The organism is Gluconobacter cerinus (genome assembly GCF_025961355.1).
Taxonomy (GTDB): domain Bacteria; phylum Pseudomonadota; class Alphaproteobacteria; order Acetobacterales; family Acetobacteraceae; genus Gluconobacter; species Gluconobacter cerinus.
Genome location: NZ_JAOQNM010000001.1, coordinates 111,602 through 169,272 on the forward strand (window position 1 = coordinate 111,602; position 57,671 = coordinate 169,272).

A 57,671-nucleotide genomic window follows, 5' to 3' on the forward strand; every position below is an offset into this window, starting at 1 on the left:
CGGTGTAACGCCTGCGGCTATCGTCCGACGCAGCGATGGAGCAAACAGCGGAACAGGGGCTTGGCAGCTTCTAAATCCTTCTGCTGGATGCGGCTCTTTTGGATCGGTTGTTACTGGCAGTGTCGTGAGTGGCGATAACGGTAAAAGCCAGACCTGCACCATGAATTCGCAGCGTTATGCTCAGGTCGCGCCAGACATTCGCCGTATCAATGCCACCGCGCATCTTACGGTGAACGTGACACCCCGTTCCCAGCTCGTGGCCATGTTCAATTACTCACAGGCCATGACGACTGTTACTGGGACACCAACAACCACAAGAACTTACAGTCAGGCTGAGCTGGCAAACACGCTTAGCACGCCAATTCCTGCTTCTCTTCCAAACGGGCAGCCCAACCCTAACGATCCGTTCGCTGCCGAAGGCAAGGCCGCGGAGGTCGATTACCGTTTTGCAGACCTTCTTCCAACAACGACTGAATTTAATCAGAACTTCCGCGGGTCCGTCCGCTACGCAGGCTGGGAGCCCTCTGACTGGGGTTCAGACTGGCATTATAATGCCGATTTCGTAGGCATGGCGACGCGTCTGACCCAGACCATCACTGGCGTCCCTACGATCAACAGTCTTGAGAACGCGATTACAAGCGGCGACTATAACTTCGTCGATCCTTCGCAAAACTCACAGGCCGTTCTAAACGCGCTGGCTCCTCGGAGTGTTATTACAGCAACAACATCTGAGTATTCTGGGAACCTGACCGCCAACAAAGGTCTTTTCAAGCTTCCGGGTGGCACAGCCAACCTCGCAATTGGCGCCAATTTCCGCCATGAAGCATTGAACGATCCGTCGGCCAATCCGCTAAATATCGCGGATCCTGGAGCACAGTACGTTGGCACGATCAATCCGGTGAATGCAAAAGGAAGCCGTTGGGTTGAATCTGGCTTCTTTGAAGTCGGCTTACCATTCCATAAAATGGTCAATGTGGACGTCTCGGGCCGTTACGACAATTACAACGAAAGCACGGGCAACAGCTTCCACCACTTTTCCCCCAAAGTGGGCCTACAGTTCAAACCGACGAAAATGCTGACCCTTAAGGGAACATTCAACCAAGGTTTCCGAGTTCCAAGTTTCTCTGAAACTGGTGGCTCGAATGTCGGTTACGTGACCTATGATCCGTCTGCTGTCACATCCTTCGTCAATCAGCATCGGAGTGCTGACGGCTCAGCCAATACCTACGCCCAGCCTTATTCAATCGGTGAAAATACTTCTGGCAATCCAAATCTTCGTCCAGAAACATCGACTGGGTTCTCAGGGGGACCAGTATTCAAGCCAACGGACTGGCTGACAATTAGTGCGGATTACTACTATATTCGTAAAAACCACTATATTGCACCTAATCCCTATGGCGTCGCTGCTATGGCGACCGACTATCTAGAGGGGAATGCTCTCCCAAGCGGCGTAACCGTCACCCCTGACGTTGCTGACACGCAGAACCCGAGTGGACAGCTACGCCCTGGCTTGATCAACCTTGGGTACGTTAACACGAAGAAGCTGATCACAGATGGTTTTGATCTGAAAATTCAGGCACAGAAGCACCTGCCCGGTCCGCTACATGATGTTCTCTGGGTGAGTAAGGGCGAAGCGACTTTTGTCCATCGTTACAATATCTATCTACCTGCCTCATCCGGCGGCGGTGTAGAGCGCTTTGCAGGAACACTTGGCCCCTACAGTGCAGTTTCTTCCTCAGGAACACCACGCTGGCGCGCGAACTGGGCCAATACTTTCATGTGGAAGGGGCTCTCCGTCACACCGACCGTATACTACACAAGTGGTTATCGCCTGACTGCGGACGACTATTCCGGAGCTGGCACAAGCGGCGGTTGCGCTAACGTAATCTCCAACAGTGCGTATTATCCTTCCCAGTGTCATGTAAAAGGCTTCTGGGATGTTGATCTTACGGTCAACTATCAGGTGAACCGCCGCTGGAATATTTACGCGAACGTCTACAATCTTCTTGGCTTCCGAGCACCGTATGACTTCGGTACATATGGCGGCTATCTTTACAACTCTTCCTGGGCTCAAAATGGCGTTGTCATGCGTTCGTTCCAGTTCGGTGTAAACGTTACGCTGTAGTTCTTGATGCTCATTTATTGTGGTTTTAAATTTCCGATGATTTAGGGAAATTTAATAGACTGCCTGCGGACGAGTAAATTACTCGTCCGCAGCTCTCTTCGATATGGCGTTGCAGATCGGGAGATGAACGGCTACCAGAATGGAAAAGCTTATCGCCTAGTTTTCACGGCCTTAGCATCTCTCTGCCTGGAAACCCTCTCTCAGGTCAGCAGTTGGCTGCATACCATATACTCCGTCACCACAGACGCCCGGCACTCTATTTCTCAGCCATCTGCCGCATAGCAACTATCATGGTCCGGTTATGAACCGTCGGCCTATGGCAAACGCCTTTTCATACAGACGTAAGCCACTAGATAAATAGCCATATAAAAGAACGGAATGAAGAAGATAGCGCCTTCCAGATCACCCATCATGACAGCTTCTCCGTGTTTGCAACGCCTTCTTCCTGAGCATCAAGAAGCACGGCGCCAGCCCCGGAAATCAGAACGATCATGACTGTTCCAATGACCCATGCGAAATACCAAGGTCCCTGATCGCCAACAAAAACGGCGAACAGCAATGCTACGACAAGGGCCAGGGCAAGGCCGGCCAATCTGAAGATTTTCATGAAGCGTAATTCCTCAGTAGCTATGAGAGTCATTCATGACGTCCTGAACCCGCACACGGCCACGCATCACATGGTAACACCACGAGGTGTAGCTCAGGATGATCGGGACAAAGATGACCGCCACAACAAGCATGCAGCTCAGGCCATAAAGGCTTCCGGTACCGTTCCAGACCGTGATGCTTTGATCGGGTGCGGTCGTGGATGGCATCAGGAAGGGGAACATCGCGGCCCCAACCGTCGTGATCGTTCCAGCCCAGGCCCCTACGCCCAGCCACCAGCCCAAGGCGGGACGATTGGCGCGTAAAAGAAGCGCTTCACCGACCATACAGACCGTACCAAAAACCGGCAGCAGCCATAGAACCGGATGAGCATGGTAATTGCCAAGCCATGCACCGGGGCGAATTGCCGCGGTTTGACCATGGAGCGGGTTGGCAGGCATTGCCGGATCAGACAGGGATGTCAGAACAAAACCGGGCATGTGAGCGATCCAGAAACCGCCAATGACAAACACGGCAGCAGCTACAAACCCACCCACCGAACCATAAGCCCGTGCCCGGCCATAAATCGGGTTTTCCGAGCGCAGCATCAGCATCGCACCGCCCTGCTGCACACTCAGGGCAACGGACATCAAGCCGCACAGAATGGCAAACGGATTGATCAGATAGCTCAGGAAAGACTCATCCTGAACATATTGACCCGTCCAGGTAAAGTGATAGCCCACTCCTTCCAGAATATTTCCGAATGCCGCGCCATAAACGAACATGGGTACAAAACCGGAAATCAGGAAAGTCACGTCCCAGCTTGCACGCCAGTGTTTGCTGTCGGCTTTTGAACGATATTCAAATGCCACAGGGCGCAGAATCATGCTGAACAGCAGCAGGATCATGACAACATAGAAGACAGAAAACGACGTGCCATACAGTGTGGGAAATGCCGCAAAAATTGCCCCACCCCCCAGAATGAACCACACCTGATTGCCGTCCCAGTGCGGGCCGATGATGTTGAGCGCCGTCCGACGCTCCCCGTCATTACGCCCCACGAACCGCAGCAGGGTACCAACGCCCATATCCATCCCGACCATGGTGCCAAGCCCGATGAACAGGACACCGAGAATTCCCGTCCAGATCAGTTTGAGAAGTGCATAGGTCTCCATGTCAGACCCTCCGGTTTTTCAAAGAAAGAAAAAGGACGTTCATTTCAGGCATGGCTCCCGTGGAAGTGAGACAGCAGAGCTTCTGTTTTGTCGTGATGGGCTCCATGCTCTTCCGGACCGAGACGGGCAAAACGGAACATCAGGTAGAGTTCAGCAGCGATAAAGACACTGTAAAGCATCGCAAAACCAGCCAGAGAAAACACCATGTATCCCGTGCTATGCCCTGAAGCAGACAGAAAAGTCGGCAGCTTATTGAAGACGGTCCAGGGCTGACGACCGGCTTCGGCAGTGATCCAGCCAAATTCCGTTGCCAGGATCGGCAGCGGAATGGACCACATGGTCGCTTTCAGCAGCCATGGATTGGCTTCAAGTCGGTTTTTCAGGCTCAGGAGCGCTGCCACGGCAAAAATCGCAAAGAAATAGCCGCCGAGGAAGACCATGAACCGGAAAGACCAGAACGTCACAAACACGTTCGGCAGAATGTCAGGCTGCGTCTGCTTTACGACCGTATCAAGCTGATCCGCAGGGATATTCGTCACATCCTGATTAGGAGCATGCCGCGTCGCGAGGAAGCCGAAACCCATATCGGCCTGATGGGCATTGAAGAGGTCCAGATCGGCCTTGTCATGCGTCTCGCCATAATGGCGGAGTGCTGTCAAAGCGATAATCCCGGAGCGAATGCGCGGGCCTGCCTGCTCTTCCAGTTCATACATGCCCGTAACGGGCTGATTGAAGCTGTGCGTGATCAATGGCGTTAAAACGTAGGGAATATTGATTTCGAAGTGGTTGACCTGCTTTTCATCATCTGGAAGAGCCGCAAGGATCCACGGTTCGTAAGGTGGCTTCGTCGTGTGCCACAGACCTTCGATGGCGGCGATTTTCGTTGGCTGCTTTTCGTAGTCCATCCGGCCCAGCACATCGCCCAGCGTAATAACGGCGACCGATGAAATGATGCCAAACAGGGCAGCCATACGGAAAGACCGGGCGGCCAGTTCACGATGTTGTCCACGAAGCAGGTAGAATGCGCTGATTCCCATGACGAACATGGACGCGGCCACATAACCAGCCACTGAAGTATGCACAAACTTGGCCTGCGCATCCTGACTGAAGACAACATGCACAAAGCTGTCAAACTGCATGCGCATCGTATCTGCATCGAAATGCGCGCCTTCGGGCACGTTCATTCCGGCATTGGCAATCAGGATCCAGAGCGCGGAAAGGTTGGACCCAAGCGCCACAAGATAAGTGATGGCCAGATGTCCAGGTTTACTGAGGCGATCCCAGCCAAAGAACATAAGACCCACAAAAGTGGATTCCATGAAAAAGGCCATCAAACCTTCGATGGCGAGCGGCGTACCGAACATGTCCCCAAAGAAATGCGAGTACATGGACCAGTTGGTCCCGAACTCGAATTCCATGGTCAGGCCGGTTGCAACACCTATGGCAAAGTTAATACCAAACAGCTTGCCCCAGAACTGGGCCATGTCCCGATAAATCTTTCGGCCGGTGACAACATACACCGTCTCCATTGCGGCCAGCATGAATGTCAGCCCAAGCGTCAAAGGCACAAACATGAAGTGGTAGAGGGCCGTCAGCGCGAACTGGAGACGCGAAAGATCGACGACCTGCGGGTTAATGAAATCCACGATGGGATCCTCCTGTGAACAGGACAGAAAAAGGAACGAAAGGCCGGTATCCGGCGTGCATCATCGTCGGATCACGGCAGTCCCTCCCGTTCATGAAGTCGGCCGTCTTCCAGTCGCAGAACACGCTCCATGAACTCCAGCAGCTCAGGGCCATGGGTAATACAGAGCACTGTTGCCAAGGGCAGCGCTGCCAGTAGGGACGCGATCAGGTCTCTGCCTTTTTCAGGGGGCAGTCCTTCGGTCGGTTCATCCAGAATAACCCAGCGCGGACGACGCAGGATAACCTGTGCAACGGCCAGACGCCGCGCCTGCCCACCAGACAGCCGCATACCGTGCTCCCCGACGAGGGTATCCAGTCCGTTTTCCATAAGCCGGACTTCATCGACGAGGCAGGCGCTGGACAATGCCGCCCACATCTCCTCGTCAGTTGCGTCTGGGCGGGCGAGCAATAAATTGCGGCGAACGCTGCCCTGAAACAGATGAAAATCCTGCGACAGAACGCTGATCTGCGTTGAAAGCGCCTGCGTATCGAGCTGTTTTAGATTAGTCCCACCCCAATGGATGGAACCCGACTGATACTCTTCCAGCCGGAGCAGCAGACGAATAAGAGAGCTCTTTCCGGCTCCTGAAGGCCCGACAATCCCAACACGCTCTCCGGCGTGGATGCTTAGGGAGCAGCCCTCCAGTACCGCCTTCCGGCTACCGGCATAGCCAAAGTGGACATCCTGCATCACAAGCCGGGTGAAATCGGCTCCTTCTCAAACGTTTTCTGCATTGGCAACAGGCAGGGGCGCCTCGCACAGTTTCATGAGGCGACGGATGGAAACCCGCGCCCGAGCCAGAGCCTGCCGGGCCGGAACGACGCCCGAAACAAACTCCATTGCCGCCAAGGTCCCCAGGATGAGCATCGGCAGTTCGGGAGCACTCAGGGCTCCGGATTGCAAAGCGCGCGCACCGATCATCAGCACCCCAGCAACTGCGAGGGCCGCTATAAAAGCCCCTGCCTGCCGCGATGCATGCGACCATGCGAGAGAACGCAACTGCGTCTTGCCGAAGAGAGTCTGCGTGGCATTCAGCGCCTCTGCCGTCCGCGTAGTTGCGCCACACAGAGTGATATCGCCAGCACACTGCACAGCTTCCACGAGATCCGCACGAAAGTCGTCGCCCAGCCCTGCCAGGCGCTCCACGTCATCATCAACCTTCCGGCCAACAAAAACTGGCACAGCCATTCCACTGAGCAACAGCGCCAGAGCCAGAATCAGCCCGGCTTGCAGGGAGAACACGGATATTATGACAACGCTGACCGTCCCGCAGATTGCGGCCACGCCAAATGGCATAAGCGCATTAATCGGGAACTGACCGACAATCTCGGTATCGGAGACCAGTCTTCCTAGAACATCCCCGCTGCGGTGGTCTGTCAGGAGAGTCGAACGCGGGATCAGGCGTTCAAACACCCGAGCCCGCAGAACACTGACACTTTCCAGTGCTGCGTCATGCGTGACCAGTCGCTCCCCGTAGCGTGTCAGGATGCGGGCGGTCGCAAAAAACCGTACACCCGCCGCAGGCATAAACAGGTTGAAAAGATTGCGCGTTACTATGCCACCCAGACCCGCCGCAGCCGCAGCTGCAATCAGCCATCCCGAAAGAAACAGCAGCCCGAACCCGGAGAGAGCTGCCAGACAGGCAAGGAAAAAACCAAAGATCATCTTCCCCCGCGCAACTACGATCAGGCGAAAGGCATACTGAAGCTCCGTCATGCTACAGCTCGCTGAATTTCATGGGACTGGATGACACCTTTTGGAAGGTGAAGAACCTGGTCGGCCTGATTGATAATGTCCGGGCGATGAGAAACCGCGATCACGATGCGACCGGCTGCCAGGTGTTTGATGGCGCCTGCAATCATGATTGCATTCGTCGCGTCCAGATCAGCGGTTGGCTCATCGAAAACCAGAATATCCGGCGTATTTATCAGCGCGCGCGCTAACGCCAACCGCCGGATCTCGCCACCAGACAGCGCCGTGCCACGATCGCCCACTACGGTATCTAATCCGTCGGGTAATGCGTCGATAAAGGAGAGGACTCCCGCCAAGGCTGCGACAGACCGCAGCCCGGCATCATCAATATCCGGATTTGCCAGATGCAAATTGTCCCGAATTGTCCCGTTTAGGAGACATGGAGACTGCGGGACCCAACCAATACGCCAGTTCTGGGCAGCAATATGGCTACCCGTATTATCAACGACGACAATACCGCCAGCTCGGACTGGCATCATCCCCAGTAGAACCCGCAAAAGCGTGGTCTTCCCGCTACCACTGGCACCCGTTACCGCCGTAATGGTGCCGCGATGAGCAGTAAAGGAAATACCACACAGAACGTCTGGACCCTGTGCGTAGCCAGCGGAAACATCAGTGAAAATGAGCTTTTCAGGTGCCCCTGTCGCGGCCTGATGAGGGTTCTTGCCCCGGTCGACACAAAGTTCCGGAAGACGCACGAATGCCATAAGCCCGTCCATGGCAGACAGTGCGTTCTGACGAGCATGATAGCTGGCAGAAAAATTACGGAGTGGTGCAAAATACTCTGGAGCCAGCAGCAGAACAAAGAAGGCTGTGTAAAAATCGACATGCCCTGAGAGCAGACGGGAGCCGAGAACTATCGCTACAAGCGCGACCGCGAGGCTAGAAAAGAACTCCAGAACAGCAGATGTCAGAAACGCAACGCGCATGACACGCATCGTCGCCAGCCGGTGCGCCTCTGCCATGGACTGCACCATTTTCACGCTTTCCTGCGTGCGCCCAAACAGACGCAGTGTTGTCAGCCCCTGCACTGCGTCTAGAAAAGACGCGCCAAGCAGCAGAAGCCGCGTCCACTGCCGATCCATCAGGCTTTGAGCGCTATAACCAACCAGAGCCATAAAAACCGGTATCAGTGGCCCCGTCACAGCTAGGATCAGAAAACTCCACCCATCCAGCCCTGCCACGACTGCCAAGATGAGGAGAGGCAGAACAACCATTGCCGCGACGCGTGGAATATACTGCGCAATGTAGGGCTGAAAGGCCGCTACGCCATCAGTCAGAGATGTTGCAAGGCGCCCGGTCTCCATGCCTTGCAGCCCGACTGGGCCCACTCGAAACACACGCCGGATCATCTCTTGGCGGAAGAGAGTAACCGCCCTCTGACCAGCTACCTCTCCGGCCATATCCGAAGCCCACTGCACCAAACCGCGCATAAGTGCGACACAAAGAAAACCAACGAGCGGTCTAGCATCTGCCTTAATCGACAGACCTTTGAAGGCAAGATCATCCACGAGTTGCGCCAGAAGCCCCATTTGCAAGACCAGCAGGACAGCCGCCACTGCCGCCAATGCGACCGCGATAGCCAACGTCGGTGATGCCTTGCGTGTGACTTCTGAAATGCCCGAAACCCTACCCCCAGACATTGGTGCCGACCTCACATTTGTTTTCTTAATTATATTAAGTTTGTATATTATAAATTTAATTAAGTCATAAAGTCAATTCGTATTTTTTGTAGCCGCACCACCTTTTGAGAGGAAAAAATTTGGGGAATATGAGGATTTTTGGACCCCGCAAGCCTGACAAGCGGACAGAGCCAGAGGATATAAAATCGTATTTTTGATAATAAAGTTTATTGTTTTTATTAATTATAAAGTTTCCTAGGAAAATTTTCTATAATCTGCCCAAGGCATCTATCGATTATAAAGCCACATTGATTGTGAGAATCATGGGAGTGTTTTCCCTGTCTGACAGCCCGCTTCACCCGGATGGGTGCAGCATTCAGTGACTGAGCGACTTCTGGGAGATCACGAAAACCAAATTATGTTCAGGTTCTATTGATTTGAGTTGGACCCTCTACTTCACGCAGCGGGAAAAAGTAAAAACGTGAAAACGTTGTTTGTGGGAAATAAGAAATAAAACTCTTCGTCTTTATTTTCTAAAGCGACCTGACAGGAGCAGAGTTGGCCCTCTTGCATTGGCGAGGTACCGCATGAAAATAAAATCCGCGCAAAGGCACTGAAAAAGACAGGCCGCAATTGAGTGTCTTTCTGGGGAATGGGTGCAAAAATTTTGCAACGCCAAGCTAAGACAGTCCCATCGACAAATATCGTTATCTCATTTTTTTCTATAAATTTGCATGTTCAACGATCGGAAATTTTAGGCATCCCAAAAGTTGGAAACGACAGTGGTCGAGCCAGTTTATCTGGAAAAAAAGACTTCAGCCTCAAAGGTTCATAGGAAAAAGCCGCCTCCCATTCCCGATGCTTAGATCAAATACTGAAAATTTCGTAATTCACTCTCGTGTCAAGCGCGCCTTTCTCAATCAAAAAAAACATATATTATAAGCATGAACCCGAATAATTATCGTCACTAAGGCCATAATAAGAACTGGAACGACCAATATTACTTGCTGCAACACCCGCATTTAATTTTAACGAAATAGTTTAATTGTGCAGAAGGAGACAGGGAAGTGACCTCTGCCTCATTCCAACGCTAGGGAGAAATTAATATCCAGAAGATCTGTTAATTTCTCCAACCATTTCCGCCCCCTTCTCAAACTGTATGATATTTTTCAAAATCATTTCTCCACCTGTTTCAGCATGTGAAGAACTTGCAATGTGCGGCGTAAGGGTAATCAAAGGATGGTTCCAGAACGGATGGTCCTCAGGAAGGGGCTCCGGATCGGTCACGTCAAGAACGGCCTGGCTCAGTAGTCCCTCATCCAACGCTAAAAGCAGATCATCCTGTGCAAGATGACCGCCCCTCCCACAGTTGATAAGACAGGCTCCCTTGGGAAGCTTGGCGAATAATTCTTTGTTCAAAATCCCTTTTGTAGCGTCAGTCAGGGGCATCAAGCAGACAAGGACATCTGTGGCCGCCAGAAAAGCATCCAGTTCTTCGGGCCCTGCATAGCTTTTGATTTCGGGAATGTCATGTTGGCTTCTGCTCCAGCCATGACAGACGTATCCAAACTGCGACAGCTTTTTCAGGACAGGCGTGCCAAGCGCTCCCATGCCCATCACCCCAACCCGAAACAGGCTTGAAGATACGTTTGGTGTACCTTTCCAGACATGCGCCGCTTGCTGACGCGCGTACTGGAACATATTCCGATGGTAAGAAAGAACAGCCCAGAGGACGTATTCTATCATTCCCTCCGCCAAGCCTGGCTCCATCATACGGACGACCCGGACATTTTCGGGGATTGAGGCGAGGTTCAGTTGATCCACACCTGCACCAACAGAAAAGAGCACCTCAAGATTAGGAAAGTTTTCTGCCAGATTTTCCGGTGGCTGCCACGCGGCCAGATAGCGAACTTTCTGCGGATCGCCGGTCTCAGGCCAGACATGAAACGCAAGTTCAGGCAGTTCGCTAGCGAACATTGGCTTCCACAGACGTGCACGCTCTTCAGTAGATTTCAGCACAAAAGACATTTCAATAATCCTTAACCGAGAGCCTGACTGGTCAGAGCAAAATATTGCCGAGCATTTTCAGAGATCACCACAGGCTCGGTCGACATTGTGTTAACGACGTCCACGCGGATCAGCCCCATTTCATCCAGCCAGCCTGAGAGACAAGATGAAGTTGGCGTATCAATTCTGATAAATTCTCCACCATACGTACCAATCCAATGCGAAATGAGCGCCTTTGCCTGCTCTGTCGTTTCCGCCGCAACAGGACCAATCAGCCATCCCCATCCGAACCGACGGCAGAACGAGTATCCCCGGATCCCCTCTTCCGTATCGATCACCACACCTTTGGCGTTCTGCACCAGTTCTTCAACAAGCGCCGATCGATCCATCCCAGTAGCGGCCCTGTCGAACGCTATGAGATCCTGAAGATCATACTGAACGATCGGACGCAGCCGCTGGCCCTCATCCAGAGCGATGATGGGAGAAGACACACCATTACCCTGATGCTGCTCCACAATTCCCGTCGGAACAAAACCCAGTTTTTCATAGAGCGGCTGGCCAGCCGGCGTCGCATTAAGGGATATTGAGCGGCCAGGCAGAAGCCTGCGCACAGTGGTCAACATGTTTGTGCCGATCCCGTGCCCTTGCCACGCACCGTTGACAATAATGAGTCCAACTGTGGCGTGACGCTCCCCAAAGGACCACCACATAATGGTGCCTATGATTTCTCCACTTTCCAACGTGGCGACTAACCCACGACCAAGACGCAGCATGAAATCCCAGTCTTCGAGGCGGTGCGGCCATCCCAATACCTTTGAAAGACCCGATGCCGCCCCCAGATCTTCCTCGGTCATACCCCGGAGATTAATGGCCGTCTGTTCACGTACATTCGCATTTTCCAAGCTCATAACGAACGCTCCGTGTTTCTGGTAAGACTTTCGATCAGAAATGCTGGCTTCAGAATGGGCGATTTTATAACAATATAACTAAAGTACTTCTCGATACCGATATTCTGATCAAGAAGAGCTTCGATTGTTTCCTGATAATGATCAATGTTTCTGACCATGAATTTCAGAAGGTAATCGTACCCACCACTGATAAGATGCGCCTCCACCAGAGATTCCACTTTCTGCATTGCAGTCTCAAAGCGAAAAAAGTCATCCCGCCTGTGATCTGAGAGTGTGACCTCTGTAAAGACAGTCATGACGCTTGAGATTTTTTGCAGGGCAATCTGCGCCCCATATCCCACAATGTAACCAGCTGCTTCCAGCCGCTTGACGCGAATGAGACATGGACTGGCAGACAGACCAACGCGGTTTGCCAGTTCCACATTGGTCAGCCGGCCATTCTTCTGCAGCTGAGCAAGGATTTTAAGATCAATACGATCAAGCTTGGGCGCGATTGCCATAAGTCAGGCCATTCTCTCTTCAACGACGGTCATTGTGCAGTCGGCAGTCCAATGTGAAAGCTCTTCACTTCCAGGAATTCTTCAAGGCCCAGCGCGCCCCCTTCCCGGCCGAGCCCGGACTGCTTCACGCCCCCGAAAGGTGCTGACACAAGGGAGATAGAGCCAGTGTTTAGTCCTACCATGCCAAAATCGAGAGCCTCGCCAACCCGCCAACCTCTCGCAATGTCATTCGTGAAGAAATAGCTCGCCAGACCGAAGGGAGTAGCATTGGCCTGCTGCACGGCATCCTGCTCGTTATCGAAGCGGAACACGGGAAGGATCGGACCAAACGTTTCTTCCTGTGCAATCCGCATCTCGGACGTCACATCCGCCAGCAGCACAGGAGATGCGAACCGACCGTTAATATCCAGTGGTTTACCCACAATGCGAGCGCCCTTAGCCAAAGCGTCTTCTACATGTTCCTTTACCTTGGCGACGGCAGCTTCGTTAATCAGCGGTCCAATCTGCGTTTGCGGATCAAATCCGTCGCCCGTCTTCAGGGTCATCACCTCTGCTGCGAGTTTTTCCAGAAACGCATCATGAATTCCGGATTGAACGTAAACGCGGTTCGCACAGACACAGGTCTGCCCGGCGTTCCGGAATTTGCTCAGCATTGTTCCGGACACGGCAACAGAAAGATCGGCGTCATCGAAGACAATGAGAGGAGCGTTTCCGCCCAGTTCAAGACTGAGCTTTTTAATCGTGTCTGCGGACTGACGCATCAGCAACGACCCGACTTTCGTAGAGCCCGTGAAAGACAGTTTGCGCACAACGGGACTTGCGGTCAGTTCCGGGCCGATCTCTTGCGCATATCCCGTCACCACAGACAGGAGCCCTTTTGGAAGGCCTGCACGTTCTGCCAAAACGGCTAGAGCCAAAGCAGAATACGGTGTGAGCTCTGAGGGTTTGATTACCATGCTGCACCCTGCGGCAAGAGCCGGGGCACATTTGCGGGTAATCATGGCAAGAGGGAAATTCCAGGGCGTAATGGCCGCTGTCACTCCCACTGGCTCTTTCAGGATGATGACCCGGCGGTCGTCTGTCGGCACCAGTGCACTGCCCTGTACGTGCTCGGCTTCAGCCGCGAACCATTTGAGGAAAGACGCAGCATAAGCAACCTCTCCTTTGGCTTCTGTTAGAGGCTTGCCTTGCTCAAGTGTCATGATCTTGGCCAGGTCATCAGCATGGTCCAGCATCAGCTGGTACCATGCCATCAGCAGACCTGCACGATCGGCGGCTGAGCTCCGACGCCATTTGCCCTGCGCAATCCGCGCGCTTTCAATGGCAGCGCGGGTTTCTTCAGCCGTGCAGGCCGGGATACTGCCGATGATCTCACCTGTTGAAGGGTTATCGACCGTCAGGGTCTTACCGCTCGTGGATGCTTTCCAGTCTCCTCCGAGAAAAGCGGTCTGACGGAAAAGATCTGGATCATTCAGGGAAAATATCATGTCGAAAACTCCGAACAGATTGACGCAGGCAAATGACAAAGAACTCTGGGGCCTTCTGGAACAGAGCTAACAGGAGGCGGAACCCTGTCGCAGAGGCCGCTCACACGATCAGGGCACCGCGCAAGAAAGCAGCATAGTTCCGGATCAAGAGAGAGTGAATTTAATAGGGTCGCAGGCATGGCCTCATCCGCGTGCCTTGTTCGTGTGCTCTCCAGCCACCCTGGCTCCATGAGAGGAACGGAATCATGCAACAGCCGGGTGTATGGATGATGCACGCCCTTCCCCAATGCCATGGCTGGACCAACCTCCACGGCCTGCCCCGCATACAGTACGGCAACACGATCACAGATGGACTGAAGAGCATGCAGATCATGGGTAATGAAGATGAACGAAAGCCCCAGATCACGCTGCAATTCCTTCATCAGATCCAGGATGGCAGCCGCCACAACCGTATCCAGGGCCGCTGTGATTTCGTCGCACAGTACGATCTGTGGATCGGCTGCCAGCGCCCGTGCGAAGTTGATCCTCTGCTTCTGACCGCCAGAAAGCTCCGAAGGCAGACGGGATGCGAGTGAGGGCGAAAGGCGAACCATATCCAGCAACTCATTCACACGTCGTGTAGCGGCCGACCCCCGCAAACCTCCATAAAAACGAACGACCCGCGCAAGGGTTTGCCCTATGGGCTTCGAAGGGTTCAGCACGCTATCTGCGTTCTGAGCCACAAGCTGCAGATGGCGCCGCTGATCAGGCGTACGCTCTCTCACGTTCCCAGCCAGCGGTTCTCCATTCAGCAGAAGGTCACCGGCTGCCCAAGGCTGGAGGCCGGAAATCGCGCGCGCCAAGGTGCTCTTTCCACAACCGGATTCCCCGATCACGCCCAGCATACGTCCTTTCGGAACACTGAAGCTGACATGATTGACAATCACGTTCTCTGGCAGTCCAGCAGCGGTGCGTTGCCCGTACCCCACCACCAGATTACGCACGTCCAGCAGGCTACGTTGCTCAGGCTGTCCGGTAAGGCCCGCTTGTCGTGAACGGGGTTCCGCAGCGGCAAGAAGGGCCTGACTATAAGGATCCTCGGGCTGAAACAGGATCTTCGAGACCGTTCCAGCTTCCCGGATGGCTCCATCTTTAAGAACGACGGCATGGTCGGCAATCTGTGCCACAACCGACAGATCATGCGTCACATACACGCCCGTTATGCCGCGCTCTGCGAAAACAGCTTTGAAAGCAGAAAGCACTTCAATCTGGGTCGTGACGTCCAGAGCTGTCGTTGGCTCATCGAAAACGACGACTTCTGGGTCTGTCATCAGAGCCATAGCGGCCATTAACCGCTGCAACTGGCCCCCCGACAGCTCTCCCGGGTACCTTTCACCCATTGTTTCGGGGTCAGGAAGCGCTAGCGCCCGGAACAGTGAAACTGCTCGGGCTTCCAGATCCCGCCTGGGCAAAGTGCGATGAACCAAAGCTGGCTCTATAACCTGACGCATGATGGACAATGCCGGATTGAAGGCGCTTCCGGCATTCTGCGCGACATAGCTGATCACTCGCCCTCGGATGGAGCGGCATTCATGCGAGGTCAGAGCCGTCACGTCATATCCCGCAACGCGGATCGTCCCGCTGGCAATCCGGCATCCTTTTCGGATATGGCCGAGCAGTGAAAGTGCCACCGTCGTTTTTCCAGACCCGGATTCCCCAATCAGCGCCAGCATTTCTCCACGCTGAACCGAAAAACTGACATCACGGACGATCGGAAGTTCCAAGCCGTTCCCTCGGCGCCCAACGATCTCAAGATTTTCGACCTGAATGGTGGCAGCCATGTTCAGCGCCTTCCACCGCTGGAATCCAGCGCAAGGTTAATGCCGACCGTGAGTATTCCTATCACGACGACCGGTACGATCATCGCAGGCGAACCATATGCCATGCCCAGCATGTTCTCCCGGACCATGGAACCCAGATCAACCTCCGGCGGCTGAACACCAATCCCGAGGAAGCTGAGATTACTGAGCAGCAGCACCGAGTAGATAAATCTCAGCCCCACGTCTGTGATCATCGGGCCTGTCATGTTGGGAAGAATTTCCTGAAGGATGATATAGGGCGTGCTTTCGCCTCTGGCTCGCGCAACGGTTACGAAATCGAGCCGTGCGATCCTTTGCGCCAACGCACGGCTCGTGCGATATGCCCCGGGCGTATAAATAACTCCCATCGTCACAATCAGAGCTGTCGTCGAGGTTCCAAATACGGCAATGACCAGCAGCGCGAAGAGCAGACTGGGAATGGACAAAAGACCGTCTGCCAGCCTTCCTGTCAGGGCCTCCACCCACGGTCTGGCCGTAACCGCTGCAATCCCCAGGAATGTGCCGACAGAACAGGACACTAGCGTCGATGCGAAGCACAGGAGCACTGTGTGCCGGATACCGTTCAGCAACCGCGCCAGTGTGTCCCGTCCAAGATAATCTGTTCCCAAGAAATGAGTGACTGAAGGAGCCGAAAAGACAGGCTGGCTACCAATCGCGCCCGGATCGTGAGACGAGCACAGCGGCCCGAGAAGCGCCAGAAAAAGCCAGAACACAATTAACAGAAGCGCCCGGTCGTGCCTGCTGCGGAACTTCCCGATCATGGCGATCATGCTTTTCTCCCTCTCGGCAGAGACAGGATCGTAACAACGTCGGCAAACGTTGTGAGAAAGAGATAGGTCACACAGAAAACAAGCGCACAGGCCTGTACCGTCGGAACATCGCGTGAACTGACAGCATTCACCATCAGGCCAGAAATTCCAGGGTATGTGAACACAACTTCAATCACGACGACCCCACCAAGCAGGGAAGAAAGACTCAGAGCTACAGCATTGACGATCGGTCCGATCGCGTTGGGAATGGCATGCACAAGAATCAGTCGTATCGGCCCGACGCCTTTGAGAAAGGCCATTTCGATATAGGGCGCGGACAACGTATCGGCCATCGCAGCGCGCGTCATGCGCACCATCTGCGCGAGAGTTACGAGTGCAAGGCTGGCGACAGGCATAAAAAAGGCAGAAAGAAACTGCCTGAGCGAATGAACGCTTCCGACGTCCGCCAGTGCAGGCAAAAGGTGTAACCGCACAGCAAAAACATACACCGCCATCGTGGCAATCACGAACTCGGGGACGGACACCATCCCGAGCGTCATGATCGACACGACACGATCATAGACCGTGTCTTTCCAGATGGCAGACGTGATGCCCAAAAAGAGCGAGACAGGGACGGAAACCGCAGCAGAGGCGCCCGCAAGGAGTAGCGAGTTGTGCAGACGTGGCCCAATGGCATCCGCGACGGATAGACCATTCAGAAGGGAGTGCCCAAAATCGCCGTGCAGAACACCCCAGAGCCAGAACCAGAAACGAAAAAATACAGGCCGGTCGAGACCTAGATCATGCCGCATCACCGCAACCGCCTGTGGCGTCGCGCCCTGGCCTAAGACCGCATCCGTCGCATCGCCAGGAAGGACGTTTGTGATCGCAAAAACAGTCACGATCACGAAGACAAGCGACATTGCAGCGGCAAAGAAACGCCGACCAATCAACTTCAGGGTCTGGCTGTTCAAACCTTTTTCCCCCGATTTTCATTGAGCCAGACCGAGCGCGCAAAATCATAGCCCATCAACTGACCAGCCTGACTGGGGCGAAGCCCACAGACATGCGGGGCATAAGCATCAAGACTATTCGTGAAATTCGGGATACATACCCCCGATCCAGACGACACAAGCTCCTGCATGTCCCAGTAAAGCTGACGTTTTCTGCTATCATCCCGCGTCGATTTGGCGTCCCGAAGGAGGCTGTCGAAATGCGGATTACGCCAGCGGGATTCATTCCACGGAGATGTACTGGCAAAACCAAGCTCAAATGTCAGGCTGGGCGCTGGCCTCGGGTTGATATTGCCAAAGCCCAAGGGGGCCTTCATCCAGTACTGCGTCCAATAGCCATCTGCGGGAACACGATGCACGGCCATTTTCTGCCCAATTTGAGATGCTGCATATTGCAGAACAACAGCAATATCGACGGATGCCAAAGCAGCAGGAGAACAGACCAGCGGAATTGTTTCGCCCAGAAACCCACTTCGATTCAGTAGAAAGTGCGCTTTGTCCGGATCGTAAGTGCGCTGGGGCAATTGATGATTGAAGTAAGGACTTTCCGGTGGAATGGGCTGGTCATTCCCAACCCGAGAAAAGCCCAGAAAGACGGATTGCCGGATCTGCTCGCGATTAAGAAGAAATTTGAGACCCTCGACAAAGTCTGGCGAGCGTCCATACCTCTGATCCAACCGAATAGATAAGTCTGTGTAAGTCCCCACGGGGCTTTCCACAATGCCGAAACCACCCTGTTTTAGCATTTGAACAAGCCGCGGGTTGGCAGTTGCGATCAGGTCCACATCTCCGGACATCAGGGCATTATGCCGTGCCATCTCATCAGGGATAGCAATCAGCTCAACACTCTCCAGATAAGGTCTTTCACCCCAAAATTCCGGATTTCTGACGGCTACCGTCCTGATACCTGGTGTAAATTCCTGGCACCGAAAAGGACCTGTACCATTTGGCACTTTAAAATCTGTTGTGCCCGCTTTCAAAATAGCAAAATTACTGATCCCCAGAATGGCTAGAAAATCCGAATTTGGGGCATCGAGAACAATTTCTACCAAAAGCGGCGATACCGCGCGCACAGACTGCATGGTGCGAGCAAGGGCGTATTGTTGCGAGCCCACCCCGGGGTCCTGATGTCTCCGTAAAGAAAAAACGACATCATCTGCTGTCAGGGCAGTTCCATCGTGAAACTGAACATTCCGGCGCAAACGGATTTGCCAAGTTAGAAAATCGTTGCTGTCCAGCGCTTCGGCAAGTGCAAAGCGAGGACTAAGCCTGTCGTCCAGCGAGATCAGGCCATCGTAGAACAAATGACCTCGGATATAGTCCGTAGCCATGGATTGACGTGCCGGATCAAGGGTTTCTGAAGCCGATCCAACCGCCCCGGCTACTTTCAGATGCCCACCAGAAACAGGAGCTGCCTTCACGGACTGAGACGTCATTCCAGCAACCAGAAGCCCTGCCCCTTTCAGAACGGACCGTCGATGAAGGACAGAGGCTGCCTGCATCTCCTTTCCTCAGAAAGCGAAGCGAGTGAGCGAATAGGCATGAAAAACAACAGAGCCAAACATCTGATTGAAAGAAGTCATTCAAGTCTCCGTTGCCATCATGCAAGCCTCGTCGGAAGGCTGCTTTCATTTCGATAGAAACACGGATTGGCTAATTATTTTACTCAAATTGCTTTTCATTGCAGAGAAATCTGCTGAATGGTTTTTGCCATGCAGCAGATTCAACGGCGCCCTCAGGCAACCATGACCAGTTCACCACGGTCCGCAGCATCAGCCAGTTCGGCAAGGGTATGATAATGATAATCAGGTATCGTCAGTTCCTGCACCGCCACAGTCCCCCCGAAACCGCCTCCAACAGCCTTCCGCCGCTCAATCCAGCACACGGTATAACCTAGCTCCCGTGCAATTCCGATGTCATGGAACTGGCTCTGGGCAACATGCAGCACATCTTCCTTCGTGTAGCCATCTGGCGCAAGCTGTTCCAGCACATAGCTGAAATACTGCGGATCAGGCTTTTCACAACCACTTTCGTCTACCGTAAACCCCTTGAAAAAAGGGTATTCGAGCGTCTTGTCCATACCATCAAATGCCCATCTCCGTGCATTCGTCATGGCCACAAGATGGAAATGTTTTTGCAATCTTTTCAGAGCTTCCACACTGTCGTTAAAGGCTGGCCATGACGTAGCACTTTGAACAAACGCCTTCTCTTCTCCCTGCCCCGTTGGAAGGGAGAATTTTTCTGCCAAGATCAGATAGATAGGTGCCAAATCTTCTGGAAACAGCAGTTTGTCTGGACGGTTCCGCAAAGCCCGGTATTCCGTTAGAAATGCTTCAAAATCCAGTGTTGCACCCTCCTTTCCCAAAATTTGCAGTAGGGCATTTTTCATCCCATTTTCAAAATCGATCAGCGTTCCAACCACGTCGAATGTCAGAACTTTAGGTTTGCGTGTCATGATCTGAATTTTCCTGGAAAAGCTGATTAGAACCCGGTTGTGAAGGAAAGAACTCCAGCAAAGCCACCGCCGACAAAATAGGTCGGTGAACTTCCGGCTATTGTAGTTCCGTAAACACCCTTTGTAGATTTGGCGTTCGTGCTGAGGCCACTTACCCCGGAAAGGAATCCGTTATTACCAATATTCATAAGGTTAAGCTGAACTTGTGGATGCTTGAGATACATATAACTATGAAAGCGATATCCGAAGTTAAGATTGAACGTCTCAAAGGATGGAATACTTTCATCATCCATAAACGTTGAGTACTGTTTGCTGACATAGTTCATATTGAAGGCCCCGAAGAGGCTTCCATCGTCATAAGACAAACCAACCGCAACCGTGACCTTCGGGCTTTTAACGGCAACCTTTCCAGCAGATCGGACGTAATCATTACCAACCTGTAGATTGTTGTCCGTCGTCGCATGCAAATACTGAGCTGAAACATACGGGCTGAAATGATGCCAGGGGCGTAGCCCCACCTCGATTTGGGCACCACGAGCTGTCTGACCACCACCATTGATAGACTCTGTCACGGGCGTACCGCTGGCATACGTCGTCGTATTGATCTGGCGGTTCGTGAAATTATAGTTGAAGAGTGCTAGCGCGACACTGACGAGACCAGTGTGACGATACCCGATTTCCTCTCCAATCGCATATTCAGCTTTGGGGTTAACAGTGTGAGACCGCGTCTGTACTCCGGTAGACACACTATAACGATCGACATATGACATAATGGAAGCTGGCAGACGAAAGGATGTTGTCCCGTTAACGTAAATCTGGTCATGGGGCGTAATCTTGTAGCTGATGGAGACCTGAGGCAGCGGCGCAGCGTCACTCTGCCCATTCTGATAATTCGCACCCGGAATATTCTGGGTCACCTTACGGGTCACCATTGTTTCTTTGAAACCGGCCGTCAGAGTCAGACGATCATTCAGAGCCTTGTAAGTATCGTTGATGAACAGAGAGTTTGTCTGCTGGATCAGATGAATATTATACTGAGATAGAAGTGACCCATCCTGCGTTTTAACTGCCCATTGGCCATACATACTGGACACCTGCCCATCCGGACCGAGCGCTTCGTACAGAGACGGCTCGGACTGATCAAAGTACGAATACCAATACCCGACAGCTAGGGTGTTATTCCCTTTGGTCCAGGAGAGAGTTGTATTTATTCCACTGTAATACAGGTCATACTTATCGATCGAAACCGCCGAAAAAGAACTCCCGCTGCTGGTTCCTGTGTTCTGCAGAGCTCCAGCAGGCTGATTGCCGTAATAGCTGCCATTTCTCGACAGTGTCGTACCGCCGTTATCGTATCCGGTGGCGTAGGTAAAATATGGCGTTGTGTTGAAACTCAGCCCATGGCCAAGATTCAGATTAACCGGCGCGCCGAGAATAAGCGTGCGGTGCACGTTCTCCTGAAGCTTGTAGTAATCCGAACTTCCTTTTGTATACTTGTCTGCGTAATTGTAGTTCACGCCTTGCTGACGCCACAGCGACTTTGTAGGGGCACGCAGATAGTACTGAAGAGGATCATTATAGGACAGGACGAAGGACGCCTTGTTCCCCTCTCCCCACTCCTTCACGAATTTCCCATCCACATGATAACGCCGCGTCTGACCAACACCCCGCCATTCATCAGCCGTTCTTGCCGAAAAGGATAGAAATCCACGAATTCCTGTATGGCCGATATCTCCGGTATCCATACGGATAAATTCACGCTTCAGGCTGAAAGAGCCGTAAGAGAAGTTGGCAAGCCCGCCAAACTTGTGTGACGGGTCACGAAGGCTTTCCGTCAACTCTCCCCCCACCGCGTTGTATAGAGGCGACGTGATGTCAGGCGATCCCTGCGTCAGGGTAATGCTCTGGATGTTTTCGTTATCCGCTGTGGAAGACGTATATGGCAGGAGATAGACCGGAGCAGCGGTTGGAATGCCTTCGTAAAGATACCCGATTTCCGTTTGATCCAAACCCCGAACACTTAGTCCCTGCTGATCATCATTTGTACCCAGAGGATCATTCCCAGAGTAAACAACCCCGGGAAGACTGGCGACCATAGACACCGGGTTTGCTGTAGGGCTCTGCTTTGCGATGAAGTCCCGCGTAACCCCGCTACGCGACTTCGCCACGGTCTGCGGAGGCATCAGACCACCTCCCGGCGTTGTGTTCGTCACACCTGTAGCTGAGGCTACGCCCCTGTGGACTACGACGCTTTCCGTTGCGTGAGACTCAACATCATGATGCACAGGAGCGGCTGCAGGAGTATTTTCCTTAAGGGGGCTTACACCACGGTGCACGACCTTGCTGGAAAGGTGGGCATGCCGGTGATGAGTAACGTCTGCAGCGACCGCTCCTTGCATGGTCAGCCAGGTTGAGAGCGTGAGGAGAACCAGGCGTCCCGGCTTCTTTGCCGCTTTTGAGAGAGCCTTGGAACCGAAACATTGAAGAACGAACATTTGCGCTGAATCTGACATGTCTGTTCCCATCGGTAGCGGGCTCTCCTCGAATTCTCAGAGAACCGTATTCGCATTCTTTCTGTCAGACAATTCGTTGCATATTCGGTTCAGTTCATTCTCCCGTTTCCCCTCTTTGAGCGGCATATGATTCCGTTATTGGAACGGTTTCCCCATGTTAATCTTCAGTGCTTATCAAATGCCTGAAGTCAGCGCTTTTGCGATGGCAGTCCCTACATCAGACGTCCTGGCAAGGCCTCCCATATCGGGCGTACGGGGAGCACTCCGGGCTGAAAGAACGTCTGTCATGGCTTTCAAAATCAGAGCGGCTGCCTCGGACTCTCCGAGATGATCCAACATCATGGAGGCTGCCCAGATCTGCCCTATCGGGTTGGCAATATTCTGCCCGAAGATGTCCGGAGCAGACCCATGAACAGGCTCGAACATGGACGGATATTTTTTCTCAGGATTGATATTGGCAGACGGAGCAACAGCAATTGTTCCAGTCATTCCGGGCCCCAAATCAGAAAGAATGTCACCGAACAGATTGCTTCCCACAACAACATCAAATCGCTCTGGAGACATCACAAAACGCGCGGCAAGAATATCGATATGATATTGATCCATACGAACATCCGGGTATTCCGCACCGATCGCGGCAAAGCGCTCATCCCAATATGGCATGGAATGATAGAGGCCATTCGACTTGGTGGCGGATGTTACATGCGGACGGCCCAGCTTCCGCGCCAGTTCAAAGGCATATCGCAAAATCCGGTCTGTACCGAACTTCGTAAAAACAGCACTCTGAACGACACCCTCTGCCTCCGTTCCCTCTGCAAACCGGCCTCCGACCTGGGAGTATTCGCCCTCAACATTCTCCCGAACGATCCAAAAATCCACATCTCCCGGCTGCTTGTTGGCCAAGGGACATGGAATTCCCGGTAAAAGCCGCACAGGACGCAGGTTCACATATTGATCAAACTCTCTACGGATCTTGAGAAGAAGCCCCCATAGCGACAGGTGATCCGGAACACCCGGATAACCCACAGCGCCCAGCAGGATGGCGTCGTTCTGCGCCAACTGGCTCATGCCATCTTCGGGCATCATCTGCCCGGTTTTCAGCCAGGTCTCGCAGCTCCAGTCAAAGTGGGTATAATCAAACCCGATCCCACAAAGACGCCCAACAGTGTCGAGCACTTTGATGGCTTCCGGCATAACCTCTTTGCCAATTCCATCTCCTGGCAGAACAGCAATCTTGTAAGTTGGCATGGTCAAACGTCCTGATTGATGCGCAGGCACATGTGGGCGAGTGCCACCCAATAGGCGATGCCCTGCGGAATGATTGTGTCGTCAAAATCGTAATCTGGGGCATGCAAAGGCGCTGAAGCACCGTTTCCCAGCATGACAAGCGCACCCGGCCTTTCTTCCAGCATGAAGCCGAAATCCTCAGAAGCCATGCTGGGTGTCATGTCAGGAATAACCGTGCCCTGCGCGCCAACAGCCCGCGCCATAGCGGCACGCGCCAATGTCGTCTCGTTCGCAGTATTCACCGTCACCGGATACGGCTGGTGAAACTGTACTGTGATGGTCACGTCATGCGCGAGAGCAAGCCCTGCAGCCAGACGTGTCATCCCGTCTTTCAGATTGTTCAACACCTGAACATCCAGAGCGCGGATCGTGCCGCGAAGCGTGGCAGTCTCAGGAAGAATGTTGTCCGTTGTTCCCGCATGGAACGTACAGATGGAAAGAACCGCTGGCACCAAAGGGTCTGAACGGCGCGCCACCAGTAATTGAGCTTCCTGAACGAATGCCGCGCCAACAGTCAGTGCATCCCGCCCCAATTGGGGTTGGGCCGCATGTGATCCTTTCCCTTTTATATCGACCAGAAACCGCCAACCACCAGCCATGATCGGTCCTGTACGGGTCGCCATGGAACCTGTTGGAAGGCCAGGCCAGTTATGCATTCCAAAAACACGCCCGGCGGGGAATTTCTCCAATAACCCCTCTTCCAGCATGACTTTGGCTCCTGCGCCCCCTTCTTCCCCAGGCTGAAAAACGAAATGCACTGTCCCGCATTCCGGCGGGTTAAGAGCCAATGCGGCAGCGGCCCCCAGAAGTATGGTGGTATGCCCGTCATGCCCACACGCGTGCATGCGCCCCGGATGGCGAGAGATATGCGGATGATCTCCCTGCTCATTGATCGGCAGAGCATCCATATCTGCGCGTAAAATGATGGATGGACCGGGTTTCTTTCCCTGAAGAGACGCCACAACTCCGGTTTTTGCCAATCCTCGGGATGGGCAGTATCCCTGAGACGTGAGTACGTCCGCCACTATATCGGATGTTCGAAACTCCTCGAACCTCAGCTCAGGATGAGCATGAAGATCTTTTCGCAGGGCGACGAGGTAAGCAAGATCCATGGCGTCAGCCCTCAAACGCCATGAGAACACTTTTATAGCGCAGATTGGCTTCAACAGCCTGACGCCCCAGATCCTTGCCAATCCCGGAACCACCATACCCGCCAGTGGGGATCACGAAGTCTGATGAGCGGCCATACCGATTAACCCAGACGGTGCCAGCTTTCAGATTGCGCACAGCCCGCATCGCACGCCCGAGATCAGACGTATGAACGCCGGCAGCGAGACCGTAAGTCGCATGAGACGCCAGAGAGAGTGCCTCAGCCTCGTCATCAAATGTCTGGACCGTCAAAACCGGACCAAAGAGCTCGTCCTTTACGGCCCGCGTCTGCGGCGTGACGTTGGTCAGAATGCACGGTGAAAGGAATGCCCCTTCTGAGCCGTTCAGACGGCCGAGAGGAAGAAGCGCTGAGGCTCCCGCCTGCACACTATCCTGAACGGCAAGCTCAATGGATGTCGCCTGTCGCTCTGAGATAATCGGGGAGTACCGTGTTTCGGCCTTTTCAAGCGCACCAGCAACGAGGCCCTGCGCGCGCTCAACGATCTTCTCCATAAGGACATCATGAACCGCTCTCTGAACAATAAGACGCGATCCAGAAACACAGACCTGTCCCGCATTTCCCGTGAAAGCTCTCAAAATACGGTCAGCAACACCATCTACATTACGGATATCGTCGAAAACGATCTGCGGACTTTTCCCGCCTAACTCAAGCGTGACAGGCTTGGGGCCGCTCTCCGCCGCCGCCTTCATGATTTCGATGCCAGTTCTTGTGGAACCAGTAAACGTCAGCTTTCCGCAGACCGGATGTCGTGCCAGAGCATCGCCCGTAATCGGACCCGTTCCCTGCACCACGTTGAACAGGCCTGGCGGAACACCGGCTTCGACAGCCAATTCAGCCAGACGAACAATCGAAAAAGGCGTCATTTCTGACGGTTTGAGGACGACACCATTTCCCGCCGCCAGCGCCGGAATCACTTTCCAGCTCCCCATGACCAGAGGGAAATTCCAGGGAGCAATGGCCCCAATGACGCCATAAGGCTCAGCCAGGACCAAGCCTAACAAGTCACTCTGGGTCGCAGCGACTTCCCCGCCCAACTTATCGGCATATTCAGCAAAAAAGCGGATGCCCTCTGCCGTAAAAGGCACATCCCAGCCCGTTGTTTCTGCAATAGGGCGCGTCGAGCAAACTGTCTCCAGACGCGCCAGTTCCACAGCATTTTCTTCTACAAGATCGGCCCAGCGCCTCAGCACACGCCCCCGCTCCCGCGGGGCACAGGTCGCCCAACCCGAACGCATTTGTACATCTCTCGCCAGGCAGACAGCATAATCCACCAGATCCGCACCAGCTTCCGGCAGATGACAGAGCAACCGACCATTCGAGGGCGCATGAACAGGAATGGCGCCCTCACCTTTCAGAAGCTTTCCACCCACAAAATGCGCGTTTAGCAGCGCCACCAGGGCGGGGTCAAAGGTAATGCCTGTCATCATTTATGCCTGCGAAAGACCGTTGCGGGAGGGATACAATGTGCGCAGCCGGACATGTGGAGCAAACGGCAAAGCACTCCCTCAGCACATTTGAATATCCCTGCTATTCCGGCCGCACCAACAGCATTTTATGCTCCGAATATTGGCTTTTCTTGCATTACATATCGCAGGCTTTGCGCGATGATCACATTCAGGATCAGGACAGGAATCACCATGGATACGCCACGTCTCGTCTCGCTTGACCGCGAACACCTCATCCATCCCGTCTCGTCATGGCAGGGGCACGAAGCCAGTGGAGCGACCATCCTCGAATCTGGCAAAGGTGTCTGGCTGACGGACAGCAAAGGCCACCGTCTTCTGGATGGTTTTTCTGGGCTTTGGTGCGTCAATACCGGTTACGGCTGCGAGAGCGTTATCGAGGCAGGTCGACGTCAGCTTGAAAAACTGCCCTATGCGACAGGATATTTCGGCTTTTCAAATGAGCCCGCTATCGAACTGGCAGCACGATTGACGCAACATGCTCCGGGGCACCTCAATCACATCTATTTCGCCCTCGGTGGTTCTGATGCCGTGGACAGTACGCTCCGCTTTATCCGTTACTATCAGCACGCACGAGGCACGCCCGAAAAGCGCCATGTCATTGGGCTACAGAAAGGCTATCATGGCTCGTCCTTCGTCGGCGCAGGCCTGACCGCGCTTCCGGTCTTCCATCGTGATGCAGATGTCCCACTCCCGTGGCAGCATCATATTCCAAGCCCCGATCCCTACCGCCACCCTGCAGGACCGGACGCTGAAGCCATCATCCAGGCTTCGGTACAGGCGTTCCATGATGAAATCGCAAAGATTGGCGGTCCACAGCATGTTGCAGCCTTCTATTGCGAACTTGTTCAGGGGTCCGGCGGCGTCATTATCCCGCCAAAGGGCTGGGCAATGGCAATGCAGGCAGCCTGTCGCGAGCTGGATATTCTGTTCGTCGTTGACGAAGTCATCACAGGTTTCGGGCGGACTGGCCCTCTCTTTGCCTGCGCGCATGAGAACATCGAACCAGACATGATGACCGTCGCAAAGGGTCTGACGGCTGGCTACGCCCCGATGGGAGGCGTTTTTATGTCTGATACGATCTACGAAACGATCCGTGACAAGACGCCGCCAGGTGTCTCCGTCGGACATGGGCAGACCTATAGCGCCCATCCCGTCAGTGCGGCCATCGGCCTCGCAGTCCTGGACCTCTATGAAGGTGGCCTGCTTGAAAACGGAACCCGTGTTGGTGAGCATCTTGCGACGCGTTTGCGCGGTCTAGGCAATCATCCACTCGTCGGCACAACTCGGTCTGTTGGAATGCTTGCCGGCATCGAACTCGTGACCGACAAGGCGACCAAAACCAAGCCTGATGCCCAGCTTGGAATTTCCGGAAAACTCAGCCGCTATGGATATGAGCAGGGTATTCTTTTCCGGGCCTTTGGCGACGATGTCATCGGACTTGCCCCCCCGCTGTGCAGCACGATCGCCGAAATGGATCAGCTCTGTGACGGCATTGTCTCGGTACTGGACCGCGTGATGGAAGATCCGGCCGTCGCCAGCGCTCTAAAAGCCTGACCACGCCAGAAGAGGAAACAGAAGGTTGCCCCATCATGACACCTGAAGTTTCCTCTACTGAAACGGCAACGCTGGATGATCTGCCGCCGAACGGCTTTCATTCGAAACTGGCCCTGATTTCTGCCGGGGGACCGTTCTGTGACGGCTACATCCTCGGGATCATCGGTATTGCGCTCCCATCCATCGTGCGAGAACTTCATCTCACAGGCGCGGAGACAGGCCTCGTCGGGGCAGCGGCCCTTCTGGGCGTTCTGGCAGGCGGAATGCTGGGGGGAGCGGTCTCGGATCGTCTTGGGCGACGGCCTCTTTTTACGCTAAATATTGCAGCGTTCGTAGTCTTTTCCCTGTTGCAGGGAGCGTGCTCCGGTCTTGTGCTATTGGTAAGCCTTCGCCTTTTGCTCGGTGTAGCAGTTGGTGCGGACTATCCAATTGCGACGTCTTACGTCGCAGAGTTCATGCCACGCAAACTCCGCGGCCCAGTTCTTTCCGGATTAATTCTCGCCTGGTGGGTTGGATATACCGCGAGCTACGCCGTGGGCTATGGGCTTTCCTTCTTCCCGGACATCTCTTGGCGGATCATGCTGGTCTCCAGCACTGTTCCGTCAATTGTGCTCTTCTGGCTGCGTATGGGATTGCCTGAGTCTCCCCGCTGGCTGGTTCAGCAGGGACGGACCGAAGACGCAAGAAACGTGATACGCGAGCATCTGAAGGCTGACATACTCCCCAGTGTAGAACATCAGGGGCAGCTCTCCCTGCTTCAGATCATTCGATCTCCCTATCGCGGAGCACTCGTGTTCGTCAGTGCGTTCTGGATCCTGCAGAGCGCTCCGGGATTTGCCATCCACACCCTTCAGGCTCAGCTCCTGCATCAGTATCACGTCCAGAACGCACTTCTTGGATCTCTCTGCATTACCGGACTGACCATCCTGGGGATTCTGCCCGTCACTCTGGGGCTGATCAATCTGATGGGGCGGCGCCTGTTACTGATCGGCACTTTTGCAATCAGCATGCTAGGCCTTTTGCTCCTCGGAGTTTCAGCCACCCCTGCCAGCTGGATGATCTTTTCCGGGTTTATCCTTTATTCGGTGTCCGAGGCAGCAGGAAGCGGCCTGCAGTTTGTCTATCCTAACGAGCTGTTCCCAACAGCCATCCGTGCCAGCGCGGTCGGTATGGCCTGCTCCTTCAGCAGACTGGGCGCAGCACTCGGAACGTTTCTGCTTCCTCTGGGATATACGCAATTTGGGATGCAACCCATGATGCTCATAGCAGCCAGCTTCATGCTGGCAGGACTGCTCATCAGCTGGATGTGGGCTCCAGAAACAAAGAATGCGTCCTTGGGAGAACCTCCCTCCCAGACTCAACCGCCCTCTCCTTCCATCTGTGCCTCCTGACGGAGATCATTCCATGAAACTTGTTCCCTACTGGTTGGATAGTATTTCACCTGTATCAGGTACTGCTCTGTCTGAGTTTCCTACCCGCGCAGATGTTGTGGTTGTAGGCGGCGGCTTTACCGGCCTTTCAGCGGCCCGAACCCTGGCCAAGGCCGGCAAGACTGTTGTCGTCCTCGAAGCGGACCAGATTGCATGCCATGCCTCCGGCCGAAATGGCGGACACGTCAACAACGGGACGGCTGGAAATTTTCAGAGCATGGTCGGAAAATATGGCTTGGAACAGGCAGTTGCACTGTACAGGTTTTTCGACGACGCCGTGGATACGGTCGAGCAGATCGTCACGACCGAAAACATCGACTGTGACTTTCGTCGATGCGGAAAGCTGAAAGTCGCCTGGACAGAAAAGCATCTGGCTGGCCTGCGGGCGGATCAGGACGCCGTAAAACAGCATGTTGACCCAGAAACTGATCTTCTCGACCGCGACGCCGTCGCCGCGGAAATCGGTGGCTCGACAACATTCGAAGGTGGGATGCTATATCGCAAAAGCGCACAGATGCATGTCGGAAAATTTGGGAGTGCGCTTGCAGCCAACGCCATGTCCGCGGGTGCGAAAATCTTCGAAAATACGCCTATGACCGCCCTTCGCCGTGCGGGCAACGTGTTTGAAGTCTCCTCTTCCGCAGGCGTTATTCAGGCACAGAGTGTACTACTGGCAACGGGAACAAGCCGGAAAGCACCAAACTGGTTCCGGCGACGCATCATGCCGGTCGGCAGCTTCATTGTTGCCACGGCACCCATGTCGGAAGGCTTGTTTTCCTGCATTCTCCCCGGACGCCGGAATGTCGTCACGACCCGCAACATTCATAACTATTTTCGGACGACCGCAGACCGACGCTTGATCTTCGGCGGACGTGCCAATTTTTCGCAATCCAGCGAAAAGTCTGACATTCAGTCAGGACAGATCCTTCATGCCGCGCTGACGAAAATCTATCCTGAACTTGAAAGCACGGAAATCGATTACTGCTGGGGCGGCAACGTCGACATGAGCGTGGATCGCCTACCACATGCTGGTGAATGGAATGGCGTCACTTATGCGATGGGCCTGAGCGGACATGGCGTTCAGATGTCCGTTCATCTTGGCCAGCTCCTTGGCAGAAGGCTTGCTGGGGAAGAGGTTAATATTCCTGTGTGGAACCGTCCATGGCAGCCCATCCCAGCTTACGGACTTGCCAAGCATTTCATGCCCGCCGTGGGTGCCTATTATCGTGCCAAGGACAGATATCTCTAATGTTTTCAGATAAGCCTGCAGGAGAGTAATCCTCCCGCAGGCTTGCTATCTTTATAGGCCAAAGACGCCGGGCAGCCCGCTGATGTCCTTGATTTCTTCATATTCATAAAAGGGATTAGCCGGTTCATGGCCCCGGTTGACCCAGACTTTTGACCGGATCCCCAGATCGTAAGCGGTCATGAGATCATAGCGGAAAGACGATGATACGTGCGTGATGTCTTCTGGCCCACAGCCGAGAACATCAAGCATATATTCAAAACCGTTCATCTGAGGTTTGTAAGTGCCCGTTTCTTCCGCCGTGATGACCTTGTAAAACGGTGCACCCAGCTTCTCAACATTCGACATGATCTGACTGTTCATGGCGTTGGATAAAATGACCAGGGGGATTTCTTTGGCAACTTTGGCAAGACCCGCAGGCACATCAGGATGAGGTCCCCAGGTTGGAACCTCATTATAAATCTGCAAGGCATCTTCCTCACGGAACGTCACGCCATTCTTCTTACAGGTCCGTTCCAGAGCATTGTGCACAATCTCCGCATAGGGTTTCCATGCGCCCAGCACCTCGTCGAGCCGGTAAGCGGCAAAATTCTTAATGAAGAGCTGCATCGCCTGCTCACTCAGTACTTCACCGTAGATCCTACGGGCCGCACCGGCCATATCGAAAAATGTCAACGTGCCGTAGCAGTCAAAGGTAATGAACTTGGGACGGAAGGTCATATACGATTCCTTGTGAGGCCATTACTGTCTGGCATAATCGTTATGATGCCGCCTTCAGGCCGATAGTCGTTATCAGGTTTTTATTGTTTGACGCAGGAAATTTCATATTCGAACGAGGATGCAGCACGCTCTGCTGCCCAGGTTTGAAAATCAGGATCAGAACCGGCGCAGAACGCAGCACATTAGATCTGCAAATCCCCATTGTGTGAGATCTTCAATGAGCCTGCTTCTTCCTATTCAGACAAGCCCGGACTTTACCCCACGTGAATCCGTATCGACTCCAGAACGTCTCATTTCAGGCTCACCAGCTTTCAAGACATGGGCGCTGGATACGTCACGCAATGGGAATGTTCGCACAGGTGTATGGGAAGCCACTCCCGGCACAACCAAATCCATTAAGGGTGAGGCTTTTGAGTTCTGCCATATCCTTGAAGGCCTTGTCAGAATCACGGAAAACGACGGAGAGTCCTATCTCTTCAAAGCTGGAGACAGCTTCATTATGAAGCCCGGTTTCGTGGGAACGTGGGAAACTATCGAAACAGTCAAAAAGATCTATGTCTTCGTGGAATGACCACATGCCCTGTCCCTACTGAACCAGAGCTGAACTTTGCAATACTCTGCCATTCAGCACCAGGTTTGCAGTGTCAAAAACTGCCTGAATGCCCCTACACTCGTCCGCATACAGCACGGAGACTTTCATGCCTGCCCCACTGCATCTGATTCAGACCAGTTCCAGCGTTCCAGCAGAAGCGGATGTTGTTGTTGTCGGCGCTGGAATTGTGGGAGTTTCAGCAGCCTACTGGCTGGCCAGGGCGGGAATGAAGGTCGTTCTCCTCGAGAAAGGCACGGTTGGGGCTGAACAGTCCAGCAGGAACTGGGGATGGTGTCGCCAGCAAAATCGCGATGCACGTGAACTACCCCTCTCCACCCGAAGTCTTTCTCTTTGGGAAGACATGACAGCAGACATCGGTGAAAATCTTGGCTTCCGCCGCTGTGGATTACTGTATCTGACGAACAGTCAGGCTGAACTGGACGGGTGGGCACGCTGGGGCGAATTTGCCAGAGGCGAAGGCGTGGACACCAGAATACTGAACGCGAGTGAAGCCGCACAGCGAGGGAACGCCACACACCGAAAATGGCTTGGGGGCGTATGGTCGCCGACTGATGGCATCGCGGACCCGTCACTCGCTGCGCCCATGATTGCCAAAGGGGTCCTCAAACACGGTGGCCACGTCGTTCAGAACTGCGCAGCTCGCGGCGTTGAACTGGCAGGCGGAGCTATCTGCGGCGTTGTGACGGAACGTGGAACCATTCGGACAGCGCAGGTTGTCATGGCCGGAGGCGTCTGGGCACGATCTTTCCTGAATCAGGTTGGGGTTAACCTCCCGCAAGCGTCTGTCCGGTCGTCAATTCTTTCCGTCAAACCAGGTGCATTGGGCCTCCCAGACGCTCTTCATACTCACGATGCATCTGTGACAAGGCGCGGCGATGGTGGCTACACCCTCGCTATTTCCGGCAACGGGCGTGTAGATCCCACTCCCGGGATATTGAAGAGCGCCACAGAATTTCTTCCAATGTTCGCACGACGTTGGCGTCATCTTGCGCCCGGCGATTTTCAGGGTTGGCGTTATGGTTTCGACACCATCGCCAAATGGAAACTTGATCGGCCGACGCCCATGGAAAAAACACGCATTCTGGATCCCAAACCAGATGCTGGAACCATTCGTAAGACCCTAAAAAACGCCCACGCACTCTTGCCTGCTCTGAAAAACGTGTCTGTTCAGGCCGAATGGGCAGGATACATTGATAGTACACCAGACGGGGTTCCTGTTATTGACCCAGAAAGTGGCGTGCCCGGCCTCTTCATTGCGGCCGGTTTTTCTGGACATGGCTTTGGCATTGGGCCCGGTGCTGGACATCTTATCGCCGATCTCTTGTTAGGTCGGGAACCAATTACCGAAGTCGAGCAGTACAAACTTGCCCGCTTTAAAAAATCCGCTTGGGGTAAAGTATCGGATTTTTAGGCAGACATTTATTATTAAACCAGACCCTGCGCCTCGGTGACTTGTCTTTTTATTCAGGTACACCGTTGGCAATGCTGGCCATTTTTAACGCAGAACAATAAACCCGTTGACTAATGTTTAGGTGAACTGTTTTTCAGGACTATAGAATACTGAAGACGGGTTTTCTCGGGATGTCTTTGCACTGTTTCTGTTGTGTACTTGTCAGAACGTCACTCCAGTCTTCAATCCAAACACAGTAATCATATTTTTCTGAGTGTACCCGCCAGGGTCTACCCAAAACTGAACATTAGGCTCGAGATACAGCCATTTTGTTGCCTGAAACGTATAATCCGTTTCAATCGCAAATTCAGAATTACGTCTCGGCCCTTTTTTGCCGTCCTGATACCAATATAAAGTCGCCAGTCGTGAATTAACGTGGTTGGTTCCGAACGCGAGTGTAACAGCATCATTCTTTCGTCCGGGAATCCCAAGATAACGGAGGCTTGCTGTCACCTGAGAAGAAACAGGTCCTGTTTCCTTATCCACCATTGTCAGTGTGACGTAAGCTGTGAGACCTTGTGTAACAACAGCATCTTCCCCTGGCTTTTCTGTGAATGTGCCCGTCAACTGCTGCTGGAACCACAGATATCCACCATGGCTTCCACTCCTCTGAAGCATTGACATCCCCGCCAGAGTTGCAGGCATTCCATCATTTGCCAACAGAACGTCCGGTGCCGCGGCAGTGTTGATCCATCCTCCAATGCGATAGGCGCCCGGATAGCCGTGTGAGCCAAGATGAACGCGTACACCTGTTTCAAATGGCAGCAGAACGCCAGTTGCGCCATGCAGATAACCTATGAACAGGTAATTATCGAGGTTTCGATCATTCTGTTCATACGCACCCACCTGAAAATACCAATGCGGATTGTTATATTTTACAAGTCCGCCCCATACACTGACTGGCCAGTTATACCAGCGACTTCCATCCATATTTCCTGTGGTCGCGCCACAGAAGTAGTTAATCATCGTCAAACAGGGGATATTATCAAAATCGGCACCGGTAGGCAGCCGCCCAACCTTAAAACTGAAACCACCTCCCAGGTTCTGGTTATACCAGAGTTGGGTTAATCTGGTTGTTTGCCCTCTCCCCCACACTTCCTGCGGCTGCTGTAATGTATACAGACCTGCATCGGTGATCAGGTTACGACCTGATCGCCAGGTAAAGGTGAAGTTAAAAGATGCCCCTTTCCAGTGAAGGAGCTTTTCGGCATTCACATCAAGCCCAGCAGTAATCTGATTTGTCTGTGCGGCAGTTCGCCGGTCTCCACCGCTGACATTGCCAGCAGTTTCGTTCGTCCAACTGGCTCCCAGTTCGACCCCTTTATTACGCAGATATGTCCTTGCACCACCCCATTCTCCTGTCATGGTGGGGAGTGAGTTTGGACCGTTATCAAACAGAGAGTAGCTTGCATCGTCGCTTTCATTGCCATTTGTCGGCTCTGCGGCCATGGCTTCACCAAATATGCCGACAGACAAAACAACACAGCACGACAACGCTCGAGAAACGCTGAAGCGGTCCATGAGATTACCTCTACTTTTGGGATAAACGCACGAAAATCGCGCTTTTACTTAACGTTTGTGAATTTCAAATAATATTGGTGCAAATACCCAATTAGATCCGGGAAGATAACTTCCCGGATCTAATCAAAGAGTATTTAGCCCTCCAATATTATGGGAGAGTGTAAGCCATTACGTAGTCACCACGGTTTGCATTGGTGCCGGTGCGCGTTGCGCCACCCACGACAACCACAACATACTGCTTACCGTCCTGACCAATGTAAGACATCGGAGCTCCCTGGCCACCAACCGGAAGCCGGTCACGCCACAGCTCCTTGCCTGTGTCGTTGTCCAAAGCGCGGACATAATAGTCCAGAGTACCATGGAAGAAGGTCAGCCCCCCCTTGGTAACAAGCGGTCCACCCATCGTTGGCATGCCTAGTGGAATGCGCACACCCGGGACAATACCGTGGACAGGTGCATCCTGGATGCTGCCCATCGGAACCTGCCATTTGGTCTTTCCGGTTGTCAGGTCAATAGCCGTCATGCTGCCGAAAGGCGGCTTGAAGCATGGAACGCCCAGAGGCGATACAAACATTGAGCGCTCAACACCCCACGGCGTACCGATCTGCTCTGAGTATTCACCCTCAGCGCTCGGCTTCAAACCAATGCGCTTGGCTTCATCCTGCTTGATGAAACGGCCCCACTGCGCCATACGAATATCGTTGACAATCAGCGTTCCGGTCGAAGCGTCAATTGCGCCACCGCCCCAGTTGGAACCACCGTAATAGCTCGGATAGATCAGAGTACGCTGCTTGTCAGAGAGAGGCGTGAACTCGCCCTTCCAGCGCATCTGCTTGAACTGGATCCGGCAATACAGCTGGTCAAGGATCGTACCGCCCCACATATCGGATTCCTTGAACGGCGTTGTGCCGATCGAAATCGCGGAGAAAGGCTGTGTTGGAGAGATACGCATGCCGGGCATACCGTCCGTTGGAACCTTACGATACTCCACCGGGACAACTGGCTTACCATCACGACGGTCCAGCACGAAGACTTCACCACGCTTGGTCAGCTGAATAATGACCGGCGTCGTAGTGCCATCCTTGCCCGGGAGGTCGTAGAGGATAGGCTGAGACGTCACGTCATAGTCGAATTGGTCGTTATTCGCCGTACGGAAGTGCCAGTGCTCTTTGCCGGTCTTGATCTCAACCGCAACGATGGCGTCTGTGTATTCATCCGAATAAGGGAAGCGGTCACCGTTCCAGAAATCAGGTGTCTGGTTGCCAGTTGGGAAATAAGCCAGACCCAGCTTGGGATCGTAAGCTGCAGTGCCCCAGAAGTTCGGAGTTTGCGGAGCGTAATGCTCGCCGGGAGGCAGCGGTGTGCTGTCCTTGGCGCCGCGGGAAGCATCCCAGGCCCACAGAAGCTTGCCTGTGCGAACGTCATAGCCACGGACAACGCCAGAGGGTTCGCCAACAGAAATGTTATCGTTGATCTTGCCGCCAACCATAATGACGCCATCCGCGACCAACGGTGCAGAGGTCAAATAATACGATCCGTTTTCCGGAGCGTCCGTCAGACCTTCAAGAAGGTTAACAAAACCATGATCGCCAAAATCTTCGCATGGTTTGCCTGTCTCGGCATCTACTTCGAAAAGGCGAGCATCATTGGTGTTGGAGACAATTCGCTTACGGCATGCAGCCGGTAGAGTTGCAGCGTCCTGCGGAGGAGCTGCCTGATCCGTTCCCGTCTGATCCACAGCAGGTTGAACATCTTCAGGCGGAAGCGTGGAAATATCAGCATATCCAACGCCTCGGCAACGCTTCCACCCTCGATTGCTGTCAGTGATCCGCAGCTTGGGATCAAAGCGCCACCGCTCCTTACCGGTGACCGGATCAATTGCAATCACCTTATTGAGCGGTGTGCATAGATACATCGTGTTATCGACCTTGAGCGGCGTAACCTGATATTCTGATCCATCAATAGCAAGATCACCCGTGTGGTAGGTCCAGGCCAGCTTTAGATCTTTGACGTTGGATTTATTGATCTGATCGAATTGAGCGAAACGGTTACCCGCAGTGCTACGTCCATAGGCAGGCCAGTCATTCCCGCTGTCTTGCCCTGCCTGTGCCTGAATGACAGGAGCAGGCCCGGAAGACTCAGCCACAATGGTCGGATGCGGGAAAAACATCCCGACAATAAACGCACCGAGTGAGCCAAGCAGAGCAATACCCAGACTGTTTGCAACTACGCGCGGAAGTGCCGGACGGCCGTCTTGCCGCGATAGTCGACGTGCAAGGGCCGTGACAATCAATGCAATAATAATGAACGCCAGAAGACGGGGCACGAGCTGCCAGAAATCGAACCCGACCTCCCATAGTGCCCAGAGCACACTGACGGCGAGCAATGCAAGCGCTGTATAAAGAGCGAATGCAGCACGTTTATAAAGACCAAAACTAATGGCAATAATGGCCGCGCCTGCTAATAAATAGAATGGTGATCCTCCGAGGAAGAGCAACCAAAGGCCGCCAAAAACCAATGTCAAACCTAGAACTACGCCTAAAAATTCAACAACCCAAAAGGCTGCTATTTCCAAGGTGCGCATCAGGAACTTCTCCCAGCCCGTTATGCACGGGATCAACGACAGTAAATTTTCTTACGGTCTGGTCTAGAAACATCCCATTGGACGTGTTCGGTCTTCAGGGCGCGGAAACGGCCATGGACAACAAACATTTTCGCGAGTTACCCCAAAAAAGGAGGGTGCGATGGGTATGATTTTTAACCAGTCAGTGGTCATTATCTGTATCACCCAGCGGGTGAATATCAATCAATTCCTGCCCCAAAACAGGGGCCGTTAAATCACAGTGTGGAGAGCAGTCCTTGAAAAGCGATGAAAACAGCATGCAGGGCGTGAGCCGTGCCGCAGCAATCCTTAGAGTGCTTTCAAGCGCTCACGTAAGTCTGGGGTATATTGCAAAAGCAACAGGGCTTCCCCGGTCGACTGTTCAACGGCTTGTCAACGCGCTAGCCGTTGAGGAATTGGTAGAAGTCACCAATGACGGTATCTCGCTGTCTTGGGGGATCATGCGACTAGCGGAGGCAGCGCAGTCCAGCCTGCTCGACAAGTTCCGAAGCGCTATCGAGACCATGTTTCAGGAAACGCACGAGACTGTCGATTTCAGTACGGTCTATGGAAAAGAAGTAACGTATATTGAAAAAATTCATTCCGACCAGGAAATTCGCGTTGTCCCAAAAGCCGGGCGCCCAATGCCTTTACATGCTATGTCAAACGGCAAAGCCATGCTGTCTATTATGTCAAAATCTGAAATACAGGCTCTTATTGGTTCACAGCCACTCAAGATGACCTCACATACAAAAACCAACGTGAAAGATATTCTCAACGAAATTGAGACGGTAAAAGCGACGGGATACGCTTACGATTTCGAGGAGCATAGCGAAGGAATTTGCTGTATCGCCACGCCTATCGTTCTTCCTGGCCACAGGCCCTACGCTATCTCAATTACTGTTCCCTTTTTTCGTTTCGAGCAAAATCTTCCCCTATTCCGGGAGGCACTTGATCGGTGCAAGAATAAAATAGAAAGTTCTTTTGGTAAAAAATAAATATGAAATTGAATCATTTATTAAAAAATACGGAACGCATTGTATTTTTCAATACATTTGCGGTCCGTATTTACTCATCTGGAAAATCTAAACAATTATTTTCCGCCGAGCTCCCCTGTCAGGAATTGAGCCCTTCCCAGCCCGAAGGACCAGTGAGCGTCTTCATTCTCGACCACAGACACCATGACATCTGAGGAAGAAATACCACATTCCTTTTCCAGATATTCCGTAAGCAATTTGTAGAACAGAGCTGTTTTTTCTTCGCCACGAGGACGACTGAACATCTGAACCACCACAACCTTTTCAGTGCGGGGAATTCCCAGACCGGTATCTTCCACGATCATGCGGGAAGGCTTGTACTCCGACACAAGCTGATAACGGTCGCCGCGCGGAACCTCGAAGGCTTCCAGCATGGCCTCATGGGCGGCGTCCAGAAGCGTCTTGATTTCCGTATCCGTGCGGCCTTCAAGCATGTGGAAATGAAGTAATGGCATGATATTTTCTCCAGATTTAATTGAAACAGCTCAGGAAATCGTCTGCCATTTCTGCTCCCGGTGGGAACGAACAGCCGTATCGATGATTTTCTGAATTTCCCATGCTTCCCGGAAGTCAGGAGTGCTGGGCTCGCCACGATCAATGGCACGAATAAACTCTGCCATTTCGATCGTCTTGATATCGTTGAAGCCAAGGTGATGACCCTGCGCAACACAGAACGCGCCATAAGGCGAATGTTGCGGGCCAGTCTCGATCAGTCGGAACCCGTTTGATCGGCTATCGTCACCAGCCTTGTAGTAAAGCAGTTCGTTCATGCGCTCCTGCGTGAACGACAGCGCGCCCTTGCTTCCGGAAATTTCAAATTCCAGCTGCATTTTGCGCCCTGTTGCCAACCAGTTAGCCTGGATGGTTCCCGAACATCCCCGTTCAAAATTGACGATCATTCGAGCGACATCATCCACGTTGATATCTTTAAGTTCGGAAGCTCCCGGATAAGCAGGACGCTTCTTCACCACCGTATCAAGCTGGGCAAAGATCGACGTCACAGGCCCAAGTAAGAAACGGGCAATCGAAATGATGTGACTTCCGACATCTGCCAGCGCGCCCGTTCCGCCGGCCGGATCGCAGCGCCAGCTATAAGGAGACAGAGGATCAGACATAAAGTCTTCCGCGTGGATCCCGTTAAAGGCGTAAATCTCCCCGAGTTCTCCCGATGCTATAAATTCACGAGCATATTTCAGGAGAGGATTCTTCAGATAATTGAAGCCACTCTGCGTCCTGACGCCAGCCTTTTCAGCCGCCTGAACAATCTCCCAGGCCTCGGATGCTGTCGGGGACAGCGGCTTTTCGCAATGAACATGCTTGCCTGCGGCAATAGCAGCCAATGCCATTTCACGATGCAAAAGCGTAGGCGTCGTGATGGAGATGATATCGATCTCCGGATCACTGACGAGTTCCTGCCAATTTTGCGTACTGGATGCAAAACCAAACTGCCGCTGGAAAAGACGCGCGCGCTCCCCATCAATATCTGCGATCCGGTGCAGGACTGGCCGGGAAATATCGTCAAAAACGTTTCCTGCGGCCTGATAGGCCAGGGCATGGGCCTTTCCCATGAAACCCGTGCCAATCAGACCAATCTTCAATGTATTCACAAACTTCACTCCTGGCCTGAGACGGATGGAACAACTGGGGTATTGACAGAAGAGACCTGAGACGGCGCTCCTCCTGGGCGACGGCTGAGCATGACGGCTTCAATTTTCTCAAGCGATACGCCTTTTGTTTCAGGCACAAACTTGAGAACAAACCACATGCACACGAGGCACAGTCCGGCAAAAAGCCACATGGAAAATGCACCGTGGAAATGATCATTCAGAAACTTGTTGTCGCTCAGCATGGGGAAGGTCTGGCTGACGCCGAAATTCATGATCCACTGGCAGGAAACTGCAATGCTCATTCCGATGGAACGGATGGCATTTGGAAAGACTTCAGCAACCAGCGTCCACGTGACAGGGCCCCAGGACATACCGTAGGCAAACATGAACAGGAGCATTCCGGTAAGCGCCAGAAGACCGGTTGTCTGCGTGTAAAGTGCCCATGATACGATCAAGAGCCCGATGCACATCGCAACCGATCCAACACGGATCAATGGCAACCGGCCTTTGCGATCAATGATCCACGCCCCCAGAATAGCCCCGGCAACAGACACCACGCCGATCCAGATCGTCTGGAACAAAGCCGCCTGAATGCCGCCACTGGTGCTCTTCAGAACCATAGGAGCGTAGTACATGATGACGTTGACACCCGTGAGCTGCTGAAGCAGTGCAATCATCGCCCCTACAAAGATAATCCACTTTGCGCCGTCCCGCTTCAGAACGGACACGCTGTTGCGTGCATCAAGTTCCATGCTGGAGACGGACTCACGGATTTCACCCAGCAACGAATGAGCGTGCTGTTCATTGGAAATCCGCTTCAGCGTCGTGAGTGCCTCTTCGTCACGCCCACGCAGAACATGCCAACGGGGTGATTCCGGGATCAGGAAGATCGTGGCGCAGAAAATAACGCACGGTACGATTTCCGATGCAATCATCCAGCGCCAGCCAACATCTCTCAGCCATTCGGTCGAGGCACTCCTCGCGATCAGATAGTTCACGATGAAGACGACAACCTGGCCAAGAACAATGGCAAACTGCTCCATCGTCAGAGCACGACCACGCATGTCCTTTGGTGAGACTTCCGACATGTACATCGGTGAGACTGCCGAAGCGACGCCCACCGCAACACCACCAATCATGCGGTAAATAACAAACCACAGAAAGCTGTGCACAAGTGCCGCACCGAGAGCCGAGATCGTGAACAGGATGGCACATACAAACAGCGTGACACGCCGCCCCAGTCTGTGTGCCATCCAGCCGGACAGTGCAGCACCGATGATACAGCCAACCACCACGTTCGAAACTGCCCATCCCGTCTCTGCCGGAGAGAGCTGGAAGTAGTCGCGCAGTGAATCAATTGCGCCCGAAATGACGGACGTATCATATCCGAAGAGGATACCCCCGAGCGCTGCGACGGCGCAGATACGAAGAACATATTTTACGTCATGCCGCTCTGACTGAACAAACACGACATCCTTGATACTCGCCATGATTTCTACTCCATCACTAAGAAGCATTTCTCTCTTGGTGACTGGTTGGCCTTGTCGTTTCCTGTTGAAGAACCCTGCCGTGCAGGCTTTCTTTAGCGCTCAATATGGAAGGTGTGCCTGATCGGGATCCATGGAGAATTTCCATGCCCGACGCGGGCCCGCCATCACATTGAGATAATAAAGGTCGAACCCATGCGGCGCGCCGACCGGGTGATATCCTTTCGGAACCATAACGGTATCCCGATCGGAAACAGCCATGGTCTCATCGAGAGAACCGTCCTTCGTATAGACGCGCTGCAGAGCAAAACCGCTGCCCCGTTTCAAGCGATGATAATATGTTTCCTCAAGATAGGTCTCATTGGGAAAATCATCGGTATCATGCTTGTGTGGCGGATAGCTTGACCAGTGACCGCCAGGGGTAATGACTTCGACAACGAGCAGCGTTTCCGCCGGTGCCGTATCCGGAAGGATATTCCGGATCAGCCGCTCGTTTGTTCCTGTGCCCCGTGCAATCTCGCCCGCTTCCTCCGGAGGAATAAGTCGTGCCGGATATTTTCCAGACGCAGGGGAACGGCACACTGCCAGCTCCACATCCGTCTCGGCTTCAGCACGCCACGCCGTTCCGGGAGGAAGGTACACCGACCACGGCAGCCCATCGAATGGACTCATCCGCTCTCCCAGCACACCAAAATCCTGCTCCGCACCTTCGATACGGGCACGACCGCTCACCAGAACGAGGCAGACCTCTGTCCGGTCCGTAGCTTCTGAAACCGTTTCACCAGCCTTGAGTGAAATCACTTCAAAGCCGATGTAATCCCACCCAGCTTGTTCTGGCGTCAGATTAATAATCCGACGATTTTCATCGCGTGGGTGGGCGTGAATCAGGAGGCGCGAAGACATGACAGATGTCCCGTCTGCGAGAGGATATTGACCAGATAGTTCCGTCCCATCCGGGCATAGGTCAACGGGCTGACTTCTTTCGAATACTGTTCCGCCTCAAGAACAACCCAGCCGGAATAGTCTGGAATTTCCGCAAACACCTTGCCGTAGTCGATGCAGCCATCACCCGGAACGGTAAAGACATCTCCCATGATCGCCTGCAGGAAGCTCCAGTCTTTCGCATCTGCTGTCGCCCGATTGGCTGGCCGCAGATCCTTCACATGCACATGGCGAATACGGTCATGATAGACCTTCGCCAGTTCTGCCGGATCCGACCCCCCCCATAGAGCATGACCCGTATCAAGCAGCAGCTTCACGGAAGGCCCGGTCAGCGTCATGAGGGCATCAATGTCCTGGCGAGACTGAACAACGGTACCCATGTGATGATGATACACAAAGTCCAGTCCTGCGGCGGCCACGGCATCAGCCATCAGCGTCATGCGACGTGCAAATTCCGGCCACTCCTTTTCTGCCAGAACAGGGCGTCGGGAAAGCGGAATACTGACATCTGAATGAATGGCATTCGACGTTTCCGCAGCGATGAAAACTGGGGCTCCCAGAGCTTTGAGAAGCTGCAGATGCGGCTGCATCCGCTCGATCTCTTCTTCCGCGCTTCGAACCAGAAGCTCCGTCGAATACCAGCCGGAAATCAGTTCCAGTCCATATGAGGCAAGCACAGATTCCAGCTCAGAGGCCGTTGTTGGAAACTTGTTCCCCAGTTCCATTCCTTCAATCCCAGCCTCCCGTGCTTCGGACAGACAGGTTTCCAGAGAAATATCACCTCCCAGAGACGGCATATCGTCATTGCTCCAGATGATGGGATTGGCACCAATTTTAATAGTCATTGAAGACTCCCGGCCTTCCCTGAAGGCCTCACTTCCTGTGTGCAGTTTCAATTCCCGATGCGCTGACCAGCCCGCAACCGCTCATAAGTCGTTCGGGCATTCCTGACCGCCTCGCGCGATGACACTTCCGGAACTGCGACATCCCACCATGTGCCACCATCATCCGTGATCGCTTTCGGATCAGTATCAATAACGATCACCGTCGTACGATCTGCCGTTCTGGCCCGCTGTACGGCCGCCGAAAGCTCCGCAGTTCCCGAGACCTTTTCCGTCCGGGCACCCAGACCTTGCGCCAGTTGGATAAAATCGATTTCCGACGTCACCACCTGCGTGCAGTTTTCCAGCAGGTTATTGAACGGCGCACCGCCAACCGCCTGCTGAAGCCGATTGATACAGCCATAGCCCCGGTTATTCAGGAGAACGACTGTCAGCTTCTGACCCAGCATCACGGATGTCGCGATCTCGGAATTCAGCATGAGGTACGAGCCATCCCCAAGCATAACGATCACATCCCGGCTGGGGTCTGCCATTTTGACGCCCAGCGCGCCTGCCAGCTCATATCCCATGCAGGAAAAACCGTATTCCATGTGATATCCACCCGGCATCCCAGGACGCCAGTGTTTCTGGAGTTCTGCCGGCAGCCCTCCGGCAGCACAAACAACAATATCACTCGCCTGAGCCACACGCTGAACAGCCCCAACCACCTGCGCATCGCTCGGAAGGGTTTCCTGCGAAACAGACGGCTCAGCCTGATAGCGCAGGGAACTTTCCGACCACGCCGCCAAACCGTTTTTGGCTTTCTGCGTCCAATCCGGATCAGCTTTCCAGCCCGAGAGGTGGCTCTCCAGCGCCCTCAGCCCCACGCGTGCATCCGCTACTAGTGGGGTGGCGAGATGCTTCGTGGCATCTGCAACCTGTACATTCAGGGTGACAATCTTCACGGACGGATTATGGAAAATCCCCCAGGAGCCCGTGGTGAAATCCTGAAGACGGGTTCCCACGGCGATAATGAGGTCCGCCTCTTCCGCAAGTTCATTGGCCGCTGAAGTCCCAGCCACCCCGAGGCCACCCATATTCAAAGGATGATCCGGCAGCAGGGAGGATTTCCCGGCCTGCGTCTCACCAGATGGCACGCCGTGGCGGTTACAGAACTCCGCTAACGCCCGCTCTGCGCCAGAATAGAGAACACCGCCCCCTGCGATGACCAATGGCTTGCTGGACGTACGGATCAGCGCCGCAGCGTCCACCAGTTCACGTTCATCAGGTTCAGCCCGGCGGATACGGTGGATACGGTCCGCAAAGAAGCTTTCCGGATAATCAAACGCTTCCGCCTGAACATCCTGGCATAGAGACAGCGTGACCGGCCCACACTCGGCCGGATCGGTTAAAACCGTCATAGCGCGATTAAACGCCGGAATAATCTGCTCCGGTCGCGTGATGCGGTCAAAGTACCGCGACACAGACCGGAACGCATCATTCGCGCTAACGGTGCCATCTCCAAAATCCTCGATCTGCTGAAGCACAGGATCAGGAATACGATTGGCGAATATGTCCCCCGGCAGAAGCAGCAAAGGCAGCCGGTTGACGTGCGCTACGGCCGCGCCGGTCACCATGTTCAACGCACCGGGACCGATCGAACTTGTACAGGCCATGGCACGACGACGACGGGATGCCTTGGCAAAAGCCGTCGCAATGTGCGTCATGCCCTGCTCATTATGAGCACGCCAGGTGACCAGTTCATCACGTGACGCATGGAGCGCCTCTCCGAGACCGGCAACATTGCCATGCCCGAAAATTGCCCAGACGCCCGCAAAAAATGGCTCTATCCGGCCGTCTATTTCGGTCTTCTGAGCGATCATGGCGCGCACCAGAGCCTGAGCCATCGTCAGGCGTATCGTTTTCATTGTGATATCCTTTCGGGCATTCGCTCAGGCCGCGCTCTGGTGAGGCAGAGGGCGTCCCCTGCTCTGCCAGGCCGCCACAAAATGCTCGAAACGACGCGCCAGTTCGTCTCTGGCCTCGCTGTCCGACAGCTTACCCGCAAGCCATGCACGCGCCGGATCGCCGAAAATGGTACGCCCGATCGCGAAGCCTTTGACCCAGGGCGTTGCCGTGGTTTTACGGAATGCCTCTTCCAGATCCGCTACAGGCGCATCCAGTCCAAGGAGCAAAATGCCCCGGCAGAACGGATCACGCTTTTCAATGACATCGCCGATATTTTTCCACGCGGCTTCCGACGGCTGGGACTCAAGCTTCCACCAGTCCGGCTGAATGCCGATGTCATAGAGCCGCTCAAGCGCGCGAGAAACGGTATCGACCTTGAGTTCACCATGTTTCCCGGCAATGATTTCCAGCAACAGCTCCCGTCCTTGCAGCCGACATGCCTCGTACACCCGACGAAGTTCACGTTCCTGCCGCAGTTTCAGATCGTCGCTATCGTCCGGATGATAGAAGCATAGACATTTGATAACCTGATCTTTCGGCCATTCGATAAGCGAGGTTCCCAAGCTCCCCTGCCCTTCAAAATCCAGCGGACGTGATCCAGTTTTCTCAACGGGACGAGCCGTCCACAGACCTTCCTCGGCGGCGCGGAACAAAGCATCCTGTCCGTATCGGCCGTCCATGAAAACCCCAAAACCATCTCGCCCTTTCGCGACGCGCGCCGCAGCTTCAATAGCGAGAATTTTAAAATGAGAGATCTTGCTAAATGGCGCCCCTGTTGCCAGGGCCATGTCTTCCAGCTGCAGCCTGTGATCACAGGCAAGTGCCATAATTGGAAAAGCCTGTTCCCGTCGCGTCGTAACCCAGTGCAGATGATTTAGAGCGTCATCATATCTCAGCACCTTGGACGTCGATCCATGAGACAGAAAATATTGCAGTTCTTTCCAGGTCGGGATCTCAGACGAGCATAGAAGGCGGGAAACGGCGAATGCACCACACGCATTCGCATACCGGCAGCACTCAGACAGTGCCTCATCCTTAAGCCAGCCACGCAGGAAGCCAGACATAAATGCGTCCCCGGCTCCAAGTGTATTGTAAACTTCTACGGGAAAGCCTGGACCACTAATCCCTTTTTCAAGGCTGTCAGGGATGACGCCATCAAAAACGATACATCCCATCGGTCCGCGCTTACAGACAATCGTACCGTCGGAAACAGCTCGAATATTGCGGATGGCTTCCAGCGTATCTTCACTGCCACCTGCAATATGCAGCTCTTCTTCCGTACCAACGATCAGATCACAATCCGGGAGAATATCCTGGAGATGCGCTGTCACATTCTCAGAACGAACGTAACGCGCCTCGCCGTCTCCGATCCCAGCCAGTCCCCAAAGGTTAGGTCGATAATCCACATCAAAAGCAATGCGGCCGCCCGCCTCCCGGATTAATTTCATCGCCTTCCGCTGTGCGGCGGCAGCTTCCGGTCGTGCGAAATGCGTTCCGGTTACGACAATTGCCTTTGCACGCTGAATAAATGCTGGATCGATGTCATCTTCATTCAACGCGGCATCCGCACAATCGGTCCGATAAAACAGTAACGGGAAACTATCCCGGTTTTTGACGCCCAAGATTGCCAGAGCCGTGAAGCGGTCCGGATCCGTACGAACACCGTCGATCGCAACACCCTCACGGACCATCTGCTCCCGGATGAAACGCCCGAAATGCTCGTTCCCGACACGGGTAATGATGCCGGACTTCAGCCCAAGACGAGCTGTTCCAATCGCAATATTAGCCGGACAGCCGCCGACCGCCTTACTGAAACTGGCCATATCTTCAAGCCGGCTGCCAATCTGCTGCCCGTAGAGATCCACGGAAGCACGGCCAATGGTGATAACATCAAGATCTGGAGACATCGCAGGATACACCTTCATCGTGTCTGAACATTCCCTGAGAAATGGAATGTTTATTCTCTTTCCACACCATCAACGCACCTGCAATCCGATTCTTCGTTATTTATATCACTTTTAAATGATATAATCCCTTTTTTTACGTTACATATCTCGAGATCCTCAACTGAAAACACACCGGCGGTTCGATCAGGAGGGTTTAGTGGAATATATTTTCCATTTGAGGTGACGGCATTTTACAAGCTTTCTTCCAAGCATCGCCAAAAAATGCGATCATCACCAAGACATTGCGCATGATGATGACAGGAAAGGCGCAGATGAACGACCATGACTGATCGGTATCAAATTTTCTCAGCAGAGCTTGGAGAGCGATACGCATCCCTCCCCCCACGCCTGAAGCAACTCGCCGATCTGGTCTCCAGCAATCCTGACGACGTCGCACACTGGACGGTCAGTATTCTCGCGCTTCATGCCAATGTTCAGCCATCGACAGTCGTTCGCTTCGCACGAACGTTCGGCTTCCAAGGATATTCGGATTTTCAAGCCATCTTTAGAGAAAGGCTCCGCGGTCTGGCGTCATCTTACCCCGAGCGTTTGCAGACATTAAAAAACCCGGACGATGCTGAGCATTCCACAATCAACCTGCTCACAGGCTTTCATCGAGCTGCCATCACATCCCTGAACAGCCTTCAGGAAAAGACAAACCCTCTGCTGCTGGACCAAGCTGTCGACATCCTAGCAAACGGACGCAGCATTCACATTCTTGGATTACGCCGCTCCATGCCCGTAGCGCGTTACTTCGCCTATCTACTGGCAAAAATGGCTATTCCCCATCAGATCATCGGAATAGAAAGCGGCATGGAAGAAGAAGCCCTTCTCACCACAAACCCGACTGATGCTGCCCTCATCATCAGTTACGCTTCCTACGCCCCGAAAACCGTCGAACTGTTCCAGAAACTGGAAGAACGCGGCGTCCCTATTGTCTCCCTGACAGATAATAAAAACAGCCCGGTGATCCCAAAATCCGGGATGTGGCTACAAGTCGCCGAAGCTGACTTTCACGGCTTTCGCTCCAATGCTGCTTCTGTCGTTATGGTTATGACATTAGCAACCGCAATAGGAAATTATCGATCCGAGAACCGTATTGTACGCGTCGGGGTTTAGTTCTGGACTATGGGTTAACTATTAAGCTGCGTTGCATTCATGGTCTAAGCGGCTTTTCCACTAACGTTTCGAAAGTAGCCTTTGAGGATTGTAGAAATCGCTAATGGTGCGCGTGGTGCCCTGCTCGACCTCCTGACATGTACTTCAGACCTGTCGTCACATGAGTTCTGTTTTCAGGGTTTTGAAGAAGCGCTATGTCCCTGCATTATCCCAACAGTTTCCCTTTCTGCTTATGGACACGAGAAAGCCATGAGCAGAAAGGATCTGACAGTACGCCGCTGAACAATTGCGATGATCCGCGTGATGGACGCAGCCTGACGGTGGCTGACGCAAGCCAAGGGTGCGTTGTAACGCTGTCGCGGCTATGGTCTGAATGCTCTTGCAGTCTTCAGGACCAATCAGGCCTGCGATATAGGCTGAGCAAATTCTATGCCGCCTTTTGCTACCCTGACATTCTATACACGAAGCGAGCCATCTCTCAAGATCCGCTCGGCAGTCTTCCTCAAAGCTGACTCCCCATAATTAAGATCGAACTGCTGGTCAGTCTGAAAAAATTCATGCTCTCCAAAGATATTGCATGCCCCCACCCGGCTTTGGAAAGGACGGTCCGGCCATCGAGGCATTACGGATGATGCGCCATCGTCGAATTGTCCGCTCACGCTTGCCTTCTCTTAAAACGAACGTGCAAGGCTGGAATAACTTCCCACGCTAGATTACGTTGCCAGATAGCACTAACATCAACTCCGACGTTTGAGGCTTACGTATGCGCCAGCCCGAATATTCATTAGAAGATCCACAGCAATGGAATACCGTGGATACTTATTTTACTCAAAATCTGGCACAGGACGATAAGATTTTAACAGACGCTCTCGCGTCGAACGCAGATTCAGGTTTACCTATTCACGACGTGTCTGCTCTCCAAGGACAAATGATCGCCATTTTAGTTCAGATTGCGGGTGCTAAACGTGTGCTGGAGATCGGCACTTTAGGCGGTTACAGTACTATCCGCATTGCGAGAGCATTACCATCAGACGGAATAGTGGTCACGATTGAGGCCAATGAGCACCATGCGGCTGTTGCAGAGGCAAATTTTTCTAAATCCGACCAGCACGATAAAATCGATCTTCGTGTCGGTAAAGCGCTCGACGTTTTGCCACTTCTGAATGAGTCGTTCGATTTAATTTTCATCGATGCCGACAAGCCGAATAACCCAAATTACATTCAGTGGGCTCTGAAGTTGTCTCGTCCTGGCACCGTTATCATAGGTGACAATGTGGTGCGTGGTGGGGCCGTTGTTAATCCATCGAGCGCGGACCCGAACGTGCAGGGCATTCGAAGCTTCATCGACATTATCGCGGCAGAGCCCCGCCTCACAGCGACAGCTATCCAGACCGTAGGTGAGAAAGGCTGGGACGGCTTCGTTCTGGCACGTGTCTCCTCATGATTGATTATTATAGGGGAAGCTCACTACAGCGAACCATCTACCCTCTAATCCGGCGCAAGATGGACCTTTAGCCCTACTTGAGTGAGGGGTTTCAAGAACGCTACAAAATCTAACTTCCTTAGCAATCAGGTAACGTCCGCCATAAGGGCGATTATAATCTATTTGCTGACATTCACTGAGAGACAGACCGTCGATGACGGGTGAACAGACCCGTCGCTTGAACGCAACATGACAGACTTTTCTGGCCATCTAAATTGTAGGTCATAAGATGTTAAAGTCTTCGTCTGGGTCGGTGGCACCAAACCTTGAAAATGTAGCGGCCCCGGTAATAATCTCCCTGTACAATCCAGAGCAATCCGATCTTATGAAAGCCATTGAATGTTTGATTCAGGAAAGCTTGTATCAGTTGGCGATACAAATCTGTTCGTCTCTGAAGCCGGGAACCCGCGAGGAAGGTCAATAGTCCTACTTCATGGCGGTTTGCAGAGCCGGCTCGCTTTCATTCCGATCGCCAAGCATTTGGCAGAAGATTATAGGCTGATTGCTATTGATACACGCGGGCATGGTCGATCTGGTATCGGTACTGCCGCTTTAACATATCGACAATTGCAGGATGATTTTGCCGTAGTCCTTACCGCATTGGGGCTGCAGAAATTTGGTATAATCGGACATAGTGACGGTGGTATTGTCGCCCTGCGTCTGGCTGCATCTCATGCTGTCCAACCAGAGTTCGTCATAGCGGTTGGCGCGCATTGGATGTTGCCGGAAGATGATACAGCCCGGCAAATTTATCAGACGATCAATCTTGAAAAATGGCGTGAGATGTTCGGAAATCAGATCGCGATCTATAATGCGGAAAATCCTGAACCGGATTTCGGAAAGTTATTCAATGCAGCGACGCATATGTGGCTTAGCTGCGACGAAGATGCCTATCCTGGTGCTTCTGTAAAAAACATCCAGTGTCCTCTACTCGTAGTACATGGTGACGATGATATGCTAGTGTCACGACAACAGGCATTTGAGCTTACTGAGCAGGTCAGCGGTGCTAGGTTGCTTAACCTCCCCTTCGCCAAGCATACGTTACTTGAAGACATGCCTAAATGCGTTTTTCTATTTTTACAGAATTTTATGAAATATGTTACAGCGTGAAGACCGTGCAGTTGTATGTCTCGTAAGAAAAAACTCCTTTTAACTTCTGGATTTCGGTTTCGTTTGGTGAACTGACAAACAGTATGGGAGGGAAGTGAAATTTCTACTTTGCGGCATGGATACTCAATAGCAGATGTCTCCGGGGAGACAGACACGCTTCTCACAAAACGCAAACATACTTTGCCAGCGCGTCTATCTCGCTTTATCACGATTGAAGGTAATTGACGGTAGAGAGACTCTTTGATGCGTCGTGCTTTTATCCTCGCCAGCCTTTTGTCGCATCCAATGTCTGCAATAGCTGGCCCCCCAGCGGTATCAGAGCCATGGATACCAGTGCCGCTGAGTAGCGGTTTGCCGAGCTTACATCGTGCTCTGGCCCCTCAAAACGGTATCGGTCAGACTACCATAGTCCTTGAGACGACCCGATTAAGCAATCTCTACCGCCTCCATTTGATCAGAGCAGTCAGCCACAAGGGGGAAGCCGCATCATCCATTTCATGGGGGTGCTGGTATAACAATACGAAGGTCGGGTCAGTTCGTATTTGTCCCGCGAGCTACGAGATTGATGGTGGCGATATAATTGGGTCACTTTCGATCGAACGTGTTCCCGTGCCGTCACAACCTATTACGCCAGAAGCCATCACAATTGCAGGTCTGATAAAATTTGGAGCTACTTATGATGAGATCATGCAAACCTTCGGAACTGAAACCAATCGCCATACAGAGAAAAATGGGACTGTGATTATAGATTGGCGCTATAACCAGCCGCTTTCAACGAAGCAAGGTCGGGGCTTCAGCACGTTCGGCGACCTAGTTGTGACCTTTGAACACAACACAATGACGAAAATATTTTTCAGCCAAACTACCGCGGACTAGCACCCGACCAAGCGGTAACGGCTGAAATCTCAGTCTCCAACCTCTTCGATGAAAGTAGTCCGAGTACGACTGGAAATTTCCCTCAAAGCAGAAAGTCTACCTCCAATCGGTCTGTCTACTCATGGCAATTAACGCAGGCGGATAGATCACAGTCGCCTACATTTCAGACGCATAGAAAGCCCGCCCGGCTCTTCGGTATGCGGACTTATGGTGATAAGGGATCAATTATACTCACCTGGTAAATGCATGGCTGAGCTCCGGCTTGTAATATCGTGATCGCCATAAGTTTGTCTCTTAGCACTCTATATTCATACGAACTCACGAGAGGAATGCACGAGTGGAGCATATAGATGAATAAGCGGCCGTTGATTGTGGTACTTTCTGTTGCCGTAATCGCTTCGAGTATTTTGCCTGCAAAAGCGGACAGTTTTTCTGAACAGGCGCGCGATGTGCTCCAACCCATGATGAAAAAATACGACATACCCGGCCTTGTTATCGGTATTACCCGTAACGGCAAACATGAATTTTATGCTGCTGGAGTAGCCTCACGGGCTGATAACCGCGCTGTCACGCCTGATACTCTGTTTGAACTCGGCTCAATAAGCAAAATCTTTAATGTGACGCTTGCAGCATTGGCTGAAGAACGCGGTGAACTCAGCCTCAATGAAACAGTAGCACATTATGTCTGTGTAGACGCCTGCTCGATAGGCAATCGGTTGACCCTCATGGATCTTGCAACGCACCATTCGGGAGGCCTGCCTTTGCAGGTTCCGGGAAGCATAACCGACGTAGATGGGCTGGTGGCCTGGCTGAAGAACTGGCATCCGTCGGAACCGGGAGCAAGAAGCTACTCCAACATCAGCATCGGAATGCTTGGCTACATCACTGGTAAGGCCATGGGCTCTGACTATAAGCAAGTTGTGCAGGACGTACTTATTCCTATGTTCAGGCTGCAGCATACTTGGATCGACATACCAGAAAGCGAAATGGGCCAGTACGCTTGGGGATATGACCGCAAGACCAACGCACCAATCCGAATGAGCCCCGGCGTTTTGGCTGATGAAGCCTACGGAATAAAATCGAACGCTCGGGACATGCTGAAGGTCCTCGATGTAGAGATGGGTCAGGGGGCAGCTTCGGAAGAATTGCGGAAGGCTGTTAAGAAGACTCATGACGGACAGTACAAAACAGCGTTCTTCACGCAGGACATGATCTGGGAGCAATACTCCTGGCCCACTAACCTACATACGATGACACTGGGCAATGGATCTGACTTTATCATGAAACCACAATCAGAGCAGAAGTTGAGCCCGCCGCTCCCTCCGCAGAAAAACGTTCTCCTTAACAAGACCGGATCAACGAATGGTTTTGGTGGCTATGTTGCAATTCTGCCCGGTGAAAATATCGGCATAGTTGTCCTAGCTAACAAAAATTATCCTAATGAAGCTCGGGTGAAAGCAGTCTACTCGCTCATCGAATTACTGAACTCTAGGTAATAGTCGCCAATGACGAAGACGTCTGAGTTTGAAGATCGACATCAGAGAACGGACTTTCCGGCCGCCATGTCGATTGCATGAAGAAACGTATCAGGACCGCTGTTCTCTTAACGAGTGGTAGAGAGCAGTTCACTAACCAACGACGGCCGCTTATCGAACATCGCCAGCAAAAATTCTAGGGTGGTCCAGCTGGCTGACAACGGCCATGTTAAGCCCCCTTAGCGACCACGATGCTCTTGGTGAGTTGTGCCTGAGACAGACCGGTTCCGGTTCTGATGGCCACCAAGTCTATGGACGGGGTGAGTAATAGCGCTTTTAACCTGGACTTCTAAATATGCGAGAGCCTTATTCAGGCAGAGTGTGAAGAAATTTTGAGGCCAAAAACGTCTGACGTGATGGGGAGGCAACCGCCTCCCCATCATCATTTAACAGCGTGTTATCCGACCTGACGCAGATCAGAGCGCACAGGGTGATCTTCCACAAGGTACGGTCCACCGGACACAACCTGAATGCAGAGAATGCTTGGCTCTCTGCTAACGATATCTCCGCTCTGCAACGACAGGGCTGCATCCCCATCTGTCCAGCGGTATCTGTAAGATTCCAGCCCGTGCCATCCGGACAGGTGAGACAGGGAAAGATGCGCTGTCAGACTGATTGTCTGACGGGAAGCAAAGAGTGAAACATCCCCAACAAGAACACCCAGGTCACGCCGATCATCCACAAACGGTCCGATCGTGTCACTCGGACGGCTTGTCCGCGAAACCAGACGAACAGTTGCGACATTCGCAGGGATCATGAATGTAACCCGATCGTTTGCCTGGCGTAGCGGACGGATAATCTGACCAAAGTTTGTCATCAGGTGCAGATCTGGATCCGTCGTCAGCTCGGGCTGAGGCGCAGCACTTGCAGCGCGCGCAGCAATCGCGGCATGGATCGGCTCGACAAACGCCCGCGACGTCTCCAACGGCAGTGTTTCCGAACCGCCAGCTTTTGAGCCGCCAAAGATTGCGGTCACTGTGTGGTTGTCGAACTGGCTGCGGTTACCTGTATCGAGATAGCTCTCGGTCAGTGCGTTTTCAGCCCAGACCGCTTCATGGCTCTCCAGCTCCACATGGTAATAGGTGTAGCTGTTGATCGTGCGATCAATCAGGATCGAGACACCGTTAACCAGCATACGGGCTGGAACAAGCTTGCCCTCGAAGACCATGCAGTGTTCCTGCGTGACCAGCAGATCACGGGACGGAACGCCATCGGCCAGAGCGCCCTCGCGGATGCGGACGAGCCAGTTTTCTTCTGGCACACGCTGGTCGGCGACCGTGATGGAGCGATGACCCAGCCATTTGACGGGCATGGCGCCTTTGGGTGTCATGACCAGCGTGCCGGGTATGAGGGTCTCGACAGTTGCTTCGCCGTCTGGCGTCGTGAGCGAGGTACCTTCTGCAAAGCACGTCGTGTAAATCAGGCCGCCATTACTGTCAGACGACAGGGTGTAACCGTAGCTGCTGGCGCCCGGTACATTGAGCGAGTACGTGCCGCCGGTCGTGTAAAACGTGATGCCACTTGCAGTCGTGCTGACACTGGTAACACTGGCCTGCGGAATGGAGGCAAGATCGATCGTGTCCTTAGGAGACCAGCCAGAAATTGTATTGGTTGGCATAGAGGTGCCGCTGACAACCAAACGCGCACCATCACCAGAGAGCAGGATGCTATTGCTGCCAACGGTGCCGTTGACAACCAGAGTACCGCCCGAAGAGACAACTGCCTGCCCTGCAATCGTACCGCCCGAGGCAACAGCTACAGTGCCGCCATTCTGAACTGTGGGGGTGGAGATCGCGGCACCACTCAGAACATTGAAGGTAACGTTATTGGAAACAGTCCAAGTTCTGGTATCTTTAAATCCAGATTCCAGATTAACAACACCACCATTCGACGTGAAGGTTGTATTGTTTGTTCCGCCGGTAGGTGTGTAAACATTCAGCGTTCCACCATCCACTACAGTGCTGGATACAACGCCACCTTGAACATTTATCGTACCACCGGAAGAAATACGCGAGCCAGACAGAACAGCTCCCGAATTAACGGTAATTGTGTTTCCGCTGGTAGCGTAATTTCCACTGGTAGCCGTAAAGGTTACACCAGACTCCAGAATGAAGTTACCGCCAGCACCAACAATAGTCGTGCTAGTCGTATTGTTGGTGTACAGATCCAGTGTACCACCACTTATAACAAGATTGGTTCCGGCGCTTGCATACGCTTGAAGAGTAGCCGAGGCACCACTTCCAATCGTTTGGTTAGCAAGAGTTGCACCGGAAGAGACTACTAATGTAGTGCCAGCCCCCGAGAGCACACCTCCCGAAATGCTTCCTGAGTTCGTGATCGTACCCGTTAGAATAGTACCTGAAGCCGCCGTAATAGCAGCACCTGCTGCGACAGTGCCTCCGCTGATGACCGCACCGTCAGCAGCGCTCAGAACGCCGCCGCTGAAAGCGCTAACAGCAAGAACAGTTGCCCCGCTAGCGGCACTGACAGTACCGCCGCTACGAATATAGGGATTATTGGCCGTTCCACCGCCAGAAACGTAACGAATACCTCCACCCAAAATGACACCTTGGTAGGAAGAGCCGCCACTGGAAATGTAATCCTTACCACCACCACTGACCACACCGTTCCGCACGATGGCGCCCGACGAAACAAATCGCTGACCGTAGTTGTATTGGTCCTGCGTTGCACCGCCACTCGAGACGATTTCAATATCGCCAGCGGAGATAACATTCGAGGCGATTTGCCCCGAGGAAACATTATAAGTCGCCATTGCGTGTGCATCCTCAATCATCAACCACTGAGCGGAATGTGAAAGGGTTCACGCCCTGGCTCAGGAAGTTTCTCCTCTGCAACTACTCGCCGATTTATTGCGGGCTATTGCAGTGAGAAAAAAACAAACATTTACAAAGTATGAATTCAAGCTTTTTCCGACAAAATATGGCATTTAATTTTAATGTTTTTTTTACGAACGAATGAAAGCTATTTCAAAAACGATTTTGGAATTGGAAAAGTCTTTAAATAATCAGGAATTTTTATTTTTATGATAAAAATTTAAAAAGAAATGTATTCGCTCACGAAATTTAAATGATTCCAATCCGAGGCGTTGTTTTTTCTTGGCTCAGATGAATGCTTTGGATTCGATGTGACGTCTGAAGAATTTTCGATTTGATCAGAATCGAAATACGGCCTTGGGATGGTAAGAATTCAAAGAAAAACCACATGGAGGGTTCGAAAAACCCTTGGCTCTGAGCTGTTCTGTGTGATTCCATTTCTTCGGCGTTGATTGGGGATGGTGGAAGATGAAGCAGCCTGGTTTCTTTGATGTTGAAGAGCGCCTTGCTCGGCTGAGCGGGCTTGGCGATCAGCTGGAGGCCTTTTCCCGGACTGTGGATTTTGAGGTGTTCCGCCCTGATCTGGAGCTGGCTCTGGCCTATTCAGACGGAAGTAAAGGCGGACGTCCGCCGTTTGATCCGGTGCTGATGTTCAAAATTCTGGTCATCCAGACGTTGAACACTTTGTCTGATGAACGGACAGAGTATCTGATCAACGACCGCCTGTCGTTCATGCGCTTTCTGGGATTGGGGCTGTCGGACCGCGTGCCGGATGCCAAAACGGTCTGGCTGTTTCGTGAGCGTTTGACACAGGCGGGTGCCATTGAAAGGCTGTTTGACCGATTTGACGCGACCCTGCGGAACGCCGGTTATCTCCCGATGTCCGGCCAGATCCTGGATGCAACACTGGTGGCTGCTCCAAAGCAGCGCAATACGAAGGCTGAGAAAGCGGATCTCCGGGCAGGACGTATTCCAGAAGACTGGCAGGACAAGCCCGCAAAGATGTCGCATAAGGATCGTCATGCACGATGGACACTTAAGTTCACGAAGGCGAAGCGGCAGGACGATGGAACCATACCGTCGAGCGATCTCGCCATCCCGTTCTTTGGCTACAAATCCCACGTCTCCATCGACCGGAAGTTTCGGTTCATCCGAAAATGGAAGACGACGGATGCCGCCGCCAGTGATGGTGCGCGATTGAGAGAGGGGCTGTTAGATAAAACCAATACGGCCTCAAGCGTTTGGGCTGATACAGCTTATCGCTCGAAAGCGAATGAGGACTTCATGGACAAAGAGGGTTTTGTCTCAAAGGTTCACAGAAAAAAGCCGCATCTCAAGCCTATGCCCCGACATATCCAGAAATCGAATGCTGGAAAGTCCGTGATCCGATCGCGCGTCGAGCACGTCTT

43 protein-coding genes (2 of these 43 running past the window's edge) are annotated in these 57,671 nt (G+C 53.0%); 13 read left to right on the top strand and 30 right to left on the bottom strand.

Annotated features, from left to right (window positions below; genetic code table 11):
• A protein-coding gene (locus M2305_RS00570; RefSeq protein WP_211502916.1) for a TonB-dependent receptor plug domain-containing protein crosses the window boundary here: on the top strand, positions 1 to 2,125 show its 3' portion. The gene continues 1,007 nt to the left of window position 1, outside the view; only the last 2,125 of its 3,132 coding nucleotides appear in the window; its start codon lies beyond the left edge, outside the window; the stop codon is at positions 2,123 to 2,125.
• A gap of 409 nt (positions 2,126 to 2,534) precedes the next feature.
• On the opposite strand, the gene M2305_RS00575 is transcribed toward M2305_RS00570, so the two are convergent.
• From M2305_RS00575 to M2305_RS00665, 19 genes are all read right to left on the bottom strand, one after another.
• Positions 2,535 to 2,732: a hypothetical protein gene (locus M2305_RS00575; protein ID WP_264648251.1), complete on the bottom strand. Its 198-nt coding sequence runs from the start codon at positions 2,730 to 2,732 to the stop codon at positions 2,535 to 2,537.
• Between the two features lie 13 nt (positions 2,733 to 2,745).
• Positions 2,746 to 3,885 (bottom strand): cytochrome d ubiquinol oxidase subunit II, encoded by a 1,140-nt coding sequence (gene cydB, locus M2305_RS00580; protein WP_264648252.1) that lies wholly within the window; start codon positions 3,883 to 3,885, stop codon positions 2,746 to 2,748.
• A gap of 44 nt (positions 3,886 to 3,929) precedes the next feature.
• Positions 3,930 to 5,531 carry a cytochrome ubiquinol oxidase subunit I gene (locus tag M2305_RS00585; protein WP_264648253.1) on the bottom strand — a complete coding sequence of 534 codons (1,602 nt, stop codon included), beginning with the start codon at positions 5,529 to 5,531 and terminating at the stop codon, positions 3,930 to 3,932.
• A gap of 71 nt (positions 5,532 to 5,602) precedes the next feature.
• Positions 5,603 to 6,262 (bottom strand): ATP-binding cassette domain-containing protein, encoded by a 660-nt coding sequence (locus M2305_RS00590; RefSeq protein ID WP_264648254.1) that lies wholly within the window; start codon positions 6,260 to 6,262, stop codon positions 5,603 to 5,605.
• A gap of 27 nt (positions 6,263 to 6,289) precedes the next feature.
• Positions 6,290 to 7,288, bottom strand: coding sequence for an ABC transporter domain-containing protein (locus M2305_RS00595; RefSeq protein ID WP_264648255.1), 999 nt, complete (start codon positions 7,286 to 7,288; stop codon positions 6,290 to 6,292).
• Complete coding sequence (gene cydD / locus M2305_RS00600) at positions 7,285 to 8,967, bottom strand: thiol reductant ABC exporter subunit CydD (protein WP_264648256.1); 1,683 nt, start codon at positions 8,965 to 8,967, stop codon at positions 7,285 to 7,287. The genes M2305_RS00595 and cydD overlap by 4 nt, the downstream gene beginning before the upstream one ends.
• A 1,080-nt stretch (positions 8,968 to 10,047) precedes the next feature.
• Entirely contained in the window at positions 10,048 to 10,974 is a 927-nt protein-coding gene (locus M2305_RS00605) for a 2-hydroxyacid dehydrogenase (protein ID WP_264648257.1), read from the bottom strand.
• Between the two features lie 11 nt (positions 10,975 to 10,985).
• Positions 10,986 to 11,861, bottom strand: a complete 876-nt coding sequence (locus M2305_RS00610; protein ID WP_264648258.1) for a GNAT family N-acetyltransferase — start codon at positions 11,859 to 11,861, stop codon at positions 10,986 to 10,988.
• The gene (locus M2305_RS00615) at positions 11,858 to 12,361 is read right to left on the bottom strand and encodes an Lrp/AsnC family transcriptional regulator (RefSeq protein ID WP_046901991.1); all 504 of its coding nucleotides are present in this window, start codon (positions 12,359 to 12,361) and stop codon (positions 11,858 to 11,860) included. The genes M2305_RS00610 and M2305_RS00615 overlap by 4 nt, the downstream gene beginning before the upstream one ends.
• 29 nt (positions 12,362 to 12,390) lie before the next feature.
• A complete protein-coding gene (locus tag M2305_RS00620) occupies positions 12,391 to 13,848 on the bottom strand; it encodes an NAD-dependent succinate-semialdehyde dehydrogenase (protein ID WP_264648259.1) in 1,458 nt (485 codons plus the stop codon).
• Complete coding sequence (locus tag M2305_RS00625) at positions 13,845 to 15,668, bottom strand: ABC transporter ATP-binding protein (RefSeq protein WP_264648260.1); 1,824 nt, start codon at positions 15,666 to 15,668, stop codon at positions 13,845 to 13,847. The genes M2305_RS00620 and M2305_RS00625 overlap by 4 nt, the downstream gene beginning before the upstream one ends.
• A gap of 2 nt (positions 15,669 to 15,670) precedes the next feature.
• Positions 15,671 to 16,477, bottom strand: a complete 807-nt coding sequence (locus tag M2305_RS00630) for an ABC transporter permease (RefSeq protein WP_264648261.1) — start codon at positions 16,475 to 16,477, stop codon at positions 15,671 to 15,673.
• Positions 16,474 to 17,430: an ABC transporter permease gene (locus M2305_RS00635; protein ID WP_264648262.1), complete on the bottom strand. Its 957-nt coding sequence runs from the start codon at positions 17,428 to 17,430 to the stop codon at positions 16,474 to 16,476. The genes M2305_RS00630 and M2305_RS00635 overlap by 4 nt, the downstream gene beginning before the upstream one ends.
• On the bottom strand, positions 17,427 to 18,971 hold the full coding sequence (locus M2305_RS00640) for an ABC transporter substrate-binding protein (protein WP_264648263.1): 1,545 nt from the start codon (positions 18,969 to 18,971) through the stop codon (positions 17,427 to 17,429). The genes M2305_RS00635 and M2305_RS00640 overlap by 4 nt, the downstream gene beginning before the upstream one ends.
• 233 nt (positions 18,972 to 19,204) lie before the next feature.
• Positions 19,205 to 19,924: an HAD-IA family hydrolase gene (locus M2305_RS00645; protein ID WP_264648264.1), complete on the bottom strand. Its 720-nt coding sequence runs from the start codon at positions 19,922 to 19,924 to the stop codon at positions 19,205 to 19,207.
• A 26-nt stretch (positions 19,925 to 19,950) separates the two neighbouring features.
• Positions 19,951 to 22,437 (bottom strand): TonB-dependent receptor, encoded by a 2,487-nt coding sequence (locus M2305_RS00650; protein ID WP_264648265.1) that lies wholly within the window; start codon positions 22,435 to 22,437, stop codon positions 19,951 to 19,953.
• Between the two features lie 174 nt (positions 22,438 to 22,611).
• Complete coding sequence (locus tag M2305_RS00655; RefSeq protein WP_211512446.1) at positions 22,612 to 23,685, bottom strand: tartrate dehydrogenase; 1,074 nt, start codon at positions 23,683 to 23,685, stop codon at positions 22,612 to 22,614.
• Positions 23,686 to 23,687: 2 nt separating this feature from the next.
• Complete coding sequence (locus M2305_RS00660; protein WP_264648266.1) at positions 23,688 to 24,836, bottom strand: amidohydrolase; 1,149 nt, start codon at positions 24,834 to 24,836, stop codon at positions 23,688 to 23,690.
• Between the two features lie 4 nt (positions 24,837 to 24,840).
• On the bottom strand, positions 24,841 to 26,322 hold the full coding sequence (locus M2305_RS00665) for an aldehyde dehydrogenase family protein (protein WP_264648267.1): 1,482 nt from the start codon (positions 26,320 to 26,322) through the stop codon (positions 24,841 to 24,843).
• 210 nt (positions 26,323 to 26,532) lie between these two features.
• Between M2305_RS00665 and M2305_RS00670 the strand changes: the two genes are divergently transcribed.
• From M2305_RS00670 to M2305_RS00680, 3 genes are read left to right on the top strand one after another with little or no spacing between them, the layout of a single operon-like run.
• A complete protein-coding gene (locus M2305_RS00670) occupies positions 26,533 to 27,915 on the top strand; it encodes an aminotransferase class III-fold pyridoxal phosphate-dependent enzyme (protein WP_264648268.1) in 1,383 nt (460 codons plus the stop codon).
• Positions 27,916 to 27,950: 35 nt separating this feature from the next.
• Positions 27,951 to 29,306, top strand: coding sequence for an MFS transporter (locus M2305_RS00675; RefSeq protein WP_264648269.1), 1,356 nt, complete (start codon positions 27,951 to 27,953; stop codon positions 29,304 to 29,306).
• Between the two features lie 13 nt (positions 29,307 to 29,319).
• Positions 29,320 to 30,594 carry an NAD(P)/FAD-dependent oxidoreductase gene (locus M2305_RS00680; protein WP_264648270.1) on the top strand — a complete coding sequence of 425 codons (1,275 nt, stop codon included), beginning with the start codon at positions 29,320 to 29,322 and terminating at the stop codon, positions 30,592 to 30,594.
• 51 nt (positions 30,595 to 30,645) lie between these two features.
• On the opposite strand, the gene M2305_RS00685 is transcribed toward M2305_RS00680, so the two are convergent.
• Positions 30,646 to 31,311, bottom strand: coding sequence for a haloacid dehalogenase type II (locus M2305_RS00685; RefSeq protein WP_086634350.1), 666 nt, complete (start codon positions 31,309 to 31,311; stop codon positions 30,646 to 30,648).
• Positions 31,312 to 31,528: 217 nt separating this feature from the next.
• Between M2305_RS00685 and M2305_RS00690 the strand changes: the two genes are divergently transcribed.
• Positions 31,529 to 31,882, top strand: a complete 354-nt coding sequence (locus M2305_RS00690) for a cupin domain-containing protein (protein WP_264648271.1) — start codon at positions 31,529 to 31,531, stop codon at positions 31,880 to 31,882.
• A gap of 127 nt (positions 31,883 to 32,009) precedes the next feature.
• Positions 32,010 to 33,335, top strand: a complete 1,326-nt coding sequence (locus M2305_RS00695) for an NAD(P)/FAD-dependent oxidoreductase (protein WP_264648272.1) — start codon at positions 32,010 to 32,012, stop codon at positions 33,333 to 33,335.
• 201 nt (positions 33,336 to 33,536) lie between these two features.
• On the opposite strand, the gene M2305_RS00700 is transcribed toward M2305_RS00695, so the two are convergent.
• Both M2305_RS00700 and M2305_RS00705 read right to left on the bottom strand, forming a co-directional pair.
• A complete protein-coding gene (locus M2305_RS00700; RefSeq protein ID WP_083956493.1) occupies positions 33,537 to 34,895 on the bottom strand; it encodes a carbohydrate porin in 1,359 nt (452 codons plus the stop codon).
• A gap of 148 nt (positions 34,896 to 35,043) precedes the next feature.
• Positions 35,044 to 37,479, bottom strand: coding sequence for a membrane-bound PQQ-dependent dehydrogenase, glucose/quinate/shikimate family (locus tag M2305_RS00705; protein WP_264648273.1), 2,436 nt, complete (start codon positions 37,477 to 37,479; stop codon positions 35,044 to 35,046).
• A gap of 275 nt (positions 37,480 to 37,754) precedes the next feature.
• On the opposite strand from M2305_RS00705, the gene M2305_RS00710 reads away from it, so the two are divergent.
• A complete protein-coding gene (locus M2305_RS00710; RefSeq protein ID WP_211500975.1) occupies positions 37,755 to 38,495 on the top strand; it encodes an IclR family transcriptional regulator in 741 nt (246 codons plus the stop codon).
• Positions 38,496 to 38,590: 95 nt separating this feature from the next.
• Here M2305_RS00710 and M2305_RS00715 read toward each other — a convergent pair whose 3' ends face one another.
• The 7 genes from M2305_RS00715 to M2305_RS00745 all read right to left on the bottom strand — a co-directional run bounded on the left by M2305_RS00715 (position 38,591) and on the right by M2305_RS00745 (position 47,284).
• Positions 38,591 to 38,989, bottom strand: a complete 399-nt coding sequence (locus M2305_RS00715; RefSeq protein WP_099212739.1) for a tautomerase family protein — start codon at positions 38,987 to 38,989, stop codon at positions 38,591 to 38,593.
• A gap of 30 nt (positions 38,990 to 39,019) precedes the next feature.
• Entirely contained in the window at positions 39,020 to 40,141 is a 1,122-nt protein-coding gene (locus M2305_RS00720) for a Gfo/Idh/MocA family protein (RefSeq protein WP_264648274.1), read from the bottom strand.
• 5 nt (positions 40,142 to 40,146) lie between these two features.
• Complete coding sequence (locus M2305_RS00725; RefSeq protein WP_264648275.1) at positions 40,147 to 41,631, bottom strand: sugar porter family MFS transporter; 1,485 nt, start codon at positions 41,629 to 41,631, stop codon at positions 40,147 to 40,149.
• Positions 41,632 to 41,730: 99 nt separating this feature from the next.
• Positions 41,731 to 42,531: a 5-deoxy-glucuronate isomerase gene (gene iolB, locus M2305_RS00730; RefSeq protein WP_264648276.1), complete on the bottom strand. Its 801-nt coding sequence runs from the start codon at positions 42,529 to 42,531 to the stop codon at positions 41,731 to 41,733.
• Positions 42,513 to 43,415, bottom strand: a complete 903-nt coding sequence (gene iolE / locus M2305_RS00735) for a myo-inosose-2 dehydratase (protein WP_264648277.1) — start codon at positions 43,413 to 43,415, stop codon at positions 42,513 to 42,515. The genes iolB and iolE overlap by 19 nt, the downstream gene beginning before the upstream one ends.
• A 47-nt stretch (positions 43,416 to 43,462) precedes the next feature.
• Positions 43,463 to 45,319, bottom strand: coding sequence for a 3D-(3,5/4)-trihydroxycyclohexane-1,2-dione acylhydrolase (decyclizing) (gene iolD, locus M2305_RS00740; protein ID WP_264648278.1), 1,857 nt, complete (start codon positions 45,317 to 45,319; stop codon positions 43,463 to 43,465).
• A gap of 24 nt (positions 45,320 to 45,343) precedes the next feature.
• Positions 45,344 to 47,284 carry a bifunctional 5-dehydro-2-deoxygluconokinase/5-dehydro-2-deoxyphosphogluconate aldolase gene (locus tag M2305_RS00745; protein ID WP_264648279.1) on the bottom strand — a complete coding sequence of 647 codons (1,941 nt, stop codon included), beginning with the start codon at positions 47,282 to 47,284 and terminating at the stop codon, positions 45,344 to 45,346.
• A 303-nt stretch (positions 47,285 to 47,587) separates the two neighbouring features.
• On the opposite strand from M2305_RS00745, the gene M2305_RS00750 reads away from it, so the two are divergent.
• From M2305_RS00750 to ampC, 5 genes are all read left to right on the top strand, one after another.
• Positions 47,588 to 48,424, top strand: coding sequence for a MurR/RpiR family transcriptional regulator (locus M2305_RS00750; RefSeq protein WP_264648280.1), 837 nt, complete (start codon positions 47,588 to 47,590; stop codon positions 48,422 to 48,424).
• A gap of 763 nt (positions 48,425 to 49,187) precedes the next feature.
• Entirely contained in the window at positions 49,188 to 49,868 is a 681-nt protein-coding gene (locus M2305_RS00755) for an O-methyltransferase (protein WP_264648281.1), read from the top strand.
• A gap of 378 nt (positions 49,869 to 50,246) precedes the next feature.
• Positions 50,247 to 51,017, top strand: a complete 771-nt coding sequence (locus M2305_RS00760; RefSeq protein ID WP_264648282.1) for an alpha/beta fold hydrolase — start codon at positions 50,247 to 50,249, stop codon at positions 51,015 to 51,017.
• A 243-nt stretch (positions 51,018 to 51,260) separates the two neighbouring features.
• Complete coding sequence (locus M2305_RS00765; RefSeq protein WP_264648283.1) at positions 51,261 to 51,893, top strand: hypothetical protein; 633 nt, start codon at positions 51,261 to 51,263, stop codon at positions 51,891 to 51,893.
• 350 nt (positions 51,894 to 52,243) lie between these two features.
• Positions 52,244 to 53,389 carry a class C beta-lactamase gene (ampC, locus tag M2305_RS00770; protein ID WP_264648284.1) on the top strand — a complete coding sequence of 382 codons (1,146 nt, stop codon included), beginning with the start codon at positions 52,244 to 52,246 and terminating at the stop codon, positions 53,387 to 53,389.
• Between the two features lie 436 nt (positions 53,390 to 53,825).
• Here the strand turns inward: ampC and M2305_RS00775 are convergent, their stop codons facing one another.
• Complete coding sequence (locus M2305_RS00775; protein WP_264648285.1) at positions 53,826 to 56,201, bottom strand: Hint domain-containing protein; 2,376 nt, start codon at positions 56,199 to 56,201, stop codon at positions 53,826 to 53,828.
• Positions 56,202 to 56,730: 529 nt separating this feature from the next.
• Between M2305_RS00775 and M2305_RS00780 the strand changes: the two genes are divergently transcribed.
• Positions 56,731 to 57,671: the 5' portion of an IS5 family transposase gene (locus M2305_RS00780; RefSeq protein ID WP_015075063.1), read on the top strand. 139 nt of this gene lie beyond the right edge of the window; only the first 941 of its 1,080 coding nucleotides appear in the window; its start codon is at positions 56,731 to 56,733; its stop codon lies beyond the right edge, outside the window.

What these genes read in the sequence shown, in the direction of transcription:
- M2305_RS00575 (WP_264648251.1), bottom strand. Translation starts at nt 2,732, where the DNA reads ATGAAAATCTTCAGATTGGCCGGCCTTGCCCTGGCCCTTGTCGTAGCA.
- cydB (WP_264648252.1), bottom strand. Translation starts at nt 3,885, where the DNA reads ATGGAGACCTATGCACTTCTCAAACTGATCTGGACGGGAATTCTCGGT.
- M2305_RS00590 (WP_264648254.1), bottom strand. Translation starts at nt 6,262, where the DNA reads ATGCAGGATGTCCACTTTGGCTATGCCGGTAGCCGGAAGGCGGTACTG.
- M2305_RS00595 (WP_264648255.1), bottom strand. Translation starts at nt 7,288, where the DNA reads ATGACGGAGCTTCAGTATGCCTTTCGCCTGATCGTAGTTGCGCGGGGG.
- cydD (WP_264648256.1), bottom strand. Translation starts at nt 8,967, where the DNA reads ATGTCTGGGGGTAGGGTTTCGGGCATTTCAGAAGTCACACGCAAGGCA.
- M2305_RS00605 (WP_264648257.1), bottom strand. Translation starts at nt 10,974, where the DNA reads ATGTCTTTTGTGCTGAAATCTACTGAAGAGCGTGCACGTCTGTGGAAG.
- M2305_RS00610 (WP_264648258.1), bottom strand. Translation starts at nt 11,861, where the DNA reads ATGAGCTTGGAAAATGCGAATGTACGTGAACAGACGGCCATTAATCTC.
- M2305_RS00615 (WP_046901991.1), bottom strand. Translation starts at nt 12,361, where the DNA reads ATGGCAATCGCGCCCAAGCTTGATCGTATTGATCTTAAAATCCTTGCT.
- M2305_RS00620 (WP_264648259.1), bottom strand. Translation starts at nt 13,848, where the DNA reads ATGATATTTTCCCTGAATGATCCAGATCTTTTCCGTCAGACCGCTTTT.
- M2305_RS00625 (WP_264648260.1), bottom strand. Translation starts at nt 15,668, where the DNA reads ATGGCTGCCACCATTCAGGTCGAAAATCTTGAGATCGTTGGGCGCCGA.
- M2305_RS00630 (WP_264648261.1), bottom strand. Translation starts at nt 16,477, where the DNA reads ATGATCGCCATGATCGGGAAGTTCCGCAGCAGGCACGACCGGGCGCTT.
- M2305_RS00640 (WP_264648263.1), bottom strand. Translation starts at nt 18,971, where the DNA reads ATGCAGGCAGCCTCTGTCCTTCATCGACGGTCCGTTCTGAAAGGGGCA.
- M2305_RS00645 (WP_264648264.1), bottom strand. Translation starts at nt 19,924, where the DNA reads ATGACACGCAAACCTAAAGTTCTGACATTCGACGTGGTTGGAACGCTG.
- M2305_RS00650 (WP_264648265.1), bottom strand. Translation starts at nt 22,437, where the DNA reads ATGTCAGATTCAGCGCAAATGTTCGTTCTTCAATGTTTCGGTTCCAAG.
- M2305_RS00655 (WP_211512446.1), bottom strand. Translation starts at nt 23,685, where the DNA reads ATGCCAACTTACAAGATTGCTGTTCTGCCAGGAGATGGAATTGGCAAA.
- M2305_RS00660 (WP_264648266.1), bottom strand. Translation starts at nt 24,836, where the DNA reads ATGGATCTTGCTTACCTCGTCGCCCTGCGAAAAGATCTTCATGCTCAT.
- M2305_RS00665 (WP_264648267.1), bottom strand. Translation starts at nt 26,322, where the DNA reads ATGATGACAGGCATTACCTTTGACCCCGCCCTGGTGGCGCTGCTAAAC.
- M2305_RS00670 (WP_264648268.1), top strand. Translation starts at nt 26,533, where the DNA reads ATGGATACGCCACGTCTCGTCTCGCTTGACCGCGAACACCTCATCCAT.
- M2305_RS00675 (WP_264648269.1), top strand. Translation starts at nt 27,951, where the DNA reads ATGACACCTGAAGTTTCCTCTACTGAAACGGCAACGCTGGATGATCTG.
- M2305_RS00680 (WP_264648270.1), top strand. Translation starts at nt 29,320, where the DNA reads ATGAAACTTGTTCCCTACTGGTTGGATAGTATTTCACCTGTATCAGGT.
- M2305_RS00685 (WP_086634350.1), bottom strand. Translation starts at nt 31,311, where the DNA reads ATGACCTTCCGTCCCAAGTTCATTACCTTTGACTGCTACGGCACGTTG.
- M2305_RS00690 (WP_264648271.1), top strand. Translation starts at nt 31,529, where the DNA reads ATGAGCCTGCTTCTTCCTATTCAGACAAGCCCGGACTTTACCCCACGT.
- M2305_RS00695 (WP_264648272.1), top strand. Translation starts at nt 32,010, where the DNA reads ATGCCTGCCCCACTGCATCTGATTCAGACCAGTTCCAGCGTTCCAGCA.
- M2305_RS00700 (WP_083956493.1), bottom strand. Translation starts at nt 34,895, where the DNA reads ATGGACCGCTTCAGCGTTTCTCGAGCGTTGTCGTGCTGTGTTGTTTTG.
- M2305_RS00705 (WP_264648273.1), bottom strand. Translation starts at nt 37,479, where the DNA reads ATGCGCACCTTGGAAATAGCAGCCTTTTGGGTTGTTGAATTTTTAGGC.
- M2305_RS00715 (WP_099212739.1), bottom strand. Translation starts at nt 38,989, where the DNA reads ATGCCATTACTTCATTTCCACATGCTTGAAGGCCGCACGGATACGGAA.
- M2305_RS00725 (WP_264648275.1), bottom strand. Translation starts at nt 41,631, where the DNA reads ATGGCGAGTATCAAGGATGTCGTGTTTGTTCAGTCAGAGCGGCATGAC.
- iolB (WP_264648276.1), bottom strand. Translation starts at nt 42,531, where the DNA reads ATGTCTTCGCGCCTCCTGATTCACGCCCACCCACGCGATGAAAATCGT.
- iolE (WP_264648277.1), bottom strand. Translation starts at nt 43,415, where the DNA reads ATGACTATTAAAATTGGTGCCAATCCCATCATCTGGAGCAATGACGAT.
- iolD (WP_264648278.1), bottom strand. Translation starts at nt 45,319, where the DNA reads ATGAAAACGATACGCCTGACGATGGCTCAGGCTCTGGTGCGCGCCATG.
- M2305_RS00745 (WP_264648279.1), bottom strand. Translation starts at nt 47,284, where the DNA reads ATGAAGGTGTATCCTGCGATGTCTCCAGATCTTGATGTTATCACCATT.
- M2305_RS00750 (WP_264648280.1), top strand. Translation starts at nt 47,588, where the DNA reads ATGACTGATCGGTATCAAATTTTCTCAGCAGAGCTTGGAGAGCGATAC.
- M2305_RS00755 (WP_264648281.1), top strand. Translation starts at nt 49,188, where the DNA reads ATGCGCCAGCCCGAATATTCATTAGAAGATCCACAGCAATGGAATACC.
- M2305_RS00760 (WP_264648282.1), top strand. Translation starts at nt 50,247, where the DNA reads ATGTTTGATTCAGGAAAGCTTGTATCAGTTGGCGATACAAATCTGTTC.
- M2305_RS00765 (WP_264648283.1), top strand. Translation starts at nt 51,261, where the DNA reads ATGCGTCGTGCTTTTATCCTCGCCAGCCTTTTGTCGCATCCAATGTCT.
- ampC (WP_264648284.1), top strand. Translation starts at nt 52,244, where the DNA reads ATGAATAAGCGGCCGTTGATTGTGGTACTTTCTGTTGCCGTAATCGCT.
- M2305_RS00775 (WP_264648285.1), bottom strand. Translation starts at nt 56,201, where the DNA reads ATGGCGACTTATAATGTTTCCTCGGGGCAAATCGCCTCGAATGTTATC.